Below are 57,671 nucleotides of genomic sequence, written 5' to 3' on the forward strand. Positions count from 1 at the left end.
AGGTTCTGGCGCCGAGAGGTGTGAGAGTTCAAGTCTCTCCGACCGCACCATTATTAAATAGTGAATCTATTAGATTTATTATGGCTACTTAGCTCAGTTGGTTAGAGCACATCACTCATAATGATGGGGTCGCAGGTTCAAATCCCGCAGTAGCCACCATTCTTTCTTCAAGAAAGAATATACAACGTTATATTGAATCACCAATGTCGATATAACTACACTCTTCGCTAGGCTCTTTGCTTAGTTGAGAGGAAAGCTTTGCTGCGGTCGTGGCGGAATTGGTAGACGCACCAGATTTAGGTTCTGGCGCCGAGAGGTGTGAGAGTTCAAGTCTCTCCGACCGCACCATCATTTATAAAACCCAGCTTTTTAGCTGGGTTTTGTTTTATCTGGAATATGAAAATCTGCTAACCAAATCACCAAATATTTCCCTCTCACTCTTCACTTTTTCGTTCTTTTTATAAGACAATGTCAGCTCCATTTTCTAACTGAGTCTGACTGCTAATGAAAATCCTCCCTTTAACGATCGGTTGCTACACGGACACACCAAGTAAAAGCCAAGGTGTTTATCAAACTCAGTTAGACTTAGGTACAGGAAAACTATTACCTTTTAAGCTTGTCGCCGAGTGTAATAACCCCTCTTTTGTCGTAGCGACAAAACTTGGAATTTATACCGCATCTGAAGTCGACCAGCAAAAACAACCCCAGCTATTTCATATTCCTAATACATATTCAAAGACAACGACCAATTCAGGAATTATCTCGGGCAGCCACCCCTGCCATGTCGCGATTGCTCCCAACAATAAATTTGCTATTACGTCGCAGTACTCATCAGGCACATTCGATATTTTTAGTCTAAGTATCAATGGCAATATCGATAAGCGACTCAAAACAATCAAAATGGTCGGTTCTGGGCCGAACAAAGATCGACAAACTGGGCCTCATGCTCATCAGTGCCTGTTCTTACAAAACTCACCACAGCTTGTCACCGTCGATCTAGGAGCTGATAAAATCAATTTCTATTGCTTTGACGAAGAACAGGAAGAGTTTCTAGACGAACCAATGCAAGCCATTAAAGCGCCAGCAGGTAATGGGCCTCGCCATTTGGTCTTCAATAAGGCTGAAGATAAGGCCTACGTACTCTGTGAGCTCTCTGAAACGATACTCATGTTGGAAAAAGTTTTAGGTGTGTGGAGCATTGTGGAGGAAATAGATGCCCTTCCGAATATGGAGAAGGGAGAAGCCGCAGCTGCAATTAAGTTATCGCCAGATGAGCAATTCCTATATGTGTCTGGTCGATATCAATCAAGGATCAGTAGCTTCAAAATAGATTCTATGACTAAAATACCAATTTTTATTGATAGCTATAGCACTGAAGGTAACTTTCCTCGCGACTTTCATATCACTGACTGTGGACAATGGCTTATCGCCGCAAACCAGCACTCCAACAACATCACATCATTCAAGCGAGATAATGAGGACGGGTCTTTGGTTTATACAGGGTACTCTTTAGAGATCGATACACCTGTTTGTATTACACAGCAGTTATAGCATCCAACGCCATACAAAAAAGGAGAGCATCAGCTCTCCTTCTCTATGTAAATAACCTTATGTAACCGTTTAAAGGCCCAACGCGTATTTCAATACTTGAGCTTTAATCGGCCCTGAGTTTTCTGCTAGCTTTAGTGCAGCATTACGTACAAACTTTAGAGGGCCAATGTCGTTGCTGAATGTCTTGTAGAAGAAATCCATGCCACTCTGCATCATTAAGTTGTCGCCTCTTCTCATAACCTCATAGCGCCTTACTACAGAATGATTCAGCTCACGTTTTTCTTTAGTCACATCCAATAGAGCGGCAACATCTTTAAAGCCTAAATTTACGCCCTGCCCTGCCAAAGGGTTAATCGTATGTGCAGAATCCCCAACTAAAATGCAGTTTTTCTTCGAGTATGATTGAGCATGACGTCGTGTCAGAGGAAAAGAACCCGAATTCAAGACTTTGATATCACCTAACTCTTTAGGAAAGTGAGTAAGCACTTCGTTACGTAGTTTTTCAGGGGTCATTGCTGACAGTTGCTTAATACGCAGTGGAGAGTCATACCAAACTAACGAGCCCTGCCCGACTTCTTGACCGTCAGAGATTAGAGAACACAAAGGCAAAAATGAACGAGGACCACTTGGTAGGAATTGCTGCCAAGTAATATCTTGCTGAGGAAGTTCTGTTTCGACATTGATAAGCATGCAGTGCTGTCGGTAATCCCAAGCTGTAATGCCAATTCCAGCTTGCTGACGAACGGCTGAATTCGCGCCATCAGCACCAACCAACCACTTCGCTGATAACTCAGCTCCTGATTGAAGCTTAACGATATTGGTTTCACCAAACTCAATCTCATCCAGCTTTTCTGGGCATAACAGTTCGAGATTGTCGTAGGCATCGAATTGAGACCATAACCCTAGTTGAATGAGCCTATTCTCAACGATATAGCCTAGACGAGGTAAATCGAGAGAAGCAGCATCAAATCGAGTACGACACTCTGGGTGCTCCCACGTTTCTAAACGCTTGTAAGAACACACTCGCATCGCTGCAATACTTTGCCATGCACCAAGATCTTCAAGTAAATCGACCGATGCTTGAGAAATCGCTGACACACGAATGTCCATCGCTTGTGACTCATCAAAAGCTTGTGGGGCAAAACCTTCGATCACCGCAACACTCAGCCCTTGCTTTGCAAAGCCGACCGCTGTTGCGGCGCCAACCATGCCGCCACCGACTACCACAATATCGTAACTGTTCATATTTTGTACTTATCAGTTTGATTCTTTGACTGTTTTTGATTGTACTTTTTCATAACTAACTTGTAACCAAAAACCTTATTCGAAAAAAGGGTTATCCCTTATGGTATATGGCGTTAACAATAATAAAAACCACTACATAAGAGATTTGTTCAGACTACTAGTCAGTCGGTTTTGAAACCAGTACAATACGCCGCTTGCCGCTAGAGCCAGTCATAAAATTGAATACCTAATTATGACAAACAATGCTGGCGGATGAATAATGGGCGATTTGCTCCCTTAAATTAAACTAACGATCGAGCGAACATATAATGAGTAAGAAACTGCTAATTAAAACTTGGGGCTGTCAGATGAATGAATACGATTCATCAAAAATGGCCGACCTGCTTAACGCTGCAAATGGCTATGAGCTAACTGAAGTACCTGAGGAAGCAGACGTACTACTATTGAATACTTGTTCTATCCGCGAAAAAGCGCAAGAAAAAGTATTCCACCAGCTTGGTCGTTGGAAAACGCTTAAAGATAAAAAAGAAGGTGTGGTGATCGGTGTGGGTGGCTGTGTAGCAACTCAGGAAGGCGACCACATTCGTCAACGAGCACCGTACGTAGACGTTATCTTTGGCCCACAAACTCTACACCGTCTGCCAGAGATGATTAAGTCATCACTGTCTAACGAAAAACCAGTAATGGATATCTCATTCCCTGAGATCGAAAAGTTCGATAACTTGCCGGAACCTAAAGCAGACGGCGCAACAGCCTACGTTTCTATCATGGAAGGTTGCTCTAAGTACTGTACTTACTGTGTTGTTCCATATACTCGTGGTGAAGAAGTTAGCCGTCCAATGGATGATGTACTCTACGAAGTTGCACAACTGGCAGAGCAAGGCGTACGTGAAGTTAACCTACTTGGTCAGAACGTAAACGCATACCGTGGTCCAACACACGAAGGTGATATCTGTTCATTCGCAGAACTGCTTCGTCTTGTTGCTTCTATCGATGGTATCGATCGTATTCGTTTCACAACAAGCCACCCGCTTGAGTTTGGTGACGACATCATTGAAGTTTACAAAGATACCCCTGAACTAGTGAGCTTCCTTCACCTACCAGTACAAAGTGGTAGTGACCGTATTCTTACGATGATGAAGCGTCCACATACGGCTATCGAGTACAAATCTATTATCCGTAAACTGCGTAAAGCTCGTCCTGATATTCAAATCAGTTCTGACTTTATTGTTGGTTTCCCTGGTGAATCTAAGCAAGACTTCCAAGATACAATGAAGCTAATTAAAGAAGTTGATTTCGATATGAGCTTCAGCTTTGTTTTCTCTCCACGTCCAGGTACGCCAGCGGCAGATTACCCATGTGATGTACCAGCACAAGAGAAGAAAGATCGTCTGTACGAACTGCAACAAACGGTAAACACACAAGCTATGCGCTTCTCTCGTCTAATGCTAGGCACCGAGCAACGTATCCTTGTTGAAGGCCCATCAAGAAAGAACCTAATGGAACTGCGTGGCCGTACAGAAAACAGCCGTGTTGTGAACTTCGAAGGCTCTGCAGACCTAATCGGCCAGTTCGTAGATGTGAAGATCACTGAGGTTTACACCAACTCACTACGTGGCGAATTGGTTCGAACAGAAAAAGACATGGGTCTACGCGTTGTTATGACTCCAGCAGAAATGATGGAAAAAACAAAACGCGAAGACGAGCTAGGCGTAGCAACCTTTACGCCATAAGCAATACAACTGTTTGAGCACAAAGCACAAACACAAAGCTTGAAATTACCTAACTAAGTGACCATCTTAGAAATAGGGAATATCACCATCAGAAGCCCGGTCTATATCGGGCTTTTTGCTCTTTTTGTATTTAAGAGTGAGTGGCACAAAATGAGAGGCTAATTTGAGCAATAAAATCGTTACCTTAGAGATAAATCTAGAGCCAGCAGATAACAAGCGCTTGGCAAGCTTATGCGGACCATTTGACGACAACATCAAGCATCTTGAGCGTCGTCTGGGGGTTGAGATTAATTACCGTAGCAATTTTTTCACGATTGTCGGTAAGCCTCACACGACAGCCGCAGCTTTAGACATCATCAAACACCTCTATGTTGAAACGGCTCCAGTTAAAGGCAACATAATCGATATCGAACCAGAGCAAGTGCACCTGGCGATCACCGAGTCTGGTATTTTGGAACAACACGTCGAGTCTGAAATTGACTACGGCAAAGAAGTCACCATTAAGACTAAAAAAGGCGTCATCAAACCTCGTACGCCAAACCAAGCACAGTATCTAATGAATATGGTGACTCATGACATCACTTTTGGTATCGGTCCAGCAGGAACTGGTAAAACATATTTAGCCGTTGCGGCAGCTGTCGATGCACTCGAACGCCAAGAGGTTCGCCGTATTCTACTGACTCGCCCTGCTGTTGAAGCCGGTGAGAAACTTGGTTTCCTTCCTGGTGATTTAAGCCAGAAAGTCGATCCATATTTGCGTCCACTTTACGATGCACTCTTCGAAATGCTTGGCTTTGAACGTGTTGAAAAGTTGATTGAACGTAACGTGATTGAAGTTGCGCCACTGGCTTACATGCGTGGCCGTACACTGAATGATGCGTTTATCATTCTTGATGAGAGCCAAAACACCACGGTTGAACAGATGAAAATGTTCTTAACCCGTATCGGTTTTAACTCGCGCGCTGTGATCACGGGTGATATAACGCAAATCGATTTACCTCGTGGTGCAAAATCAGGCTTACGTCATGCAACCGAAGTGCTCAGTGAAGTTGATGACATTAGCTTTAACTTCTTCATGTCTGAGGACGTCGTTCGTCATCCAGTGGTTGCTCGTATCGTCAACGCATACGAGAAGTGGGAAGCGAAAGACCAGAAAGAACGCAAAGAGTTTGAAAAGCGTAAACGTGAAGAGCGCGAAGCCAAACTTCTTGAGGCTCAACAAGTAGCGACGACACAACTAGCAACACAAAATAGTTCAGCGGTTACAGGGCAAGGTGATAAATAGATGTCTATTGAACTAGACTTGCAATTAGCGGTCGAAAATGAGCAAGGTCTCCCAACCGAACAAGATATTCAGCTTTGGTTAGACAAGACAATTCCTCAGTTTCAAGAGAACGCCGAGTTGACAGTTCGTATCGTAGATACAGAAGAAAGCCACCAGCTCAATCATGAATACCGTGGAAAAGACAAACCGACTAACGTGTTGTCTTTTCCATTCGAGGCTCCTCCTGGGATCGAGTTAGATCTACTGGGCGACCTTATTATCTGCCGCCAAGTTGTCGAGAAAGAAGCAGAAGAGCAAAATAAGCCTCTGTTAGCACACTGGGCTCATATGGTTGTACATGGTAGCCTCCATCTGCTAGGTTATGATCATATCGAAGATGATGAAGCTGAAGAGATGGAGTCACTCGAGACAGAAATCATGCAAACTATGGGCTTTGAAGACCCTTACATTCTAGAAAAGTAAATTGATTCTAGTAAAGTAGATTGCAGAGAAACAAGAACTCATCGAACCTGTTGTTTTCACAGGAATCTGAGTTTTAATGTGTGCTATCACACTTCTGGTAGCGTTATTTTTTGAGAAATCATGAACGAAGGTAACCCCCCCACTTCTGAGGGAAGTAAAAAATCTGAAGGTCCGAGTAGAAAGTCCTTCTTTGAACGCCTAGGCCAACTATTTCAAGGCGAAATGAAAGACCGCCAAGAGCTCGTAGATATTATCCGCGACTCAGAAATTAATGACCTAATTGACCACGACACTCGCGACATGCTCGAAGGTGTTATGGAGATTTCAGAGATGCGAGTACGCGATATCATGCTGCCTCGCTCTCAAATGGTTACAGTTGAACGCACCGATGACTTAGATACATTGACTGCGCTTATTACTGATGCTCAACACTCTCGCTACCCAGTGATCAGTGAAGATAAAGACCATGTTGAAGGCATTCTATTAGCGAAGGACCTACTTAAGTATCTAGGTTCAGACAGTGCCCCATTTGATATCGAACAAGTGATTCGCCCTGTAGTGGTCGTTCCGGAAAGTAAGCGAGTTGATCGCCTACTTAAGGAGTTCCAAGAAGAGCGTTACCATATGTCTATCGTAGTCGATGAGTTTGGCGGTGTTTCAGGCCTAGTCACCATTGAAGATATCCTCGAAGAAATCGTTGGTGAAATAGAAGACGAGTTTGACGATGAAGAAGAGCTAGATATTCGCAAGCTGAGTAAGCATACCTATTCGGTTAAAGCTTTAACTACCATTGAAGAGTTTAACGAAACGTTTAACACAACCTTCAGTGATGATGAAGTGGATACTGTGGGTGGTATGGTGATGACAGCCCTCGGTCACCTGCCTGTTCGTGGAGAAGTAGTAGAAATCGACAACTACCATTTCAAAATAACATCAGCGGATAATCGTCGCGTGATCCAGCTACAGGTAACCGTTCCTGATGAGCAACCTCTTCCGACTACCGAAGAATAACAACCTCTCTCTAAAGAGATGACAGAAATTAGATGACTAAGACCTTTATTCATCGCCTATTACGGCCGCTTGCGGCCGTTTTTGTTGGCGCTATAACAACCTTTTCGTTTGCACCATACTCGATATGGTCTCTTGCTATTCTCAGCCCAGCCTTATTGCTTTTGCTGATCCACAACCGATCACCTAAAAGTGCGCTTTGGATTGGTTATGCATGGGGTTTAGGCCAATTTACAACAGGTATCAGTTGGGTATATGTCAGCATTGATGGCTTTGGTGGAATGCCACTGGCAGCCAACCTGTTTTTAATGGCATTGCTTGTTGGCTACCTAGCTGTTTATTCGGGTCTATTTACTTGGAGTCTAAACAAGTTTTTTCCTGCCAATAGTCTCAGTCGGTATTTCCTCGCGGCGCCAGCATTGTGGTTAATCAGTGATTGGCTGCGTGGATGGGTAATGACTGGTTTCCCTTGGTTATGGTTAGGCTACAGCCAAATCGATTCTCCGTTAGGCTCATTCGCACCTATTGGCGGTGTAGAGCTGGTCACTCTAGCGATCATTACTTCAGCCTCCGCACTTGCCTATACGGTTATCAACAAGGCATGGAGTGTCAGCATCATCCCTGCCATCGTGTTTAGTGCAGGTTTCGGTATTCGAAACATCGATTGGGTGACACCGAACCCAGACAAAACAACGTCAGTCGTATTAATCCAAGGTAACGTCGCTCAAGACAGTAAATGGCTACCCAGTCATCGCTGGCCAACTATGATGAAATACACCGACCTGAGCAGAGAAAACTGGGGAGCTGATATCATCATCTGGCCTGAAGCGGCGATCCCTGCATTTGAGGTTGAGATCCCTTCTTTCTTACGCAACTTAGACAGCGCAGCCAAGATGAACAACAGCTCAATCATCACCGGTGTGCTAAATCAGTCTGAAGATAAGAAGTACTACAACAGTATTCTGTCACTAGGAGTAAACCCATACGGAGAATATAGCTATGATCCAAACGAACGCTACCATAAACATCACCTATTACCATTTGGTGAGTTCGTTCCGTTTGAAGATATCCTTCGTCCATTGGCACCATTATTCAACTTACCAATGTCATCGTTCAGCCGCGGCGATTTCGTCCAGCCAAACATAGTGGCAAATGGTCGTCACCTTACACCTGCGCTGTGTTATGAAATAATCTTTAATGAACAAGTAAGGCGAAATGTTACCGATGAGACAGACTTTATCTTAACGCTCTCTAACGATGCGTGGTTTGGTCGTTCAATTGGGCCTCTGCAACATATGGAAATCGCTCAAATGCGTGCTCTAGAGCTCGGCAAGCCTCTTATTCGCTCTACCAACAATGGCGTAACGGCTGTGACAGATCACAAAGGTAAGATCATCAAACAGATACCTCAGTTTGAAACCGCAGTACTAAAAGCTGAACTCGTTTCAACAGATGGTCAAACCCCCTATCGCGTGTTTGGTACTTGGCCATTGTATATCTGGGTTCTATTGAGCTTGGTGGTCGGTTGGCTAGTGAGAAGACAAAAAGACTAAAGACAAGATGCAGGTTGATGTGAGTGCATCAACCTGCATCTTTATTATATAAGCAGTTTAGAAGAGGCAGCAGCTAAAGCTAAGGTTTCAATGCCTTTCGGCTAAATCCAGTCGAACCGCACTTAATACAAGGGATGATGGTTGTTGGGTGGTTATATTCCGTTTGATTCCCACACTCATCACATACGAGTGTACCTAAACCAATAACTTCACCAGCTTGGTATAGACCTTGGTGCTCCAGGTCTTGGAACAGTTCAACCCACTCCACTTTAGTTCGATCAGTGATATCTAACAGACCTTGCCAAATAGAGTCTGCAATCATCAAATAAAATGGACCGCTTTTACTCTCTTCGTAACTTTCAGAAAACTCTTTCAAGTCCGACTTAACATACGCTGAAATCAATGATAACTCGTCTTTGGTCATATCATTGGCTGCTTTAGCAAACTTACCTGACGTTTCAATTTTATTGTTGAACTCTTCGGGGCTATGCTTCAGCGTTTCAATTACCTCTTCGACGACTTCTTCATAGAGTGCTTTTTTCTTCGGCATAAACAACCTCCTTAAGATTACAAACCTTTATCTTAGGTAACTGGTATACAGCTAAGCAAGCAATCCCTCACAAACAAATGCAATTCATACTCTTAAGCATAGCTGTCTTAAGTAATACGGTTGAATTTACGCAATCAACCATGGTGCAACTGCAAGTATGAAGGGTATAACTATTGTTGTACTAAGCTCCTTTAGGTATTCTATGACGATCTGTAAGATTCTGTTCTAACCGAACTCACAAATTCCAAGATAACCGGATACCATCGATGCAAGAACAATATAACCCGCAAGAGATTGAACAAAAGGTTCAACAACACTGGGATGACAGCGAGACTTTCGTTGTAAGTGAAGACCCAAACAAAGAAAAATTCTACTGTCTGTCTATGTTCCCGTACCCAAGTGGCCGACTGCACATGGGTCACGTGCGTAACTACACCATCGGTGATGTGGTATCTCGTTTCCAACGTCTACAAGGCAAAAATGTAATGCAGCCAATCGGTTGGGATGCATTCGGCCTACCTGCAGAAAACGCAGCTGTAAAAAACAACACAGCGCCTGCACCATGGACTTACGAAAACATTGAGTACATGAAAAACCAACTTAAGCTTTTAGGCTTTGGTTACGACTGGAACCGTGAATTCGCAACGTGTACGCCTGAGTACTACCGTTGGGAACAAGAGTTCTTCACTAAGCTTTACGAAAAAGGCCTAGTTTACAAGAAGACTTCTTCTGTTAACTGGTGTCCGAACGACCAAACGGTACTGGCAAACGAGCAAGTAGAAGACGGTTGCTGCTGGCGTTGTGATACGCCGGTAGAGCAAAAGAAAATTCCACAGTGGTTCATTAAGATCACTGAGTACGCTCAAGAGCTACTAGATGACCTAGACAACCTTGAAGGTTGGCCTGAAATGGTTAAAACCATGCAGCGCAACTGGATCGGCCGCTCTGAAGGTGTTGAGCTATCTTTCGCTGTTAACGGTGAAGAAGCGCCACTGGAAGTTTACACAACTCGTCCAGACACGCTAATGGGTGTTTCTTACGTGGGTATTGCTGCAGGTCACCCTCTTGCAGAGAAAGCATCTCAAAACAACCCAGAGCTTGCTGCATTCGTTGAAGAGTGTCGTAACACTAAAGTGGCTGAAGCTGAACTCGCAACTATGGAAAAGAAAGGTATGGATACTGGCTTAACGGCTATCCACCCTCTTAACGGTCGTGTTGTTCCTGTATACGTAGCAAACTTCGTTCTTATGGATTACGGCACAGGTGCGGTAATGGCGGTTCCTGCTCACGATCAACGTGACTACGAATTCGCAACGAAGTACGGCATCGACATTATCCCAGTAATCAAGCCAGAAGATGGTTCTGAGCTAGACGTTTCTGAGGCAGCTTACACAGAGAAAGGCGTACTGTTCGACTCTGGTGAGTTCGATGGTCTTGCTTTCCAAGAAGCATTCGATGCAATCGCTGCGAAACTTGAAGCTGAAGGCAAAGGTAAGAAGACAGTAAACTTCCGTCTACGTGACTGGGGTGTATCTCGTCAGCGTTACTGGGGTGCCCCAATCCCAATGGTAACCACTGAAGACGGTGAAGTTCACCCAGTACCAGCAGACCAGCTACCCGTTATTCTTCCGGAAGACGTGGTAATGGATGGTGTGACTAGCCCAATCAAGGCTGACAAGTCTTGGGCAGAAACAACCTTCAACGGCGAACCTGCGCTACGTGAAACTGATACATTCGATACGTTCATGGAGTCTTCTTGGTACTACGCTCGTTACTGTTCACCACAAGCTGACGATATCCTAGATCCAGAGAAAGCAAACTACTGGCTACCAGTGGACCAATACATTGGTGGTATTGAGCACGCGTGTATGCACCTGCTTTACTCTCGCTTCTTCCATAAATTGCTACGTGACGCAGGTTACGTAACGTCTGATGAACCGTTCAAGCAACTTCTATGTCAAGGTATGGTTCTAGCTGACGCGTTCTTCCACACGAATGAGAAAGGCACGAAAGAGTGGATTGCTCCTACTGACGTGACTATCGATCGTGACGGTAAAGGTCGCATCGAAAAAGCTGTCGACAACCAAGGCCGCGACGTTGAACACTCAGGCATGATCAAAATGTCTAAGTCGAAAAACAACGGTATCGACCCACAAGAGATGGTAGACAAGTACGGCGCTGACACAGTCCGTCTATTCATGATGTTTGCTTCTCCTGCTGATATGACACTTGAGTGGCAAGAGTCTGGCGTAGAAGGTGCAAACCGCTTCCTTAAACGTGTTTGGAAGCTGGTTCACGCTCACTCTTCTAAGGGTGCAGCTGAATCTGTTGATGCTTCTGCTCTGTCTGGTGACCAAAAAGCACTTCGTCGTGATATCCACAAGACTATCGCGAAAGTAACGGACGATATCGGCCGTCGCCAAACGTTCAACACAGCAATCGCTGCGATCATGGAACTGATGAACAAGCTAGCGAAAGCACCTCAAGAGTCTGTACAAGATCGAGCTATCCTCGATGAAGCGCTAAAAGCTGTCGTTCGCATGCTTTATCCAATGACTCCACACATCTCTTACGAAATGTGGGGTGCGCTGGGTGAATCAAACGTAGACTCAGCAACATGGCCAACTTTCGATGAGAAAGCGCTAGTGGAAGACGAGAAAACTATCGTTGTCATGATCAACGGTAAGCTACGTGCGAAACTGACTGTTGCTGCTGACGCGACTGAAGACCAAGTTCGTGAACTTGGACTAAACGATGAGAACGCTAAGAAGTTCCTAGATGGCCTAACTATCCGTAAGGTTATCTTCGTACCTGGTAAGCTTCTAAACATCGTAGCTAACTAATATTGGCAAACTAACAGTTGCAGGCTAAAACTGGCTAACTAGTTTTAGTCTGCATATATAACTGTTGTAACGAACTTACTTCGTTTTTAGTAGTCTCTAGACAGGGTGACAAATTACCCTGTCTACTTATTTAAGCGCTTTAGACTTGAGCCTAATGACTCAAACGAACTAAAGCCTTTAAATAAGTATTCTACCTTCATGAGAGCCATCAAATAATGCGCCTGATTTCACTATCTTCATTGAAAGTTACTATTGTTGTTTTAACCGTTAGCCTACTGAGTGCGTGTGGCTTCCACCTGCGTGGTGATTACTCCGTACCAGAAGAACTCAACAAGATTTCTGTGACCAGTTACGACCAATACAGTACATTTACACGTATGATGAAAAGTCAGTTACGCATGAATGATGTAGAAATTGTGCCACCTGCGCAGAACACTCCTAACCTGCACATTATTCGCGAGAGTGTTGGCGAGCGCACTCTGTCTCTTTACCAAAATACACGTGCGGCAGAAAAAGAACTCACATTCCGCGCTTCTTATCGCGTAACTATCCCTGAGATTGGTTCAAAAACGTTCTCAACGAGCGTAACCCGTAGCTACCTAGATAACCCGTTAACAGCATTAGCAAAATCGGTTGAGCGAGAAATGATTGAAGATGAGATGCGTAAGCTTGCAACCAGTCAGATCCTTCGCCAAATGGCTCGCCTAAAAGCGACTATTGCAGCAGGTAGTATGGACCTAGAAGCCTTAGGTAATGTCCAAGTGAAAGAGCTTGAGAAACAGTACAACATCAAGAACATCGAAATTGACGACGTTGAGATCGACGCCAGTACAGCATCTGATGCTGAGCCCAGCGTAACTGTCGAGCAATAGGTTTATTTAATGCGTATTTTTGCTGATCGTTTACCTGAGCAACTTGCTAAGCAGTTAAGCAACGTTTACCTCATTTTTGGTAACGAGCCTTTGCTGCTGCAAGAAAGCCGAGAAGCGATTCAAAAGACAGCCAAAGAGCAAGGCTTCGAAGAACGTCACCGTTTTGTGATTGATAATAGCCTCGACTGGAATCAAGTCTATGACTGCACTCAGGCATTGAGCCTGTTCTCTAGCCGTCAAATCATCGAGCTGGAACTGCCAGAATCAGGTGTGAATGCTGCAATAGCGAAAGAACTGCTCGCCATCTCTGAGCATATTCACAGCGATATTCTGTTAATTTTAATTGGAACTAAGCTAACCAAAGCTCAAGATAATGCTAAGTGGTTTAAAGCGCTCTCTAATCAAGGCCACTGGGTCAGCTGTTTAACTCCTGATATCAGCCGATTGCCTCAATTTGTTCAGGCTCGTTGTCGTCAAATCGGCTTGTTACCAGATCCTGAAGCCATTCAAATGCTGGCTCAGTGGCACGAGGGGAACCTTTTTGCACTGACTCAGAGCCTAGAAAAACTGGCACTGCAATACCCAGATGGAAAACTCACTTTAGTACGCTTAGAAGAATCGCTGAGTCGACACAACCACTTTACTCCTTTCCACTGGAGTGATGCATTGCTGGCAGGTAAAGGCAATCGCGCACAACGAATCTTAAGGCAACTCGAAGCGGAAGGTGTTGAGCCAGTCATTTTACTGCGCAGCGTACAACGTGAACTTTCTTTGTTGTTGCAAATGCAGCAAAAAATGAAACAGATGCCGATTGGTCAGATCTTCGAAAAACACCGCATCTGGCAATCTAAAAAGCCGCTTTATAACGCCGCGCTAACAAGAGTTTCGATTTCTCAATTACACTCCCTGTTCGCGCTGCTCACTCAAGCTGAATTGATGACAAAAACCCAATATGAGCAATCGCCTTGGCCACTAATTCATCAGTTAAGCGTAGAGTTTTGTATCCCTTCAGCTTCAATACCATCTCACGCATAAAAGCGTGTTATATTCTAAGGTCAATAGACCCTAAGCAAAGCTACATTCAGATTAAAGGAACACCCTGTGTTACGTGAAGAACTAAAAGATTTTCTTGCAGACAAAGCCGACGACATGAAAGCAGAATCGATAGTGACTATCGATGTAGAAGGCAAATCAAGTGTGACTGATTACATGATTGTTTGTACTGGTACCTCTAAACGCCATGTTGCCTCCATTGCACAGCACGTTGCAGATGAAGTGCGTAAAGCAGGTATGCAACCACTCGGTATTAATGGTCAGCAAGAAGGTGAATGGGTCGTTCTCGATATGGGTACAAGTATGCTACACGTTATGCAAGAAGAGCATCGTGAGCTGTACCAACTAGAAAAACTTTGGGGCTAAGCTTTGAAGATCCAGTTAATCGCAGTTGGTACAAAAATGCCAAAGTGGGTTGAAGAAGGGTTTCAAGAATACAAACGCCGCTTCCCTCACGATATGCCATTAGAACTCATTGAAATCACTGCGGGAAAACGCGGTAAAAATGCGGATATTGCACGTATTCTTCAAAAGGAAGGCGAAGCGATGTTGGCTGCGGTTCCAAAAGGCAACCGCATTGTCACGCTCGATATCCCAGGACGAAAGTGGGATACCCCTCAACTAGCTGAGCAATTAGAAAGTTGGAAGCTGGATGGACGTGACGTTTCAATCTTAATTGGCGGGCCTGAAGGGTTAGCCCCTGCATGTAAAGCAGCTGCCGACCAAAGCTGGTCTTTGTCAGCACTTACTCTGCCTCACCCATTAGTACGCGTTATCATGGCTGAAAGCTTGTATCGAGCTTGGAGCATTACCGCTAACCATCCGTATCATCGAGAATAAGTGTTAATGTTACGTAAACGTAGCCAAATCCGTGATTACAAAGCAGAAGCACGACTATTTACTAGTCGTGCTTTTGTTGCGTTTATAGGGATCATCGTGATGATGTCGATGTTGGTTGTTAACCTGTATAACATTCAGGTCAACCAGTATCAGGACTATAAGACTCGCTCCAACGACAACCGTATCAAGGTCGTTCCAATCGCCCCCAATCGCGGTTTGATTTACGATCGCAATGGCATCCTCCTTGCTGAAAACCGTCCTGTTTTCAACTTAGAAGTTACACCAGAAAAAATTAAAAATATGGATGATACTATCGTCCGTTTACAAACTTTAATCGATATTCCGCCAGAGCGTATCGAACGCTTTAATCGTGATCGCCGAAATTCACGACGTTTTAAATCCGTTCCAATTTTAAACCAACTGACTCAAGAGCAAGTGGCGGTTTTTTCCGTAAATCAGCACAAGTTTCCGGGCGTTGAAGTGACGGGTACACTAAAGCGTTTTTATCCGTATGGTGATGTACTGACCCACGTTATTGGCTACGTATCTCGTATCAATGACCGAGACATACAACGACTAGAGCGCGAAGAGAAATACGCCAATTATCAAGCGACTCGTGACATTGGTAAACTAGGTATTGAAAGGTACTACGAAGATACGCTGCATGGGACAGCGGGTTACCAAGAAGTCGAAGTTAACAGCCGTGGTCGAGTCATTCGCACATTAAAATTTGTTCCTTCCATTCCAGGTAAAGATATTGTTCTCAACCTCGATATCAACCTACAACTTTATGTGCATAAAATACTTGATGGTCGTCGTGGCTCAGCTGTTGTTCTCGATCCGAAAGATAACGGTGTACTGGCTATGGTTTCCAGCCCAAGCTATGACCCAAACGCCTTTGTTCATGGTATATCTTCAAAAGGTTATAACGCCTTATTACAAAACAAAGATAGGCCTTTGGTTAACCGTGCAACGCTAGGTATTTATCCACCAGCTTCTACTATCAAACCATTCATTGCCGTTGCAGCTCTTCAAGAAGGCGTAATAACTCCGAATACAACGCGTAATGACCCCGGTTATTGGAAGATACCAAACTCGAAAACAAAACCGTTCCGTGATTGGCGTCGCTGGGGACACGGTGAAGTTGATATTGTCCAAGCCATTGAAGAATCTGTTGATACGTTTTTCTACCAAATATCCTTTGATCTAGGCATAGATCGTTTATCTAAGTGGATGATGCTATTTGGCTTTGGGGACTACACTGGAATCGATATTTACGAAGAAAGTAAAGCCAACATGCCTACTCGTGAATGGAAGATGGCAAGGCACCGTGTGCCTTGGTATCAAGGTGACACCATTCCTGTTGGTATTGGCCAAGGCTACTGGACAGCCACACCTATGCAAATCGCCAAGGCCACCTCTGTATTAGTCAACGAAGGTAAAGTGACAGCACCTCACTTGTTGCGCTCGACGATTGAGAATGCCCAGCCGTTCGATGAACAAACAATATCAGAGATCGTAACTTACCCCCCTATTAACGGTGTTAAACAAAAGTACTGGGATATAGCGCAAGAAGGTATGAGGTTGGTAAACCACGGGCGTAAAGGTACGGCAAGACGCTCATTCCGAAATATGTCTTACCAAACCGCGGGTAAGTCAGGAACAGCACAGGTCTTTGGCTTGAAGGAGAATGAAGAATACAACGCTGACGAGATTGCCGAGCACTTACGCGATCACGCTCTATTTACTGGTTACGCTCCTTTTGAAAACCCCGAAGCAGTAGTCACCATTGTTTTAGAAAATGCAGGCGGCGGTTCATCAAATGGTGGGCCAGTAGTAAGACAAATTCTAGACCATATTATCCTTGCAGAAGATGACGACAGTAAGGCAACAAAATAATGAAACTTGATCCTTCAACAGGGAGAAACAGAGCCTTATTTGAAAGGCTGCATATCGACCTAACACTATTACTCGGTATCCTAGCTTTAATGGGCTTCGCCTTACTGATAATGTACAGCGCGAGTGGTCAAAGCCTCGCAATGATGGATCGCCAGGCCATGCGCATGGCACTCTCCTTGGGGGTTATGATTTTCTTAGCGCAAATTTCGCCTCGTACCTACGAAACCTTAGCTCCACTGCTGTTCGCTGTTGGTGTCATTCTACTATTGGGTGTGTTATTTTTTGGTGAAGCTTCTAAAGGTGCACAGCGTTGGCTAAACTTCGGCTTTGTTCGATTCCAGCCTTCTGAACTATTGAAACTTGCGGTACCTTTGATGCTGGCACGGTTTATCGGTAAGCGCTCACTTCCGCCCACCTTACAGACCTTGACACTCTCTTTAGTCATGGTTCTTGTACCGACTATTTTAATCGCTAAGCAACCCGATTTAGGAACATCGATACTCATCGCTGCGTCAGGTATCTTCGTAATATTCCTTTCAGGTATTAGTTGGAAGATCATCGCCAGTGCCGCAATTGCTCTTGGCGCGTTCATTCCAATTCTGTGGTTCTTCTTGATGCGCGAATATCAAAAAGTACGGGTAAGAACCCTTTTTGATCCTGAATCCGATCCATTAGGTGCGGGTTACCACATCATTCAGAGTAAGATTGCGATAGGTTCTGGTGGGATATCAGGAAAAGGTTGGCTGCAAGGCACGCAGTCTCAACTGGAGTTTATCCCAGAACGACACACCGACTTCATTTTTGCAGTAATTGCCGAAGAGTGGGGCATGATTGGTATTTTGTTTTTGCTTGCTATTTACCTGTTTATTATTGGGCGAGGATTAATACTTGCGAGCCAAGCTCAAACGGCATTTGGCCGAATGATGGGCGGCAGCATTGTATTGAGCTTCTTCGTCTATATTTTTGTAAACATTGGTATGGTAAGTGGCATCCTTCCAGTTGTAGGTGTTCCCCTTCCTCTGGTTAGTTATGGCGGTACTTCAATGGTTACCCTTATGGCTGGTTTTGGTATTTTAATGTCTATCCATACACATAGAAAAGCATTCTCAAAGGCGACCTAATCGATGACTATTACAACGTTTCCAAAAAAATCATCCTTGGTTGATGAACTGCCAATCAAAAAAATAGTCTCTATCTTAGGGCTAGCGATTTTAATTAATGGTTGTTCTTCACAGCAGCCAACAGGCCGCTACGATATTGATTCAGACATTGCACCAGACGCACCTATCTCGGTAGAGCATTTAGAGGACGCTCACCCTCAGTATGAACCGTACAGCTTAGGTGGTAACACGGATTACACTCTGCGTGGCGAAAACTACAAAATAGTACAAAAGACCCAAGGGTTTACTGAGAAAGGCAAAGCCTCTTGGTACGGTAAGAAATTTCATGGTCATTTAACGTCTAATGGCGAGATCTACGACATGTATTCGATGTCTGCAGCGCACAAAACATTACCCATTCCAAGTTATGTAAAAGTGACGAATACCGACAATAACAAAACCACGATTGTTCGTATCAATGACCGTGGCCCATTTCATGAAGGCCGAATCATTGACCTTAGTTATGCGGCGGCTTACAAGCTCGATGTTTTGAGAACGGGCACGGCTAATGTGGAGATTGAAGTCATCACAGTCGCTATGCCGACCGATGCGAATAAAAAAGCCACTTTACCGCAATTTATCATTCAGGTTGCCACATCTCGGCACAAAGACAGAACTGAGAACTTAGCCAAAGATCTAGGTGGAAAGCTTGCAGTAGCAACTTTCTTACAGTCAAATGATGATAACTACCGTCTGATGCTTGGGCCATTTCATGACTATGCGCTGACTCAAGAGAAATTAAAACAGGTTAAGCTTATGGGTTACCCGTCAGCTTATATAAAAAAACACACACTAACTCGCTAATTAATCTAACAGTTACTTCTGGTAATCAGCGCTCTGGTGTGACAGAGTGATTCTGTTAAGATATGAATAGTTAACCAAATAATTGCATTCAAAATGATTAAATCTAATAAACTTGTTAAATCGATTTTTGCTACTTCTGTTGCGCTTTCAGCAACAATAGCTACATCATCATTCGCCGCTCCTATTGTTGTTCCTGACGCACCCCAAATCGCCGCTAAAGGTTTTGTTCTAATGGATTACCATTCGGGCAAAGTACTAGCCGAGAAAGAGATGAACACTCAGCTTTCTCCAGCAAGTTTAACCAAGATGATGACGAGCTACGTGATCGGCCAAGAGCTTGATCGTGGTAACATCAACCTAAACGACGACGTTGTAATCAGCGAAAATGCTTGGGCTAAAAACTTCCCAGACTCATCTAAAATGTTCGTTGAGGTTGGTACAACGGTTAAAGTTGAAGAACTGAACCGCGGAATCATTATTCAATCAGGTAACGATGCTTGTGTTGCTATGGCCGAACACATTGCCGGATCTGAAGACGCATTTGTAGACCTCATGAACGCATGGGCAAGCTCTATCGGCATGAAAGACACCCACTTCGCTAACGTGCACGGTTTAGATAACCCGAATCTATACTCAACGCCTTATGATATGGCTCTACTTGGTCAGGCGCTGATTCGCGACGTTCCTGATGAGTATCGTATCTACTCAGAGAAAAAGTTCACTTACAATGGCATAACCCAATACAACCGTAACGGCCTGTTATGGGACAAGAGCATGAACGTTGATGGCATTAAAACTGGCCACACGAACAACGCAGGTTACAGCCTAGTAAGCTCAGCAACAGAAGGAAAAATGCGCTTAGTTGCTGTTGTTATGGGCACTAAGAATACAAACGCTCGTAAGACCGAAAGCAAAAAACTACTTAGCTACGGTTTCCGTTTCTTCGAAACAGTTGCACCACATACAGCTGGCGAAACCTTCGTAGAAGAGAAAATCTGGATGGGTAGCCAAGATACCGTTGCTTTAGGCGTAGACGAAGATACTTTCGTTACTCTTCCTCGTGGCCAAGCGAAGAACCTAAAGGCAAGCTTCGTTCTTGAAAAAGAGCTAGAAGCGCCAATCAGTAAAGGCGATGTTGTAGGTAAGCTGTTCTATCAAGTAGACGGTGAAGACGTTGCTGAATACCCACTGCTTGCACTTGAAAATGTAGAGCAGGGCAGCCTATTTAGCCGTCTGTGGGACTACTTGGTACTGCTTTTCAAAGGTTTCTTCTAACGAGTTAAAGGTTTGCTCTAAACAATACCTAAACTTCTTACAAAGCTAACCTAATGAGTAAATTCATAATTTACTCATTAACGAAAAAAAGCCGCTATGTGCGGCTTTTGTTGATCTTGAGTTCGATGATATTTACACGTAATATTCCGCCTTATTACTCGTGTCTATTAACCGAACACGCTTTTTATCGACATATCGCCAATTTGCGAGAGTCTAGCCTTTTGGAGCTAATCATGAACATCAATTCTGATGCAAAACTAAAAGACCTCTTAGAGTTCCCTTGTTCATTCACTTACAAGGTAATGGGCCACGCTAAGCCAGAACTGACTGAGCTAGTGCTAGAAGTGATCCAGCGTCATGCTCCTGGTGACTACAGCCCAACACTAAAACCGAGTGCGAAAGGTAACTACCACTCTGTTTCTATCAATATTACTGCGACGTCAATCGAACAAGTAGAAACACTATATAAAGAACTGGGCGAGATCGAAATCGTTCGGATGGTTCTGTAGTTTTCGATTACGCATGAATAACAGCGGCTTATTGCCGCTGTTTTTATTTAAAGCTTTCTATTAATACCGAATTCATTCAACTTAATTTTAAATAAATACAAAGAAAGTTGAAAAACCTTGCAGTCCGTCTGTAGTTAGAATCATGTTTCGCGTTTATAATGCGTTCACTTTGTTAATCCTTGAGGGAGTGCTGATTTGCAAAATAAGCTAATTGTAAAAAAATTAGGTCGTCAGGATTACGAACCTGTATGGAAAGCCATGCATAAATTCACAGACGAACGCACAGAAGAAGATGTAGACCAAGTTTGGTTAGTTGAACACAACCCTGTCTTCACTCAAGGACAAGCAGGTAAAGCTGAGCATGTATTAAATGCTGGTGATATCCCTGTGGTACAAAGCGATCGCGGTGGCCAAGTGACTTATCACGGCCCGGGTCAGTTAGTCGCTTACTTTTTGATTAATATCCGCCGCAAGAAATTCGGAGTACGTGATTTGGTGACTCATATCGAGAACCTCGTAATCAATACTATGAAAGCTTACAATATAGATTCAGCTGCCCGACCTGACGCTCCTGGTGTCTATGTCGATGGCAAGAAGATCTGTTCACTCGGATTACGTATTCGACGCGGCTGCTCCTTCCACGGGCTAGCACTCAACGTTAATATGGATCTGTCTCCTTTCCTACGCATTAACCCATGTGGTTACCAAGGTATGGAAATGGCACAAGTAAGCCAACTCGGTGGACCAAGTGAACTAGAAAACGTTGAGCAACAGTTAATACAAGAGCTTGTAGAATTACTCGATTATGACCAAGTAGACATTCAAGCCACCAGTAACATTACAGCAGAAGCATAAAATCATGAGCAAACCAATCCAAATGGAAAAAGGCGTTAAATATCGTGACGCTGACAAAATGGCATTAATTCCCGTAAAGAATATGCCTGCTGAACAGAAAGAAGTTCTACGCAAGCCTGACTGGATGAAGATTAAACTGCCTTCAGACAGCCATCGTATCCAAGAAATCAAATCTGCAATGCGCAAAAACAACCTACATTCAGTTTGTGAAGAGGCGTCTTGTCCTAACCTAGCCGAGTGCTTTAACCACGGTACGGCAACGTTTATGATTCTTGGCGCTATCTGTACTCGCCGCTGCCCGTTCTGTGATGTTGCCCATGGTCGCCCGGTTGCTCCTGAAGCAGAAGAGCCGAAGAAACTGGCTAAGACGATTAAAGACATGAAACTGAAGTACGTAGTAATCACTTCAGTTGACCGCGATGATCTACGTGATGGTGGCGCTCAGCACTTTGCTGACTGTAACCGTGAAATTCGCGAGCAAAACCCAAATATTCGTATCGAAACACTGGTTCCAGACTTCCGTGGCCGTATGGACGTTGCACTTGATCTAATGAAAGACAACCCGCCAGATGTTTTCAACCACAACCTAGAGACAGCGCCACGCCTATACCGTAAAGCGCGTCCAGGTGCGAACTACAAGTGGTCTCTTGATCTACTGAAGAAATTCAAAGAGCAACACCCTGATATTCCAACAAAGTCAGGTGTGATGATGGGGCTTGGTGAGACAAAAGAAGAGATCGTTCAAGTACTGAAAGACCTTCGTGAGCATGGTGTAACTATGCTGACACTAGGCCAATACCTAGCGCCAAGCCGTCACCACTTACCAGTAGAACGTTACGTGCCGCCTTCTGAGTTCGATGAACTAAAAGATATTGCTCTTGAACTAGGCTTCACTCACGCCGCTTGTGGCCCATTTGTACGTTCTTCTTACCATGCCGACTTGCAAGCTCAAGGTATGGAAATTAAGTAATCACATTGCTTAAACCAAAATTGAAAAGGCGCTGAACTGTATGTTCAGCGCCTTTTTTCTATAGAGTAAAACAAGTTTGTTCGATATAAAAACAACAAGGCTACTCAATAAGAGTGGCCTTGATCTGCAGGTCTAATGCTCTAGGCAGTAAATGATTACTAACCGAAAGAAGCCCAAATAACCGTTGCCACTAAGATTGGGCATACGAACTTCACATACATTGGCCACACTTTACCAAACCAGCCAAGTTGAAAATCAGGACAGCCTTGCTCAAGCTCTTTCACTTTTGAAGATCGGCTCCACACCCAGCCGCCAAACAGGCAGAACATCAGTGCTGCAATCGGTTGAAGGTATTGAGTCGCTATCATCGCAACCATGCCAAACATCGCAGCAAAGTTGTAGACAATCACCACACTGAACAGTGCAATAGCACCACCAATAACCCAACTCGTTGCTGTTCGTCTGGTATTGAAACGCTCGCTCACTAGCGCTACAGGCCCTTCTAGCATCGAAATTGAAGAAGTAAGGGCAGCTATCGTTAGCAACAAGAAGAAGACAATTGCGAAGATCTGACCAAGTACACCTAAGCTATCAAACATCAAAGGCAAAACTGTAAACACTAAAGTATCAGAACTTAACAACGAGCCATCTTCCGCATAGATTTGAACGCCTTTTTGCATCGCAACAAACATCGCAGGCATCACGACCAAACCCGCAATAAAAGCAACCGCGGTATCAACCAAAGTAACGTTCATTGCCATTTTTGGCAGATTTTCTTTCTTGCTTAAGTAAGAACCATAAACCAACATTGAGCATCCACCAATGGTTAGTGAGAAGAACCCCTGCCCCATCGCTGCTAGAATCAGTTTTCTATCCCACACCTTTTCAAAGTCTGGTACTAAATAGTGCTTTAGGCCTTCCATCGCACCAGCTTGCGTCATGATGTAAACAAACAATAAACCAAACAACACAAACAGTGCTGGCATCAAACGCGTCGACCACTTCTCGATGCCTTGCTTAACACCACCCTGTACAATCAGAATAGTCAGTATATAGAACGCTACGGTACCAAATACATTGCGCTCAACACTGAAGCCTTTAAACCAATCCGCAATAGCCTCTAGGCCAATCAGATCAGCAACAGCACCAATCAGGAAACAGATCAACCAGCCGCCAACAATGCTATAGAAAGCTAATACTGCACTTGGGACACTTAAGCCAATCAAACCAACAAATTCACCGACTTTTTTGCCTAAAGGTTTTTTAGTCAAAGAACGCATGCTATCTACTGGATTGGCTTGGCCGTGACGCCCAATCGCCATCTCAACCACCAGCATTGGGAAAGCAACCACGAAGATCATGAACAAATAGACTAAGAGAAAAGCGCCACCACCGTTACTGGCAACTTGGGTTGGGAATCCCCAAATATTTCCCAAACCAACAGCGGCACCAGCCGCTGCTAAAATAAAACCCAAGCGAGAGCTAAAATGCTCTCTAGAAGAGGAAGATTGTTGCTCCATATTTCTCACATTAAAATCAGCGAACTAGTTTGATAGTACAATAATAAAAAGTAATGTTAGTCACAACCAATAAATGAAGAATTCGCTAACTTTTTTAACTCATTCACTATTTAGAACCACTAAACCAGCATAAATCCAGTTTTATTAATCACAATGCATCGATAAAACCAGATAGCCACCTACAATAAAGCCCACCAATACTAAAATAACCTTATCGACTCAATCCAATAGAAACAAAAAAAGCACCAACCGGTGCTCTTTTTATTCCTATCCACTTCAGGTTAGATCGTAAATACCTGATAACCTTTTAGGTTCGGAATGATTTCATGCAGCTCTTGCTCTTGTTCTACCATCTCATCTAGAGAATCACAAAACTCAGCCGTTTCTTCTTCTACTTGTTGAGCATGCTCTTTCATTCTCTCTTCTACTTTAAGCTTTAATTCAGCCATACTATCAGCCAACTCGGTAAGATTTAATCCACCCTCTTGCTTCATTTTCTCTGACATCGCATTAAAAGCGCTAGAGATAAACTCTTGGTTAAAGATTTTCTTAGCCTTATCGAAATCTTCAGACCAACCATTGGCCATCGAGTCGAAACTATTAGCTGGCAGCACTAACTCACCGTCTTTATAGTAACGAGCTTCTAGTTCAGTGAAGTACTCTTTCATTGACTCTTTTACATTATCAAAAGACTCAGGAGAATCGAGGCTAGCAGCAATATCATCAATAACGTCATTGGCTAGCGCTAGGCTATCGTTAGCCATTTGTTTCGCTCGTGGTAAATACTCATTCATGTTGTCACGGTATTTCTCTATCGCTGCTTGTTGATCAGCATCGAGTTCAACCTTTTCACCATGGATATAGAGATCATTATTGTTATCAAAGACAGCAGTATCACCATTCACTTGGTGGATTTCGACTTTTTGATCATCGATTCGTAATTCATTCTTCAAATCAACATGACACTGAGCAGCAAACGTTGGCAAGCTCACAACAGCTATTGCAGCTGTTAGTGATGCAATTAATACATTGTTTTTCATAACATCCTCTCATCAATCTTACAAAGAACTATACCCGTGATTTATAATTCTTTGTCAGAGAAACGTTTTATATCGAGCGTCATTCAATCGATAGACACGACTTCATAACAAAACAGTTTGTCAGCGACCTTAAACTCTATCTCATCACCAACTTCTTTGCCCATCAGAGCCTTACCAAAAGGTGCATTCACCGTCACGATAGCGATCTCATGATGATTCCACGTAACAGAAAGTCCTCCGACTCTCGGTCCAATGAAAAAGTGTTTATATTCATCATTTTCATCAATGACCACAACATAGCTGCTTACTGCAATCTTTTCACTGTCACGTAATACTAGATTCCGGTAGCACTGGATATCATCTTCGCATTCTTGCACTCGCAACGCTTGTCCATGAGCAAGATACGAGGCTTCTAATGCCAATGTATCATACTTATGCTCTGGCACAGTTTCTTCATCGGTCGCAGCGTCAATGGCTCGCTGAGTAGCAGATTGTGCGATACGTAATCGGGATTCGAGTTGCTCTAAGATTATTTGTCGAAGCTCGGACTTATTCATACTTTTGGGGTGCTTTTCTATAGGAGCTACAGAATAGAATTAGGTACAATCAGGTGCAAGACATTTGATTCATCAAGCGACGCTATCACCGATAAGCGCCGCTTTAGCATCAGTACGACACTTAATAACTCAGGTAGAGCATAAATGATTGAGCAGAAGCTAAAACAAGTATTCGGATTCGACTCACTGCGTAATGGACAAAAGCAAGTCATTGATAATGTTCTATCTGGTCACTCGACTGCCGCGATATTCCCGACAGGCTCTGGTAAATCTCTGTGCTATCAATTACCAGCATTAGAGTTACCGCACTTAACCTTGGTAATATCGCCGCTGTTAGCCTTGATGAAAGACCAACTCGCTTTCCTGCACAGTAAAGGTATTAGCGCAGCTGCAATCGAATCCAGCCAAGACAGACAAACCACACAACAGGTTATGCAGTCGGTACGTAACGGTGACACCAAGATACTGATGATCTCCGTTGAGCGCTTGAAGAACGAACGCTTTCGCCAGTTTATCTCCCAAGTGCCAATCTCACTGCTTGTGGTCGATGAAGCGCACTGTATTTCAGAATGGGGACACAACTTCAGACCCGATTACCTGAAGCTTCCTCAATACCAAAAGCAGCTCAATATTCCTCAGGTTCTACTACTGACAGCCACCGCAACCACCTCGGTTATTCAAGACATGAAGTCAAAGTTTGAAATTGATGAGGAGCGCGTGGTAGTGACGGGGTTCTATCGTCAAAACCTCGACCTGTCGATTCAACCTTGCGAACAAACCAGCAAGCTAGAAACCTTGTGCAATGTCGTTAACCAAGCTTCTCTCGCTCCGACTATTGTTTATGTCACCCTTCAACAAACAGCAGAGATGGTGGCTCAGCAACTTCGTAACGCTGGCGTTAATGCCGTGGCTTACCATGCGGGTCTTAAGCCTGAAAACCGAGATGCAATTCAACATCAATTCATGAATGATGAAGTGAGCTGTATCGTGGCAACCATTGCTTTTGGTATGGGCGTGGATAAGTCCAACATTCGCCGAGTGATTCACTTTGACTTACCAAAGTCGATAGAAAATTACTCGCAAGAGATCGGCAGAGCTGGCCGAGACGGGCAAGCGTCTGAATGTATTCTACTCGCTAACAAACATGGTTTAAGCACACTCGAAAACTTCGTTTTTGGTGATACGCCAGACAACATATCTATCCAAGCGGTATTAAAAGAGATCTACGAAAATCAAAACATTGGCGCTTCTGGCTCGAATCAATGGGAGATCATGCTTAACCAGCTATCACGTGAGTCCAACATTCGTCAGTTACCGCTAAAAACACTACTGGTGTATCTTGAAATTGAAGGCGTGATTGAGCCGAAGTACAGCTACTTTGCTGATTACAAATTTAAGTTCATTCGTCCGAAACAGCAGATCACAGAGCAATTTCAAAGTGAACGTCGTCAATTTGTCGAAGCGATCTTCCAATGTTCACCTCAAGCTAGAGTGTGGTGCCAAGTCGACTTCGATGCGCTTTGGACTCACTTCCAAGCAGATCGCCAGCGTGTGATTGCGGCTATCGACTACTTCAATGAACAAGGTTGGATTGAACTAGAAAGCAAGCAGATCACCGATGTCTACGCAATCCACAATACTTCTGAAGATATGATGCAACTGTCAGAGCGCCTTACTGAGTTGTTTAAAGCAAAAGAGCACAGCGAGATAAACCGCCTTAACCAAATGCTGAATTTCTTTGAGGCGGATACTTGCTTAAGCTCACGCCTTGCCAGTTACTTTGCCGATGACAAAGTCCCTACCAAATGTGGACACTGTTCAGTATGTCGAGATCAAGTCGCAATGTTACCCACTGTTGATGTTGAACCAATTGATGATGAGACGGTGATAAAATGGATTCATGAGTTTGTATCGAAGAGCCAACAATTGATTACCGACGAAGCCATTACTCGTTTTCTATGCGGAATCGCCACTCCGCTTTCAACCAAACTTAAAGCGAGCAAGATGATCGGTTACGGCAAGCTCGAACAACAACCATTCAGTGATACCTTAGCGCGAGTTAAACAGCTTCCTAGGTAACCCAAGTTTTTACTTATAGAAGAAACCGATTAGGCTGTAAAGTCTAGTCGGTATCAAACAACATCACTTCTAAAACTAAACTCTCAACTCCTTTCCCTAAAAGAAACTCAGCTGACGCATCTGGTCTTTCGGTTGTAACACCACACTCAAGCCAAGTAAGCGGATTTCTCTTCCTTGTTGCCTTTTCAGTATTTCACTTAGCAGTTCTTTGAAGTGTTCTCGATCAAGTGAAGCATGTATGTGCTCAATCGTGGTTTGCTGAAAATCGGCGAATTTGAGCTTAATACCTTGCTTGATGATCGCTTTACTTGGGTTAGCCTTTTCTAAGCGAGTTTCGAGTTCAGGAAACAGCTTGTCTTCAATCACATGCCAACATTCTGCGTAGGTCGATATATTTTGAGTAAAGGTTCGCTCCACACCTACCGACTTTCTTTCACGCTCAGTAATCACTTCTCGGTCATCAATACCATGGCTGCGCTTCCAAAGTGATGCACCTTGACGGCCAAACTTGAGCAGTAAGTCGCGATAGTCAGATTCTTTGATATCTTTACAAGTAAAGAAGCCAGCTTGATGTAACTTTTCAATGCTCACCTTACCGACACCGGGAATGCTTTCGAGTGGTAACTGGTCGATCACCGCTTGCACGTCTTGCGGAGGGATAACAAACTGACCATTTGGCTTATTCATATCTGAAGCGACTTTCGCTAGGAACTTTATCGGAGCAATACCAGCAGAAGCCGTGAGGTTGAGTTCATTCCATATATCACGCCGAATCGATTCTGCGATCAGTGTTGCCGAACCATGACACTTTGTCGACTCTGTAACGTCAAGAAATGCTTCATCTAGAGAGAGAGGTTCAATCATCGAAGTGTATCGAGAAAAAATTTCTCGAATTTTTTTGGATATCTCGACATAAACCGACATCCTTCCAGGGACAACCAACAAGTTAGGGCAAAGCTGTAGCGCTTTCCCTGTGGGCATAGCAGAACGAACTCCAAACTTGCGAGCCTCATAGTTACACGTACTTAAAACGCCACGCTGCTTTTCATGACCACCTACTGCCAGTGGTCGATTTCGATAAACAGGGTTATCACGCATTTCTACAGCCGCGTAAAAACAATCCATATCAACATGGATTATCTTTCTTATTTTATCTTCGACCACACTAGACATCTAAGAATAGCTCAACCTTACAACTGTATCTATAAACAGTATAATAAATTATTATCAGGTTTAAAACGACTGAAATCCCACCAAGAAAAAAGGTTCATCACAACAAAAAAAGCTCAAGACAGTCGTCTTGAGCTTTTCATTAAAAATTCTCTGGAGGCGAGATAACTCTACACCCTAATAACTATCATCAGTTAAGCGATACGATCTTTATTCCAAGACGCTTCTTTCTGTTGACGCTCTGCTAGTTTCTCTTCACGGTATGCTTCCCGTGCTTCACGCTTCTTACGCGCATCACAAGGTTCAGGGCAGTTACATACTTTATCAATACCAACAGCCCCCAAACCACCACAGCTACCTTTTACAACTTTCTTTTGGATAATATAACCAATTGACATCGCTGCGATTACTGCAAGAAAAACACCAAATGTAATCAGAAATGTATTCATAATTCTCTCGCTTACCTTATTTACTTAAGTATGGCTTAAATGCTTCAGAAGCAATCTCTTTAAAGCCATCTGCTGTTTTAACCACCATGAACACAGGAATGTTATGTTGGTTTGCGATTTCCATTCCCTTAACCTCACCTAAGACCATAAGGCCAGTAGATAAGCCGTCTGCAGTCATTGAAGACGGATCCAATACAGTTACAGAAACCACTTTATGATGAAGAGGCTTTCCTGTTTCTGGGTTGATGATGTGAGAGTAACGAACACCATCACGTTCATAATAATTACGGTAGTCACCAGACGTGGCGATCGCCATATCACCCGGCTCAATGATCTCTTGAATAGTGCGCTCTTCAACACTTGGTTTCTCTATCGCAATACGCCAACCGACACTTTCACGATTTAGACCTTTCAGACGGATTTCACCACCTACTTCTACCATGTAATTATGAATACCAATTGAATCAAGGTAATCTGCGACCACATCCACGCCCCAACCTTTTGCAATGGTTGAAAGGTCAACATACAGATTCGGTAAATCTTTAGTTAGCTTATTACCTTCAACGCTTAGATGATGTATTCCTACCTTTGCTTGACGAGCCGCTAATTCTTCATCTGTTGGGACGACTTCAGGTCGCGCTTCAGGGCCAAAGCCCCATAGATTAACTAATGGGCCAACCGTGACATCTAATGCTCCTTGAGTAACTCCGTTCAAACGAATCGCTTCTTTCACAACAGTCGCAGTCTGTTCGGAAACTTCGAATGCATCAGCAGCAAGGTGTTGATTAAAAAGGCTCAGTTCAGAGTCTTCACGGTAAGTCGACATCTGGTCGTTCACTTGTTCAAGTAAACGATCAACCTCAGTATGAACTTCGTTAGACTCAGGAAACTCATCACCATTGATGTATTTAATATTATAACTGGTACCCATTGTTGGGCCACTTAAATGCACTTGTTCTCTTGGCTGTTCACAGCCTGCAAGAAAAATTAAAGAAGTTAATGCAACAAGCCAAATTCTCACTTGCTTACTCCTGTCTAATGTTGAGGATTTATATAAGGAAAAATAAGAGTAAAAAATAGGTACTTTGAATGCCTTACTCTTTCTTATATAAGCCAGTATGTTGTCAAAAATAGTCTTAGAAAAACAAATGGCTGACTCGTGAGAGTCAGCCATAATATCAATCACTTAAATGGATTAACCACCGAAGTCATCCAGTAGGATGTTTTCATCTTCTACACCAAGATCTTTCAGCATGCCGATAACAGCCGCGTTCATCATTGGTGGACCACACATGTAGTACTCACAGTCTTCAGGAGCTTCGTGATCCTTCAGGTAGTTTTCGTACAGTACGTTGTGGATGAAACCAGTGTAACCGTCCCAGTTGTCCTCAGGTTGAGGATCAGACAGTGCACAGTGCCACACGAAGTTTTCATTCGCAGCCGCTAGGCCGTCGAAATCTTCAATGTAGAACATCTCACGCTTAGAACGCGCACCGTACCAAAAAGACATCTTACGAGTCGACTTAAGACGCTTAAGCTGGTCGAAGATATGTGAACGCATTGGTGCCATACCTGCACCACCACCGATGAAGACCATTTCATTATCTGTATCTTTAGCAAAGAACTCACCAAATGGACCAGAAATAGTACATTTGTCGCCTTCTTTAAGAGACCAGATGTATGAAGACATCACACCAGGAGCTACGTCAGGGTTGTTTGGCGGCGGAGTTGCGATACGAACGTTCAACTTGATGATGCCTTTCTCTTCTGGGTATGAAGCCATAGAGTAAGCGCGGATTGAGTGTTCTTTAACGATAGACTCGTAACGGAATAGGTTGAACTTATCCCAGTCACCACGGTATTCCTCTGGAATATCGTAATCTGCGTATTTCACGTGATGTGGTTCAGCTTCAATCTGAATGTAACCACCCGCGCGGAACGGTACTTCTTCACCTTCAGGGATTGCTAGAGCAAGTTCTTTGATGAAAGTAGCTTCGTTGTTATTCGAGATAACAGTACATTCCCACTTTTTAACACCAAAGATATCTTCGTCTAGTTCAATCTCCATGTCGGTTTTCATAGCAACTTGACATGCAAGACGTTCGCCTTCGCGAGCTTCGCCTTTTGTGATGTGATCAAGTTCAGTTGGTAGGATGTCGCCACCGCCAGACTTAACTTTCACACGACACTGGCCACAAGAGCCACCGCCGCCACAAGCAGAAGATACGAAAATACCAGCGCCAGCTAAGGCACTAAGTAGCTTGCTACCTGGTTGAGTAACGATCGCCTTTTCAGGATCGTCATTTACTGAAATAGTGATGTCACCTGATGGTACTAACTTAGACTTAGCGAAAAGAATCACTAGTACTAGAGCCAGTACAATAATGGTAAACATCGCTACGCCAAGAATAATACTAAACATTTGTTATTCCTTATTACTGGGTGCTTACCCTACAGTTGAACACCAGAGAAAGACATAAAGCCTAACGCCATCAGACCAACAGTAATGAACGTGATACCAAGGCCACGTAGACCTGGAGGTACGTCAGAGTACTTCATCTTCTCACGGATACCCGCAAGAGCAACGATAGCTAACATCCAACCCACACCAGAACCGAAACCGTAAACAACAGATTCAGCAAAGTTGTAGTCACGAGTTACCATGAAAGATACACCACCAAAGATTGCACAGTTAACTGTGATCAATGGAAGGAAAATACCTAGTGCATTGTACAAAGGTGGGAAGAAACGGTCTAAAACCATCTCTAGTATTTGTACAAGTGCCGCGATAACACCGATGAACGCGATGAAGTTAAGGAAACTTAAATCGATACCTTCAACAAGCGCGTTTTCTTTTAGGATGTGTGTGTAAACAAGGTTGTTTACAGGAACAGCAATGGTAAGTACTACAACTACCGCCACACCAAGACCAAAAGAAGTTTTAACTTTCTTAGATACCGCTAGGAATGTACACATACCTAGGAAGAAAGAAAGCGCCATGTTTTCGATGAAAATCGATTTAACTAGCAGACTAATATAATGTTCCATGATTACCTTACCCCTTCGCTTCTACTTGTTCAGGTTTGAACACACGAATTGTCCAAATCAAGAAACCAATTAGGAAGAACGCAGAAGGTGCTAGAAGCATCAAGCCATTCGGCTGATACCAACCACCGTTACTCACTAGAGGTAGTACTTCCATACCAAATAGTTTGCCAGAGCCTAGAAGCTCACGGAAGAAACCTACAGTGATAAGAACGAAACCGTAACCAAGACCGTTGCCAAGACCATCGATTAAAGATGGGATTGGCGCAGACTTCATTGCGAATGCTTCAGCACGACCCATTACAATACAGTTCGTAATGATTAGGCCTACGAATACAGATAGCTGCTTAGAGATATCGTATAGGTATGCTTTAAGCACTTGGTCAACCACGATTACTAGTGATGCGATAATTGCCATCTGAACGATGATACGTACACTGTTAGGAATGTGGTTACGGATCAAAGAAACGAAGAAGTTAGACAAAGCAGTAACAAACATTACCGCGATAGTCATAACAAATGCTGTTTCTAGTTTAGTGGTAACCGCAAGAGCAGAACACACACCAAGAACCTGTAGCGCGATTGGGTTGTTGTCCAACACAGGCGCTAATACGCTTTTTTTAATTTCTTTTGCACTAGACATTAGTTCAGACCTCCGTCACGAACTTTTGCTAGGAAAGGACCAAAGCCCATTTCACCTAACCAGAAGTCAAATGTATGTTGAACACCAACACTAGTTAGTGTTGCACCAGAAAGTCCATCTACACCGTGCTCTGAACCTTGAGGAGCGCCACCTTTAACTACCTTAATCGCTGGTTTGTGGTTTTCGTCGAATAATTTCTTACCAACGAACTGATCACGCCAAGTTGGGTTCTCAACTTCACCACCAAGTCCAGGAGTTTCACCTTGCTCGTAGTATGTGATGCCAGCCACAGTGTTACCATCTGTTTCTACCGCAACGAATGCGTACATCATTGACCAAAGGCCATTACCGTGAACAGGAATGATAACTTTAGAAGTTTCAGTGCCATCTTTCACTAGGTACACTGTAGCAGTGTTCGCACGGCGAATAATCTTCGCGATGTCATCGTCAGCTGAAAGCTTGATTGATTGAGCTGGATCTTTTGCTGCTTTACGTTGATTGTATTCAGCAGCATCGCCTTCAACAAAGTCGCCAGTAGCCAAATCAACTAAACGAGGTTCAATATTATCGGCGTACAGTGCTGGAATATCACCCGCAAGTTCAATGCCTGCAACTTCCAGGATCTTAGTTTGCTTATCCAGAACTGCGTTAGCTTCTTGTTTAGGTTTAAGAACAACTGCAGCTGTTGAAACGATGATTGAGCACACAAGGCTCAATGCGATAACAACAAACAGCGTCTTTTTAATGCTATCGTTATTACTTGCCATAGCGCGCTAGTCTCCGCTTAATGTTCTTCTCGATTACAACGTGGTCAAACAGAGGGGCAAATAGGTTTGCGAATAGAATCGCAAGCATCATGCCTTCTGGGTATGCAGGGTTAACTACACGGATCATTACACAAATTGCGCCGATTAAGATGCCGTACCACCACTTACCTTTGTTGGTAAATGAAGCTGATACTGGGTCTGTCGCCATGAAGAACATACCAAACGCGAAGCCACCTAGAACTAAGTGCCAGTGCCAAGGCATGCTAAACATTGCATTTGTCTCAGAACCAAGCACGTTGAACAGAGTAGAAACAGCGATCATACCGATCATTACACCAGCAATGATACGCCATGAAGCGATACGCATGTAAACGATCATCGCAGCACCAATCATAAGCGCTAGAGTCGATACTTCACCGATAGAACCTGGAATGTTACCAATGAATGCATCCATCCAAGTGATTGCTTCACCAGATGTTACGTTCATTAGTGCGCTACCACCGCCTTGAGCCCATTGGCTAAGCGCAGTTGCACCAGAGAAACCGTCTGCAGCAGTCCAAACTACGTCACCTGAAATCTGTGCAGGGTATGCAAAGAATAGGAACGCACGGCCAGCAAGTGCAGGGTTCAGGAAGTTACGACCCGTACCACCGAAGATCTCTTTCGCTACCACAACACCAAAGGTAATACCTAGTGCAGCTTGCCATAGAGGAAGTGTTGGCGGAACGATAAGCGCGAACAAGATAGAAGTGACAAAGAAACCTTCGTTAACTTCGTGCTTACGCACCATACAGAACAGAACTTCCCAGAAGCCACCAACGATAAATACCGTCGCATAGATAGGCAGGAAGTATGTCGCACCAAGTAGCATCTTACTGCCAACACCTGCGTCGGCTCCTAAGGAGGCGCCAAGCATTTCGGTTAGCCAGTAGTGCCAGTTACCATCGATAACAGAAACTAATTCAGCGCCTGCGTACATATGGTTAAGTGCTGCGATAGCTTGGCCACCCGCGTTGTACATACCCCAGAACATTGCTGGGAATACTGCGAACCAAACCATGATCATGATACGTTTTAAATCAACGCTATCACGAACGTGCGAGCTTTTCTTTGTAATAAGACCTGGTGTGTAGAACACAGTAGCTGCTGCTTCATAAAGCGCAAACCACTTTTCGTGTTTACCACCTGGCTCAAAATGATGCTCGATGTCTTCAAGAAACTTTTTAAGGCCCATGAAAATTACCCTTCCTTCTCAATCGTATCTAGGCATTCACGAAGTAGTTGACCGTACTCGTACTTGCCTGGACATACAAAGGTACACAATGCTACATCTTCTTCGTCTAGCTCTAGCGCACCTAGTGCTTGAGCACTATCAATATCGCCTGCACATAGATCACGAAGTAGCAATGTAGGTTCCATATCTAGAGGCATTACGCGCTCATAGTTACCAATTGGAACCATCGAACGATCACTGCCATTTGTTGTCGTTGTCATATTGAACAACTGACCTGTAAACAGGTGACCAAGGAATGCACGAGTAACAGAGAACTTGTTCTTACCAGGCATAGCCCAGCCGAATAGCTCTTTATCACGACCTTCACGTAGAACAGAAACTTGCTGATGGTAACGACCAAGGAAAGCATGCGGACCTGTTGCTTTAGTACCCGTGAGTACAGAACCAGAAATCACACGAACTTCGCCAGGCATTAACTCACTGTCAGTTAACTCTTCAAGGCTAGCACCAATTAGAGTACGAACTAGACGTGGGTTGTTAACCACTGGGCCAGCCAGAGCAACAACACGCTCAGAATGAATCTCACCAGTAAGGAAAAGCTTACCGAATGCGATAACATCTTGGTAGTTAATGCTCCACGCTACATTTTGTGCATTTACCGGATAAAGGTAATGCATATGCGTGCCTGCAAGACCTGCAGGATGTGGGCCATCAAAAACATGTTCTTCAACGTTAGACTGAGCAGAACGAGGCAAGCTAGTGCCTTTTTTACAAACGTACACTTTGCCGTTAGTCAATGTTGAAAGAAGATCTAAACCAGCAACGAAAGCATCAGACTGCTCGTTAATGATTAATTCTGGCTCAGCTGCTAACGGATTCGTATCCATAGCAGTTACAAAAATAGCCTGAGTTTCAGAATCAATGGCTGGAACCTTGCTGAACGGACGAGTTCGCAAAGCGGTCCATGCGCCAGACTCAACTAACTGAGTTTTAACCGTTTCACGGTCAAGACCTGCTAGTTGGTTGGCTTCATAGTTATTGAACGTGATTTGCTCATTGCCTGCTATTTCAATCACTACTGATTGAAGAACACGCTTAGCACCACGGTTCACTTCAATAACTTTACCGCTTGCTGGAGAAGTAAATACAACACCAGGGTTCTTTTTATCTGCAAAAAGAACTTGGCCTTTCTTCACTTCATCACCAACGCGAGCATGCATCGTAGGACGCATACCAACGTACTCTTCGCCAAGCAAGGCGACTTTAGTGATGGACTTACCATCATTAATCACCTGGGATGGAGTTCCTGCAATAGGAAGGTCCAAACCCTTATTTATTGTAATCATACGCACTTGCACTACTTTATCGGGAAAAAGATTCTTTTAATTGCGTAAATTCGGGACGTTTTAAATCGCCCTTAGACACGACATTACTGTGTCCGGTTTTGGTAAATTTGAGGCACCAAAATCGCAACATTATCTTAATAAACTCATCACATAAATCATGTGAGATTTATCAGGTGCCGTATACTAGCATTTTTTGATAACTTGATGCCATGACCAATAACTTGAATACGGCCTTTATTTGGTGAGATTTGAAGCATATGGACTCTCAAATATGTATAAATTTGACGGGCCGCACAGATAAAATGGCTTTTGAATCATGTTTTAAACAAGAGATTAATACTCTGTCACAAACTCATATTTTACGAATTATGTTGAAACACTGTTAATAAAAACATTACTCATTGTAGGTATTTTCAACCGTTCGATTTACCATCAATTTGAGTGATATAACAACGAAAAACAGAGATATTTGGCAACAAAAAAGGCGGTATTGCCGCCTCTTTTTTATAGCTAAGTTCTATGACTTACCACCACCCATGCACATTGGGCTATCTGGCACGTTATCTAGCTGCTTCATCCATTCATCTTTTGTATAAGTATGAATGGACAGGGCGTGAATATTATTCGCTAGCTCTTCTGAAAGTACTTTATTGACCGCTCGATGACGAGCAATAAGACGCAAACCTTCAAACACATCGCTGACAACAATCACTTTAAAATGACTTTCAGAACCAGCCGGAACATTGTGCATATAGCTCTCATTCACCACGTTTAAATGACTTGGTGAAAACTCATTGTGCAATTTTGTTTCGATAACTTCTTGGATCATTGTGATTCCTTAGTAACGTATTGGCATTATATGTTGCTGAGTATAAACCTTAACGGGTCGACTGTCTGAGTATTTCATTGCGAACCACTCCAGTTTAATGGAGTTTTTTCTATCTTGTTTAGCCTGCATTTGAGACAATATCTTTGTTATTTCTTATATAAGCACCTCAAGCAATGAAAACCGAACTTACCCTTCACGATAGAACTTTGACCTTACATCGTTTCCCTAAACGTTCAAATGAAACCCTTCAAGCTTGGGATGCGGGCGACGAATACCTGCTCAGTCATGTTGAAGAGATGAACCTTGAACCTGGCAAACACATACTGATCATGAACGACAGCTTTGGTGCTCTATCTGCTTGGTTCTCGAAAGATCATGATGTCACCATGATGAGCGACTCATTTATCTCTCATCGCGGTGCGCTAAAAAACTTACAGCGAAATCAATGTAATCGAGTCAACTTTTTAAACACAATGGATGCTATCCCACACGGTATAGACCTTGTGATCATGCAGCTACCAAAAACCAACCGCCACCTTGTATGGCAGTTAAGTCAGTTGCGCCAAGCACTGCCTGAAGGCTGCCAAGTGATCGGTGTCAACAAAGTAAAAGAGATCCACACCTCTACACTTAACCTTTTCGAAAAATACCTAGGCGAGACCAAAACCTCATTAGCGAAGAAAAAACACCGCTTGGTTTTCTCTTCTCCAAACTGCCAACCGATTCAAACTGTTGAGCCGTTTGTTGAGTGGGATGTAGACGGTGAAGATATCCGCCTGAAAAATTTACCGAATGTTTACTCAGGGGAAGCACTCGATCAAGGCGCTCGCTATATGCTAGAGCACATACCTAAAGATCCTGAGCTACGTCATATTATCGACCTAGGCTGTGGCAACGGTGTATTGAGTGTAAAAGCAGGACAATTGAATCCCAAAGCTCGTATCACCTGCGTTGATGAGAGTTTTATGGCCGTTGAATCAGCACGACAAAACGTCAAGGATAACCTTGGTGAAGAAGGTAACTTCCAATTCATTGCTAACAACTGTTTAGATGGCTTTAAGAAAAACAGCACATACTTAGTGATGTGTAACCCTCCGTTCCATCAACAACAAGCGATTACTGATCACATTGCATGGCAAATGTTCTGTGATGCGAAGCATGTTCTTAGCAATGGCGGAAAATTAATTGTTATTGGTAACCGACACCTCGGATACGATGTAAAACTCGCAAGATTATTTGGTGAAGCGAACGTTGAAACGCTTGAACTAAACCAAAAATTTGAGATATTACAGGCAACAAGAGAACCTGCGAATTTTAATAAATAAGCAGAAACGACTTCACAAAAATTTAAAATACCGAGCTTCTGGTGTGAATTTAGAAAGGATAAAGGAATGAAAAAACTGATTTTGGCTGCTTCTATTATGGCTTTGACGGCATGTTCAGCCCCTCAGCAAGAACAGATCAACGTAATGCCAGAAGCTTCACTAAGCTCAAGCAACCTTGTACAAGGCAAAACATACACGCTCACAAGTAAAGATGTCCGTGCTGCTCAATATGTAGCATTGGTTGATAGCGGCCGTTCAAATATTCAGCCAATTCACGCTAAGCAAAACATGCGTATTTCTCTAGAAAACGCGCTAGCAAAACAGCTGGACTCTCAAGGTTTCCGTGCAAGCGTAAACAGTGAAAACTCGATTGTTTTAGAGATTCAAGAAGCACTCGTTACCGTAGAACACACCATTATGGAAAACCAAATGGACGGTAAAGTGACACTTGAAGTAACCGCTGAGACACCTGAAGGCAAACTGGTTAAGACATTCAATGGTACAGCCGTTCGAACTGGTGCGTTAAGCGCTTCAAACGACGACATCTCAATGGTCCTTAATGATGTGCTCAATTTAGTACTTACTGAGATTGCTAACGACCAAGAGCTACAAACTTACATGAAGGAACGTTTCTAATGAACCGTATCCTTACTTCTATCGTATTAATGCTGGTGAGCGTGAGCGTTTGGGCTGGTCCTAAAGTGAACGTGGAAACAACATTAGGCAACTTCACTATTGAGCTTAACCAAGAAAAAGCACCGATTAGCGCTGAGAACTTCCTAAAATACGTTGAAGACGGCAGCTATGAAGGCACTATCTTCCACCGAGTTATTCCTGGCTTTATGGCTCAAGGTGGTGGCTTCGATCAAGATATGAATCAACAAGCGACTTATACCCCTATCAAAAACGAAGGCAGTAACGGTCTAAAGAATGATACAGCAACGATCGCTATGGCTCGCACTAATGCGCCTGATTCTGCGACTCGTCAGTTCTTCATTAACTTTGCTGACAATGATTTCTTAAACGCGAAAGGCGCTAATCCTGGTTACGCTGTATTTGGTAAAGTGACTGAGGGATTTGATGTTGTACAAAAGATGGCTACCATTCCGACTAAGCGAATGGGCCGTATGTCAGACATCCCAATAGACCCTATCATCATCAACAAAGTAACACTTCTTAAGTAATCTCATACAGCGCCCTTAACCTCTTAAGGGCGTTTTTCTATACAAGGACGCCCCATGTCATCAGGCTCTCCCTCTCTTTCTTGGATGCAGACTTTTCGCAGCTACCTAGATAAACGTCTACTTTGGGTGTTTATGTTAGGCTGTTCAAGTGGCTTCCCATGGGTTCTTATTGGCTCCAATATGTCCGGTTGGCTAAAAGATGCAGGTTTAACAAGAGCTGCTATTGGCTATTTTGGTAGCGTATTTGCCGTCTATGCCATTAACTTTCTATGGGCTCCCCTGGTAGACCGAGTCAAACTACCAATCCTACATGCGATATTAGGCCAGCGGCGTAGTTGGATATTTTTGTGTCAAAGCGCTGTATTGATCTGCACGCTCTTCATTGCTGGAGTAAACCCAGCCGATGATCTTGTTCTAGCTTCGATGTTAGCTTTAGGCATAGCGATTGCTTCATCGACTCAAGATATTGCAATCGATGCCTTTCGAATTGATACATTTCCAAAGTCAGAGTCGTCTAAACTGCCTCAAGCTTCTGCTATGACGGTTATAGGTTGGTGGACAGGCTATTCGCTACCCGGTTATCTTGCCTTCATAAATGCTGATTCAGTTGGCTGGAATGGTGTTTACTACGGTATGGCTGGTATTGTCGCAATTCTAATGTTGTTTACATTACTCGTTGGCGAACCAAAAACGAAACGAGATAGCTTACAAGCAGAAGCCGAACGCCGTCATCGTCAAATAGTAGGTAACCCTATTGTTGTCTGGCTTACCGTGACCGTCGCAGAACCCTTCCTAGACTTCTTCAAACGCAATGGATTTAGAGTCGCTCTAACTTTATTACTTTTCGTCTTTCTATTTAAGATAGGCGAAGCCTTCTTGGGAAGAATGTCGATCACATTCTATAAAGAAATTGGCTTCTCTAACGAGCAAATCGGTTACTACTCTAAATTAATCGGTTGGGGATTAACTATGTTATTCACCTTAATTGGCAGTATGGTCAATGTTAAATTTGGTATAGTTCGCGGGTTAATGATCGGCGGTATTGCAATGGCAGCCAGTAATCTAATGTTCGCATGGATCGCCCAAGTTGGTCCAAATGAGCATCTGTTCTTAGCCACGCTGATGGTTGATAACTTCACATCTGCCTTCTCAACCGTTGCATTTGTTTCTTTCCTGACAATGGTAACTGGCCAAGCATTCTCTGCAACCCAATACGCTCTGCTTGCATCATTGGGAAATTTAGGTCGGACAACACTGGCATCATTCAGCGGTGAAGTCGTTGATTACCTCAATGACTGGTCGACTTTCTTCATACTGACAGCATTAATGGTGATTCCGAGTTTGATCATGCTCTATTCATTACGCCACTTTTTCACTGATTTATTAGAAAAAGCCAAAAACCATCAAGAATAGTAAAAAAAGGGTAGCGTCAAACTACCCTTTTTTACTTTCTGACGGCAGAGACGAAACCGACAATCTATTGTACCAGTCACGGTTAAGTGGAACTCAGTTCCCACCAAATCATCAATTGCAAACTCTCAAAAATTCTTTCCATGTTTAGAGCAAAGAACAATCTCTTTCTATAAATAAACAACAAAGCTTGATTACCCCAATTACCTCTCCATGAAAACTCTTCATCAAATGATTCTAACTCCAGTACAACGCCGATCAAAAATAGCTCAAAGCAAAGAAAACGAGACGGACGATTTACCTCATTTTGAGGAAGAAAAAGCTTAGAAAAGAATACTGTTGATTTTGATATGCATGTCACTCTATTCAGTAGAATCGTTTGCTTAGAACGGTATTTCAGCAATTCCCCCACAAAATAACCGAATTTCACAAAATCAATAGAATTTATGGTGCATCAAGATGCATTGCTATCTTAAAGTTCCGTCATTTAGATCGTTAGTGTGATCGGCTTCACTTTAATAATTGTAGTTTTCACTCTGTCTCACTTTTATTTGAGAACAAAATCGCTATTATGCTCGGCATTCGGACAACGTAAACACTTACAAGTTTGCGGGTTACTTATTTCAAATATAGAGAGTTCCATTATGCGTAAATCACTTTTAACTCTTGGCCTACTTGCAGCAGCTTCTGCTCCGGTAATGGCAGCGGATTATTCTGACGGCGACATCCACAAAAATGATTACAAGTGGATGCAATTCAACCTTATGGCTGCAATCGATGAGAAAGGCGCTGGTCCAGAGTCAACTCACGATTACCTAGAGATGGAATTTGGCGGTCGCTCGGGAATCTTCGATCTTTACGGTTACGTTGATGTATTTAACCTAACTTCTGATCCAGGCAGCGACAAAGCTGGTGAAGAAAAAATCTTTATGAAATTCGCACCTCGTATGTCTCTAGACGGACTAACTGGTAAAGACCTTTCTTTTGGCCCAGTTCAAGAGCTTTACGTTGCATCTCTTATGGAATGGGGCGGCAAATCTGGTGTAAACAACCAGAAGATCGGTCTTGGTTCTGACATCATGGTTCCATGGTTCGGTAAAGTTGGTCTAAACCTATACGGTTCTTACTACGGTAACGAAAAAGACTGGAACGGTTTCCAAATATCGACTAACTGGTTCAAACCATTCTACTTCTTCGAGAACGGTTCATTCATTTCTTACCAAGGTTACATCGATTACCAATTCGGTATGGAAGATAAGGCTGGTAACAAGTTCAACACTAACACATCAAACGGCGGTGCGATGTTTAACGGTATCTACTGGCACTCAGATCAGTTCGCTGTTGGTTACGGCTTGAAACTATACAAAGACATCTACGGTTTTTCAGATGGTGAAGCACTACCATGGACTCAAACTGTTGACTCTTCAGGCGTAGGTCACTACGTTGCAGTAACTTACAAGTTCTAATTGAACTTCTAAGAAAGTTTCCAGAATGGCACCCTCGGGTGCCATTTTTTATTGCTTTCATTTAATGCCTCGCTATCCTTGCAGTATCACTTTCTTATCTCGGTATTGCTGTGAACATCACTATTGTAGGGCCAGGGGCCATCGGCTCTTTATGGGCAATAAAACTACTTCAAGCTGGTCATAATGTGTCTTTGTGGAGTCGTTCCACTGATAACTCAATTGACTTATCACTTGATGGACAAGCTTCCCTTTCCTTCAGTAACAACAATATCGAAAAGCTATCAGCGAGTGACTTGGTTATTTTCACGGTCAAAGCTTGGCAAGTAGCAGAAGCAACCACTTCACTGCTTCAACATCTCGATCCCGACACCATTCTCATGTTCATGCATAACGGAATGGGCGCGGTTGATGAGATAGCCACTCAAATTGATGCTTACCCAATAATATTGGCGACCACGACTCAAGCTGCATTCAAACCCGACCACAACAATGTGTCTCATACTGGATTGGGCCAAACTCAATTGGGTGCTTTCAACCAAACTGGCCAACAGTGTACGTTTTTAGTTGATGTCTTAGATAATGCTCTCCCTGCTGTTTGTTGGAACCCACAAATAGAAACCGCACTTTGGACTAAGCTCGCCATCAATTGTGCGATCAACCCACTCACGGGCCTTGAACAGATCAAGAATGGCGAACTCGCAGATAAAAGGTTTGAGGATATTTTGAGTTCTATCGTTAAAGAGCTCACGCAGGTTATGCAAGCCGAAGGGATCGTTTGTTCATTCGATAAATTAGTGGCAAGCGTCAAACAGGTAATCCAAGCCACGGCGCAGAACAACTCATCCATGAAGCAGGATATGTTTTACCAACGTAAGACAGAGATCGACTTCATTAACGGCTACCTTATTAAGACTGCACTCAAGCATCAGATAGACGCTCCCGTTAACCAAAGACTGTTCGCCCAAGTCAAAGGGCAAGAAAATCGCTGGAATCATCAAGATTAGTCAGCAACGGTTAACAAGTCGCGATAAAATAACAATACCGCTAAGCACAACGCTAGCACCAATTCCCAAGATTTTAGGTAAGAATAGATGCTTGATATCAATCACATCCGAGAGCAGTTTCCTGCGCTATCACAAATCGTCAACCAACAACCGTTGATTTACTTAGACAGCGCGGCAACGACGCAAAAACCTCAGGTGGTTATTGATGCCATTAGCCAATATTACTCTAAGCAAAATGCCAATGTTCACCGTGGTAGCCACAGCTTAACCGCGCAAGCAACCAGTCAATTTGAAGCAGCAAGAGACAAGGTCGCTCAGTTTATTGGCGCTACGTCTTCAAAGGAAATTATCTGGACTCGCGGTGCCACCGAAGCACTTAACCTCATTGCTCAAACGTACGCAAGAAGCACTCTTCAACCTGGCGATGAGATCTTAGTGAGTGAAATGGAGCATCACGCCAACATAGTCCCTTGGCAAATTGTGGCAGAACAAACCGGCGCTAAAGTCATAAAAGTACCAGTGACATCGGATTGCGAATTTGACCTAACTGCGTTTGATATGCTCTTAAATGAACGAACCAAGATTGTTGCTCTGGCTCAGATAACTAATGTGACTGGTTCTCGTCAGCCCATTGAACAAGTGATAGAGAAAGCACACAAGATGAATGCTATTGTTGTGGCCGATGGCGCGCAAGGTATTGTTCATGAATCTGTTGATGTAGCGGCTTTAGGTGCAGATTTCTACGTATTCTCTGGGCATAAGCTCTATGCACCTGCAGGTATTGGTGTGCTTTACGGCAAACTGGAATTGCTCGAAGCGATGCCACCTTGGCATGGCGGTGGCAAAATGGTTGATCGTGTCTCTTTCTCTGGCACTACTTTTTCTGAACTGCCTGGCAAGTTCGAAGCAGGCACACCCAATGTCGCTGGCGCTATTGCTTTAAGCACCGCAATAGAATGGTTGAGTGGTTTTGCACAGCAAGATGTCGAAAATCATATCCACCAGCTGCAACACGAGACCTACCTTGCTCTCAGTAAACTGGATGACATTCAGATTTTAGGGTATCAACCCAACTCTAGTGTGATTACGTTTGTAATGGATGGTGTTCACCATCAAGATATTGCAACGCTATTAGATCAACAAGGTATCGCAGTTCGCGCTGGTCACCACTGTGCTCACCCATTAATGGATGCGCTCAACGTAAAAGGAACGGTGCGAATTTCGTTTGGCATTTACAACAACATGGATGATGTTGAAAAGCTCATAGCGGCGATAGAAAAAGCCGTTGATATGTTGTAGATGGTAAACATAACGAATAGCGAAGTTATTTAGGGTTGGCGTTTAGCGTCAACCCTTTTTATATCTGTGTTTTTAAGAAATGTTAAGCACTTAGCTCTTGGATTTGAGCAACAATCGCTTTTAATCCATTACCTCGAGATGGGCTGAGGTGGGTGATTAGACCGATCTGTTCAAAGTAACCATCAATATCGAACACTTGAATTTGTTGTGATGTTTTACCATCAAAAGCAGCCATCACTAATGTAATCAGACCGCGCACGATACGCGCATCTGAATCGGCGCAAAAATACCAAACACCGTCGATGTTCTGAGAAACTAACCACACTTGGCTTTCACAACCAGACACCAATACCTGCTCACTTTTCAGTTCATCAGGCATGTTAGGCAACTTCTTCCCCCATTGAATCACTTGGCGATAACGGTCTTCCCAGCCGTTGAATGTTTGCATTTTCGCGACAATATCATCACTGGTAATTTCAGTGCCGAATGGAGAGCTTGGGAATGACATCATTTTAATATCCAGTAAATTATTATGAAACGAACAATAACGAGTTACTTAGTATGCTTTTGAACGATCTTTTCTACGATACGTGAAACCGCCACAAAACCAAACGTCGCCGTTACAACCGTTGCTGCACCAAACCCCGTCGCACAATCCATGCGCTTTGGACCTTCTGCGGTTGCTTTCGCAGCACATACACTGCCGTCGGCTTGAGGGTATTTAAGTTGCTCAGTAGAGAACACACAATCAATGCCAAACTTACGTGCTGGGTTCTTAGGGAAATTATGATGACGACGCAACGTGTCTTTCAATTTCTTTGCTAGCGGATCTTGAATCGTCTTAGTCAGATCAGCCACTTTGATTTGAGTCGGGTCGACTTGGCCACCCGCACCACCGGTGGTGATCACCTTAATTTTGTTGCTACGGCAATACGCCAACAGCGAAGCCTTAGCTTTCATGCTATCAATCGCATCGAGAACAAAGTCGAACTCTTTCGATAGGTATTCAGCCTGATTGTCTGGGCCGATAAAGTCATCAATCAGGTTAACTTTGCACTCAGGGTTAATCAGCTTGACGCGCTCTGCCATCACTTCGATTTTGCTCTTACCGACAGTACCCGACATAGCATGAATCTGACGGTTAATGTTGGTCACGCACACATCATCCATATCGATCAAAGTCAGCTCACCTAAACCAGTACGAGCAAGTGCTTCAACAGCCCATGAACCTACACCGCCAATACCGATCACACACACGTGTGCAGCTCTAAGTATGTCGACTTCACTATTGCCATACAGGCGACGAGTGCCACCAAATCGTTGGTCATAGTTTTCTGAAGCAGGAGTGGTCAATTCACGCATTGTTGCCGCCAATTTATTTCTGAGAAAAAGAAAAGAGTGCGTTTTATACGCACTCTTGAATAAAAAGTCTAGGGGATTAGAGAATCACTTTAACAACCCTATTCTATTAGGCTTTACTCGATCTTTTCAGGAGGCAAAGCCCAAGGCGCTTCGGTTGCGCTACCATCTAAACCCAACTTCCATACACGACCAAAATGTTTGTAATGCCCCGCTTCAGTACCCGCTCTTGGCCCCATACCGTGGTAGAGGTCTAAGTGGTTCTGCTTAACCGCTCCCCCCGTATCCAAAACCAGTAACAACCTTAATTGGTGTGCACCACTCCAAGTACCATCTGCATTTAATAACGGAACCTCAGCCAGAATTGGTGTGCCCATAGGCAAGAGTGAACGATCGCCCGCTACCGCAGCCATTGGTAACAGTGGAATACCTGCGCTTCCCATTACCGACAAATCATCTCTTGCACTAAAGAACACAAAGGACGGATTTTGCTCAAGCAGCTCTTTGACTACTTCAGGGTCGTTTGCCAATACCCACTCTTTGATTGCCTTTAATGACATTTTTTCGCGTGGAACTAAGCCTCGTTCAATAAGAACACGGCCAATGCTCACATAAGCTTTATTGTTCTTACCCGCGTATGCGAAATACTGCAGCGTGTCATCATCACCGAAGTGCACAAAGCCACTGCCCTGCACTTCCATCATAAATGGGTCGATACGGTTTGCTGAATAACCTAACTCAAGGCCTTGACCTTCTAATGCACCGTTGTAGATATCTGCACGAGTTGGACACTCTTTATCACACTTAGGAAGGCCATAAACAGGAAAACGATATTCTTCAGTCGCTTCATGACGAAGCTCCATCACTGGAGAAAAATACCCCGTGAATAAGACATTACCTTGCTTATCTCCACCACCGAGTTGGGCGGTTTGAACGCCGAAATTAGCTAACTCACTAGGATCACCACTCAGCATTGCCCACTCATTGAGCTGTTGATAAAGCGGCTCGTAGATTTTCGCCATCGAAGGAGATTTGGAGACCACCATTTCAGCTTGTTCAGCAAATGCGGTGTAGTCTCTTGGCTTGTTGGATTGAACCTGATCGATCTTATTTAAAGTACGGGGAAATTCATCATCAAGGTGTTGTTGAGCACGATCAGTTGGTTGAGCACAGCCAAATAGTAGAGAGGCGGCAACAAGGGGAAGCCATTTTTTAATCACAAGAGTCATCCTAAAAATTCTATGCATCGAGGATGACAAAAACAGCCAGATAACACAATCTTAGATTGTAAGAGTTTACAATAAGATAACCTATCGAACTGAGTGATCAATATGGCCTTTAAGGCGAAATACAGGATTATAGTGACTATCCGAATCAAGCGTCATTTCGGTGTTGTCAGAATTGGTCATGCGGAAACGATACGTTTGATCGCCCGCCTTATATTCGAAGTAGTTACCATCAAACTCAAAGTTAGTGGCAACAATAGAACCCGCCATTGATACACCATTAGCGTTTAACACAAACTCATCCGTCGCATAATGCGCAACATCTTGTTCTACCCAAGTACCATAAAGCAAGTGATTTGGCGTTACTGAATCTTGCAATCGAGTTATCACATCACCAAAAAGTGACACCACTGCGAACGACCCCACCAGAGCCAAAATCATGAGACAACGCTCGATGATCTTACGCTTTAACTTAGATTGGTTTCGCTGTTCTTCCTCACTATAGAGGCCTGTGGTTATCTCATCGATCTTGTTCTTTGTTGCTGGAGCTTGTTGCATTCGGTAACTACTCATAAAGATGCTATGCATATTCTACACTGAGACCGTTTATATAATGAAGTCTAGATAATAATAGTTTGCGCTTTATTCCAAAAAGGTGTTGTTTAAATTTGAATTTAAATGCTAAATTATCGAATAAATAAACAAAATGGACTTGTTCTGTGAAATTAAGAAGTACAGCGCTAGTAAAAGGTTTCAGACAATCAACCCCTTACGTAAATGCTCACCGTGGCAAGACTATGGTAATTATGCTGGGAGGCGAAGCCGTTGCCGCTAAAAACTTTGGCAATATTATTAATGACATAGCTTTACTCCACAGCCTTGGAGTCAAGATTGTTCTTGTTCATGGGGCAAGACCTCAGATCAACCAACTGCTGGTAAAACAAGATTGCCATACGCCTTATCACAAGAATATTAGGGTCACTGACGAGTATTCTCTAGGGGTCGCGATGCAGGCTGCAGGCCAATTACAGCTAGCTATTACCGCTCGTCTTTCTATGAGCTTGAACAACACCCCAATGGCGGGCACTCAACTGAATGTGATGAGCGGCAACTTTATCACCGCTCAACCGCTAGGCGTGGATGATGGCACAGACTACTGTCATAGTGGGCGTATTCGTCGAATCGATATTGAAGGGATTAATCGCACACTCGACCAAGGTTCCATCGTATTACTTGGCCCGATTGCCAGCTCTGTAACAGGAGAAAGTTTTAATCTGCTTTCAGAAGAGGTCGCGACCCAAGTTGCAATTCGTCTAAAGGCAGACAAGCTGATTGGTTTTTGTTCCGAACAAGGTGTAACCGACGAAAACGGTAATGTCCTCGCCGAACTTTTCCCTAAAGACGCTAAACAAATTCTAGAACGCTTAACGGAATCTCAGAATCCTACAGAAGACATGAGTACCGGAACGCTGCGCTTTTTAAAGGGAGCTATCTCCGCTTGCCACGCAGGAGTGCCTCGCTGTCACTTAATCAGCTACAAAGTGGATGGCGCATTGATCCAAGAGCTGTTCTCTTTCGACGGTATTGGAACCCAAGTAGTAATGGCGAGTGCCGAACAAGTAAGACAAGCTCAGATTGATGATATCGGTGGTATCTTTGACCTCATTCGCCCGCTTGAAGAACAAGGCATACTCGTTCGTCGTTCAAGAGAGCAGTTAGAGCAAGAAGTCCATCGCTTTACTATTATCGAGAAAGACGGGCTGATTATTGGCTGTGCTGCACTGTATGCTTACCCAGAAGATCACATGGCAGAGATGGCCTGTGTTGCTATCCACCCTGACTATCGAGATGGAAACCGTGGCCAATTACTACTGGATTACATGCGTCATCAATCGAAGTCGCGCGATATCGACCAGATCTTTGTTCTTACCACACACAGCCTACATTGGTTCCGTGAACAAGGGTTTTACGAAATAGGTGTCGACGAGCTGCCGATGAAGAAACAAAGTTTATACAACTATCAACGGAATTCAAAAATTCTAGCATTAGACGTTCAGTGAAACTTTCAGATACTAATCACACTTTCTCATTAAAATAATTGCAAATGTAATCGTTTGCTGTGCAATTTTTAACAAATATGCACTTTCACTCACACGAATAATTGTATAGTATTTAGCCGCTTTAATGATATTAACAAATAATTTTAATTGGAATTACCATCTTGATAATCGTATCGAGTTAATTAAGGTGGTCACTGCACGGATTGCTATACCCGTTGACGGTCAGCACGCTAGGAATAGCTCTGCTCGTTGATATAAACAGCAAAAAGAGCAACATTGATATGAGAACCATTGTTTGTAACTCGCTGCAAAGTTTTTGGGATATGGCCGACAACCAATTCTTAGAAGGGCTAGACGTACACTGCGTGTTCCCTGTGAGCGAGAACCTTAAAGAGTTTATTTTAAATTGCCAAGCAAAGTACAAGATAAACCATATATCGTTTACTCGAGCGTTTTTAGGCTCTGATTCCTAATAACGCTCAAAGCAACCAAGGAGGGTTGCTTTATGTATACGCTATCCCCTGCAATTTGGTCACTTGACTCCCCTAAACACTTTCGCCAAGTATCTATCTTCGTTAGCTGGTTAAGCGACTGCCTAAACCACTCACTCGCTCTGTTTTTACCTTAATACCACGCTTCAATACATTCGTATCACTGAACATCATCAGTCGTTTCTTCGCACGTGTAATACCAGTATAGATAAGCTCTCGCGTTAAAATAGGGCTGAAATCTGGCGGCAAGATCATTAAGGTCAGATCAAATTCACTACCCTGCGATTTGTGTATCGTCATCGCATAAGCCGTTTCATGATCGGGCACTCGGCTTGGCAGCACAGCTTTCACGCTGCCATCGGGCAATTCAAAATAGACCTTCAATCTAGGTGCTGTATCAGAATGACTCGAATCAGATTCAAGCATACATATACCAATATCACCATTGTATAAACCCAAACCATGATCGTTACGCGTTACCATGACAGGTCGTCCGTGATACCACAACTCATCGTTGTGTGGGTTCACCAAACGTCTGGCGGCAAGTGCCCTTTCGATTCTGTGGTTGAGGCCTTTAACGCCAAAGTCACCTTCACGAATGGAACACAGCAATCGACATTGGCTGAACAAGTCGAGCACCGATTTAGCTCGCGCTTCCTGAGTTTCTAATTCTTCTAACGGCACGTTCATTCGGTTCAGATACGCACCATACTCATTGACTAAAGTACGCAGCATCACGTTATAGCTGTCACTCGACAAAGGATGATTTTCGATATCCTCAAACCCTTTAGCAAACACTTGATCGACCTGCTTAGCAGAGCCGTTATTGATTGCTTTTGCCAACTGTCCGATACCTGAACGCGCATCGAAACGATAACTCTTCTGCAGCATACACAAGCTGTCTGCAATCGCAGGAGCGTTAACCAAACCTGCTTTGTCTTGTCTTGATTTAGCTATCGCATCAAAGCCTGTCATCTCTGCAATCAAATTGCCTTGCGCTGTGCTGTACCCTGCAGAGTTGAATGAACAGATATCACCGAGCACAGCACCTGCCTCTACCGAAGCGAGTTGATCTTTATCCCCAAGCAGAATCAGCCTTGCGTGTTCAGGAAGTGCATCGACCAGCTTATACATCATCGACAGATCGACCATCGAAGCTTCATCCACCACTAAGATATCAAGGTGAAGCGGATTGCGTCGGTTGTGCCTAAACTCAGCACGATTAGGAATCGCGCCGAGCAACCTGTGTAAAGTGCTCGATTCCGTCGGTATGTTGGCTTTTACTTCAGGCGCTAAAGGCAGTTGTTCAATCGCTTTACCAATCGACTCAGTTAAACGTGCCGCCGCTTTACCTGTTGGAGCCACCAGCTTGATCGTCGGTGTTTTACCTTGGCTGAGTGATTGTTCAACCATAGCCGACAATAACTTGGTTACTGTGGTCGTTTTACCAGTACCAGGTCCACCAGAGATCACCGCAAAGCGACGACTCAGCGCCACCGCTGCCGCCACTTTTTGCCAATTCAAACAAACAGATAACGGCACTAGACTATCCAGCACATCTAAATCGGTCACTTGTTTAGCTTGAACAATCGCTTGGTCTATCGCGCCCCAATCTAGAACTTGCTCATTCACAATATCTAGATGGTCACACACCAGTTGTTGGCGTAATACCTGAGACGTTTGTTGGTTTGCTTCAGCCTTGGCTAAGGCGTTAAACAGAAAGTGATAGCTGCGTGCGAATAATTGACTCAACGTTTCAGTCAGCGCTTTTTTCTGCTCAGTGTTGAACTCTACAGGCTTACTTAAACGGTTTAAGGTCTCAGCTAACACAACCTCATAGTTCCAGTAACGCTGTAAATACACACGTTGCCCATCGAACATTAGCGGCTTAACATAATCATTGGTCATACCAACTAAGTTAGATGATTGCAGAACTGTCGCCCAATCAATACCTAACAATTTTTGGTTCAGTTGCAGTGCCGTCTCACCATATAAACCCAGTAACTGAGCAAGATCCGCCGTTTGTTCAGGGCTTACCGTATACTGCTGTATAAGCTGAGTACAAATATGACCCTTGCCCAACTCATGGCTCACCACCCCAGCGAGAAAACCGATCTCTTGAGAGTGACTCGTCGCTTGCTGCGCAATAAAACGGGCAAATTGATAATCCAACTGACGAATCGAACCCTTTTCTGCAAGAAACTTGAGCACATCCATTAACTGCTCAGGGATAAGTGAAACTGGCTTAACAGAGTTCGCTGTTTCTATGCTGGTATTAGTGGTCGTCGTTGTCATTATAAAAGCCCCATCTGTCCAGTTTCATTGTCATTCAATTGTGCTGAACGTCTGTCTATCACTTTACCGTCAATCAATTGATCCATTTCATCGAGCAAAGCCAGTGTTGGTTTCGCTGAGAAAATACCTTGTTGAGATTGGCCGTCCATTCCTCTTAAGAACAAGTAATAAACCCCACCGAAATGTTGTTCATAACTGTAATCCGCAACGCGGCTGCGTAAGAAGCGATGCAATGCCAACGCATAGATTTGATATTGCAGATCGTAGCGGTGGTCGGCCATCGCCGATTTCAATGCTTCACCATGGTAGACGGCAACGTCATCACCTAGATGGTTCGATTTCCAGTCGAGGACATAGTATTTACCTTGGTGCTCGAACACCAAATCGATGAAGCCTTTCAACATGCCTTGCACGGTTTGGAAGCCAAGGTCACCCGCTTTTGCTGATAGCGGATCATGGTACTGAATGGTTTGATTCAATTCCGATGCGGCTAACACTTCGATCGGTAATAAGAACTCCATCTCGACTAATCGTTGCGTAGAGTCTTTCTCGCTTAGCTTTAAGTTTTTACCGTCCAATGCTGTATTAAGAACGGTATCGACCAGTAGTTGAAGCACAGGTAACCACTCTAGTTCGTATTGCTCTGACTCTAATAAGTGAGTGATTACTTGCGTGTTATGCTCGCTGGTTGCTGGCTCGGTAAATTCAACATCCTCAAACAAGGTGTGCAAGAAGGTACCTGGACGAGCGCCACGAGGGAAGGTGAATATAGAACGTTCAGGTTCTATCAACTCAGACTCGTCTTGTTCATCCGCCGAATCAATATCAAAGCCAGACACCTCAATGGTCGCATCATGGCTTGCTCCGTGGCTGCCCTGTTTGACTAGTCCTGAGTAACTGGTGATACGCCAAGCTCGGTCGATTGACGCCTTAAGTTCACTGGCCTGTAAGTCGTCACTCACTTGTTCTGCTTGTACAAAAACTTGCTCGTGAGCTGTCGGAGTTTCAGACAGTAATACGCTTGAATTCTTACCCTCAATCGCAGACAAGGCTTGATGTAACTCAGCGATGCCTTGTTCTTGTCCGTTTTGAACCAAGTAGCCCATCGCACTTAAGTGAACACCGGTCGGCTCTTTGGTTGAACGGCCTTTGCGTAGCGGTGCCATACCTATGAAACAACCGTAAACAGCACGAGTCAGCGCTACATAAATCAAGCGTAAGTCTTCCGCCAGTCGCTCTTTATCCGCTTGTGCTAAAGCACTATCACTGCCCGTAATATCAAGTACCGTGGTATCTGAATCATGGTCGTAGAACTTACCTTCACTCGCTTCACGATAGCTTGCAACGAACGGCAAAAATACCAAGTCATATTCCAAGCCTTTCGACTTATGAATGGTAACGATTTGAACCAAGTTTCTTTCTGATTCAAGGCGTTGAATGTCGTCTTCATTACCACCTAAACCATTTTGAGCATCTGATATCGCTTCAGCTAGCCAACGTAACAAGCCATAGTCGCTGTCGAGTTCTTGCCTAGCTTGTTGCAGCAATTCGCCAATATGCATCAAATCAGTGAGTGAGCGCTCACCATTTTCTTCTTCTAGTAAGCGTTCCGCGAGATGTCTTTTACTGATCACGCTGCGCAGCATGGGTAATACGCCGCGTTGTAGCCACAACTTACGGTATTCTCGAAATTCGTTAACGACGTTTTCCCACACCACTTCATCGTTGTTGAGTTCATCCAATGATGCCGCATCCAGAGCAAACAACTCCGACGCTAAACTCGCGCGCAATGCTCGGTCATTTTCAGGTGTCAGCACCGCTTGCAGTAGGCGTTGAATATCTTGCGCGACCAAGCTGGTAAAGACACTGTCTCGGTTCGACAAGTACACACTCGCTATGCCTTGCTCAGACAGCGCGTTCTTGATCAGACGACCTTCACTGCCGGTTCGAACCAAAACAGCAATATCACCCGCATTCACGGCATGTTGTTTTTTGCCGTTATCAAAATAGGCTTGTTGATTTTGAGAAGCGGTCAGAATGGTTTGAATTTGACTCGCTGTCGCCTCGGCCATGGCTTTGTGATATTCGCCTTTTGGTAATGGCTTATCTTCAGCATCTTGAAGCCAAAAGGTCAGTGCGTGCTGAGTTTCTCCGTTCATTACCCATTGGCGTTTGTCAGCCGATGGGCTAGCAGCAACGGGTAAGAATGGAATGTCTTGGTCGTAGATAAACGGGCTATCCGAATTCATAAACACTTGGTTTACCGCGCTGACCATATCAGCACTCGAACGCCAGTTAGTGCCTAACGTATAGTGAGCACTAACTTGGTTTCTTGCCTTAATGTAGGTAAAGATATCTGCGCCACGGAAGCCGTAAATAGCCTGCTTCGGATCACCGATCATAAACAGACCGCATTGCGGGTTATCTAAATAGATTCGGCTAAAAATACTGTATTGCAGCGGATCGGTATCTTGGAATTCATCGATCATCGCCACTGGGTATAAGGTTCGAATTCTCTCCACTAGCAATGATTGCTCATCCACATCAATGGACGCGGATAACTGAGTCAACAAATCATCAAACGATAACCACTGCTTTTGCTGTTTAGCTTTGGCTAACATGGTTCGGCAATGGGTAATGGCATGCGCCAGCAATGGAGCTTTTAGATCTGCTGGAGAATTTAAGAAGTCCTCAATCGCTTCGAAAACGGCGTGCTGAGGTGCAGTGCCTTTCGGTGTTTTTTCAATTAACGTGGCTTGTGAGAACTTCTCTAGTTTATCTGGAAACTGGTAATCATGAGTGTCGCTCTGCGCCCATGCCGTGACCGCTTCTAACCAAGTCGGTAAAGACTTCTTGGTGTAGCTACGCTTGTTCACATCTGAACCTGAAATCAAAGCCAAAAAGTCCGCTTCGGATTCGCACCACAACGCCTTAAGTTGCTTCACTTTATCTAGGTTTTGATTGTGCAGAGTTTGCAGGTCGCCCGACATTGCTTCGACGGTTAGCTTTAGTGGAGAACCCGTCAGATAACGATTTACGTCAGCCAATAGAGAAGCGGGAGAACCCCAGATATTACGAACCTCACCTGCTAATTGAATTGGCAATGGGTAGAACTGTTTACGCCAATAGTCGGCAACCACTTGTGCTTTTAGGTGGCTTTCATCGGTCACAAATTCATTATCAAAGCGGCTTCCAGACTCGAAGGCATTTTGAGTCAACATTCGCTGACAGAAACCGTGAATGGTGTAGACCGCTGCTTCATCCATTTGTCTTTCAGCGTTAAGCAGAGTTTTAGCTGCGCCAGCATGATCATCGATGGCTTGTAACAAAGGAGCAATCACTGGGTCGTCACTTTGCCCACGTGCAAACGCAATCCGTGCATCATGGATTCGAGCACGGATACGATCTCGCAGCTCAGCGGTAGCCGCTTCGGTAAAGGTCACCACTAGAATTTGGTCTACAGTTAGTGGCTCATGGTGTCGTGTGGCTTCCGTCAGATCACCTTGCGGCGCAGCAGTGCCGTGCCCCAGCAGTAAGCGCAAATACAAGCCAGCAATAGTAAATGTTTTACCCGTACCCGCCGATGCTTCAATTAAACGCGCGCCATGAAGTGGAAACGTCATGGTATCGAGTGTTTTTGGAGCGATTACCTGAACACTGCTTGTGGTCGTCATGCCTTACTGCCTTTTGATAGATGAGTCTGTTAAAAATGTGACTATTGCTATAAATGTGACCTAGCGTGGAAAACGTCATTCAATTTACGTCCTACGCTGATTTGTTAATAGTTAGTGCGATCTCTCTCACGGATCAATTCAGATCGCCTCGCTACTATGCGCCCACGAGTTCAGGAGCGCCTATGAGTTTTGTACTTTACGGCGTTACTTTGAACCACAGAATAATGGTCCCTCTGACCTGTGGCCGTACAGCGAACGCCCTACACTAATAATGATTTACTGGCGGCCACTTTATTTCCTGTACCTTGCTTCAATTCACCTTGATTCCCTTCATCTTGAAAGCAAGCGTACCAAACTCTTACCAGCGACTCTCTTTTGTCTTTCATTAATTCAGCGCACTCGCTATTGATCTTGTCGATCACAGCCACCTACTCCTGATCTTCCAGATCGGCTGCAGCCAACCTTGCCGCCTGCAACACAAGTGTCGAGTACATACGTGATTGAGCAGCCAGTTCATCATCCCACTTAGGCCAAATTCGTGAGATGTAGGTATCTCTGCCCTCGCCCGTAAAGGCGAAGCTGTCGTTAAAGGTATCGGCCATTTTCTTGAGTGACTTTTCTTCATCATCGACCCATTTACCGCGGCTAAAGCCCGCTTCAACACCTGCTAATGCGGTTTTCGGGAAGTAAGGCAGTGGCGCTGTCATACCTTGATAAAACAGTCGTACTAACTCAGCTAATATACTCTTCGCTTGCTGCGCATCGCCGATAGGTTGTAGCGTTTGATGAACCACGCCCTCTTTTCTGTCGTAGCCAATAATATGGGTCGTTTTTCCGTGCCCCATAACAGCGCAGGATAGATGATCAATCCACGCAGCCAAGTAATCTTGAGAGCGTATTTTGCCGCTACGGAAACGCACTAGACCTGATTGATAGTTTTGAGTTAACCACCCCATCAAGCGAACAGGCTTACCTTCGCCTAACACGTCAAACTCGATATTCACTTCGAGATCTTGCTGCGGTGATCCGCTCACAAATCTAATCTCTTTGGCTAAGTCTTCCGCTTGAACACGATTGGTTTCAAATTCGATGTCACCAAAGGCGCCAACAGGTAATCGACCTTGTGCTTTTTGCTCAGAGACAAACTGTCGCACCGCTTCCTCTGCACCTTCTGGGTGGTCCAGCAACACTTGCAGCAACGCATCTTTAAGCTGGAAGCTCTCTAGTCCATTGAGTACGAATGGCTCATCGTCTTCCATTACAGGAAGTGGCGGTTCAAACACGACTTTGAGACGGCGATTAAAGAAGTATTGCACCGGTAAGCGCCAGAAACGCTGCAACTCAACCAAGTCGAGTTCTAACGGATACGTTGCACCCAACAAATAGTCGTCCAATGCTCGGTTGAACTCACCACTGCGTTCACCGGAACGGTTAGCCGCAGGAAGCCACTCTTTGGCGTAACTCAGCACATGGCTTGAATCACCTTTAGTAAAGGCTGCCGGGCTAAATGGCGTCATGGTGTGTTCAAAACTGATCGCTTGAGTCAGCTTGATACCAGAATCATCACTTGGTAGCGCTTGGTCTTCACTCAAACAGTAGTTTTGCTGGCAGTACTCAATCAACTCTGAAACCAATACTGACGGCACTCGCTCAGTATTATCTTGAATCGAACGGCCGACATAGCTTATGTATAAACACTCTTGTGCTGACAGCATTGCTTCTAAGAATAGAT

Annotated in this window: 51 protein-coding genes and 2 tRNA genes (1 of these 53 running past the window's edge); 30 read left to right on the forward strand and 23 right to left on the reverse strand. The window is 44.0% G+C overall.

Annotation, left to right across the window (positions count from 1 at the left end; translation table 11 throughout):
• Nucleotides 1–82: 82 nt before the first annotated feature.
• The 3 genes from ACED48_RS03565 to ACED48_RS03575 all read left to right on the forward strand — a co-directional run bounded on the left by ACED48_RS03565 (nt 83) and on the right by ACED48_RS03575 (nt 1,551).
• A tRNA-Met gene (locus tag ACED48_RS03565) sits at nt 83–159 on the forward strand.
• A 104-nt stretch (nt 160–263) separates the two neighbouring features.
• Nucleotides 264–348 (forward strand) — tRNA-Leu (locus tag ACED48_RS03570).
• A gap of 156 nt (nt 349–504) precedes the next feature.
• Entirely contained in the window at nt 505–1,551 is a 1,047-nt protein-coding gene (locus tag ACED48_RS03575; RefSeq protein ID WP_017056798.1) for a lactonase family protein, read from the forward strand.
• Nucleotides 1,552–1,620: 69 nt separating this feature from the next.
• On the opposite strand, the gene ACED48_RS03580 is transcribed toward ACED48_RS03575, so the two are convergent.
• Nucleotides 1,621–2,796 carry a 2-octaprenyl-3-methyl-6-methoxy-1,4-benzoquinol hydroxylase gene (locus tag ACED48_RS03580; protein ID WP_017056797.1) on the reverse strand — a complete coding sequence of 392 codons (1,176 nt, stop codon included), beginning with the start codon at nt 2,794–2,796 and terminating at the stop codon, nt 1,621–1,623.
• 308 nt (nt 2,797–3,104) lie between these two features.
• On the opposite strand from ACED48_RS03580, the gene miaB reads away from it, so the two are divergent.
• From miaB to lnt, 5 genes are all read left to right on the forward strand, one after another.
• Entirely contained in the window at nt 3,105–4,529 is a 1,425-nt protein-coding gene (gene miaB / locus ACED48_RS03585; protein ID WP_017056796.1) for a tRNA (N6-isopentenyl adenosine(37)-C2)-methylthiotransferase MiaB, read from the forward strand.
• Between the two features lie 163 nt (nt 4,530–4,692).
• A complete protein-coding gene (locus tag ACED48_RS03590; protein ID WP_017056795.1) occupies nt 4,693–5,814 on the forward strand; it encodes a PhoH family protein in 1,122 nt (373 codons plus the stop codon).
• On the forward strand, nt 5,815–6,276 hold the full coding sequence (gene ybeY, locus ACED48_RS03595) for an rRNA maturation RNase YbeY (protein ID WP_017056794.1): 462 nt from the start codon (nt 5,815–5,817) through the stop codon (nt 6,274–6,276).
• Nucleotides 6,277–6,396: 120 nt separating this feature from the next.
• Entirely contained in the window at nt 6,397–7,287 is an 891-nt protein-coding gene (gene corC / locus ACED48_RS03600) for a CNNM family magnesium/cobalt transport protein CorC (RefSeq protein ID WP_017056793.1), read from the forward strand.
• A 32-nt stretch (nt 7,288–7,319) separates the two neighbouring features.
• Nucleotides 7,320–8,837 (forward strand): apolipoprotein N-acyltransferase, encoded by a 1,518-nt coding sequence (gene lnt, locus ACED48_RS03605; protein WP_017056792.1) that lies wholly within the window; start codon nt 7,320–7,322, stop codon nt 8,835–8,837.
• Nucleotides 8,838–8,916: 79 nt separating this feature from the next.
• Here lnt and ACED48_RS03610 read toward each other — a convergent pair whose 3' ends face one another.
• Complete coding sequence (locus ACED48_RS03610; RefSeq protein WP_017056791.1) at nt 8,917–9,387, reverse strand: zinc ribbon-containing protein; 471 nt, start codon at nt 9,385–9,387, stop codon at nt 8,917–8,919.
• Nucleotides 9,388–9,653: 266 nt separating this feature from the next.
• Between ACED48_RS03610 and leuS the strand changes: the two genes are divergently transcribed.
• The 12 genes from leuS (at nt 9,654) to lipA (ending at nt 22,467) form a co-directional block, all read left to right on the forward strand.
• Nucleotides 9,654–12,230 carry a leucine--tRNA ligase gene (leuS, locus tag ACED48_RS03615; RefSeq protein ID WP_017056790.1) on the forward strand — a complete coding sequence of 859 codons (2,577 nt, stop codon included), beginning with the start codon at nt 9,654–9,656 and terminating at the stop codon, nt 12,228–12,230.
• A gap of 215 nt (nt 12,231–12,445) precedes the next feature.
• Nucleotides 12,446–13,102 carry an LPS assembly lipoprotein LptE gene (gene lptE / locus ACED48_RS03620; protein WP_017056789.1) on the forward strand — a complete coding sequence of 219 codons (657 nt, stop codon included), beginning with the start codon at nt 12,446–12,448 and terminating at the stop codon, nt 13,100–13,102.
• Nucleotides 13,103–13,111: 9 nt separating this feature from the next.
• Nucleotides 13,112–14,137 carry a DNA polymerase III subunit delta gene (holA, locus tag ACED48_RS03625; protein ID WP_017056788.1) on the forward strand — a complete coding sequence of 342 codons (1,026 nt, stop codon included), beginning with the start codon at nt 13,112–13,114 and terminating at the stop codon, nt 14,135–14,137.
• Between the two features lie 66 nt (nt 14,138–14,203).
• Nucleotides 14,204–14,521 carry a ribosome silencing factor gene (rsfS, locus tag ACED48_RS03630; RefSeq protein ID WP_017056787.1) on the forward strand — a complete coding sequence of 106 codons (318 nt, stop codon included), beginning with the start codon at nt 14,204–14,206 and terminating at the stop codon, nt 14,519–14,521.
• 3 nt (nt 14,522–14,524) lie between these two features.
• A complete protein-coding gene (gene rlmH, locus ACED48_RS03635) occupies nt 14,525–14,995 on the forward strand; it encodes a 23S rRNA (pseudouridine(1915)-N(3))-methyltransferase RlmH (protein ID WP_017068506.1) in 471 nt (156 codons plus the stop codon).
• A 6-nt stretch (nt 14,996–15,001) separates the two neighbouring features.
• The gene (gene mrdA / locus ACED48_RS03640) at nt 15,002–16,894 is read left to right on the forward strand and encodes a penicillin-binding protein 2 (protein ID WP_029627041.1); all 1,893 of its coding nucleotides are present in this window, start codon (nt 15,002–15,004) and stop codon (nt 16,892–16,894) included.
• Entirely contained in the window at nt 16,894–18,015 is a 1,122-nt protein-coding gene (gene rodA, locus ACED48_RS03645) for a rod shape-determining protein RodA (protein ID WP_017056784.1), read from the forward strand. The genes mrdA and rodA overlap by 1 nt, the downstream gene beginning before the upstream one ends.
• A gap of 3 nt (nt 18,016–18,018) precedes the next feature.
• Nucleotides 18,019–18,858: a septal ring lytic transglycosylase RlpA family protein gene (locus tag ACED48_RS03650; RefSeq protein ID WP_017056783.1), complete on the forward strand. Its 840-nt coding sequence runs from the start codon at nt 18,019–18,021 to the stop codon at nt 18,856–18,858.
• A gap of 93 nt (nt 18,859–18,951) precedes the next feature.
• Nucleotides 18,952–20,133, forward strand: coding sequence for a serine hydrolase (locus ACED48_RS03655; protein ID WP_017056782.1), 1,182 nt, complete (start codon nt 18,952–18,954; stop codon nt 20,131–20,133).
• 230 nt (nt 20,134–20,363) lie between these two features.
• A complete protein-coding gene (gene ybeD / locus ACED48_RS03660) occupies nt 20,364–20,642 on the forward strand; it encodes a DUF493 family protein YbeD (RefSeq protein WP_026084358.1) in 279 nt (92 codons plus the stop codon).
• A gap of 195 nt (nt 20,643–20,837) precedes the next feature.
• Nucleotides 20,838–21,497, forward strand: coding sequence for a lipoyl(octanoyl) transferase LipB (lipB, locus tag ACED48_RS03665; protein ID WP_017056781.1), 660 nt, complete (start codon nt 20,838–20,840; stop codon nt 21,495–21,497).
• 4 nt (nt 21,498–21,501) lie between these two features.
• Complete coding sequence (lipA, locus tag ACED48_RS03670; protein WP_017056780.1) at nt 21,502–22,467, forward strand: lipoyl synthase; 966 nt, start codon at nt 21,502–21,504, stop codon at nt 22,465–22,467.
• 158 nt (nt 22,468–22,625) lie between these two features.
• Here lipA and ACED48_RS03675 read toward each other — a convergent pair whose 3' ends face one another.
• The 3 genes from ACED48_RS03675 to ACED48_RS03685 all read right to left on the reverse strand — a co-directional run bounded on the left by ACED48_RS03675 (nt 22,626) and on the right by ACED48_RS03685 (nt 25,584).
• Nucleotides 22,626–23,987, reverse strand: a complete 1,362-nt coding sequence (locus ACED48_RS03675) for a sodium-dependent transporter (RefSeq protein ID WP_017056779.1) — start codon at nt 23,985–23,987, stop codon at nt 22,626–22,628.
• A gap of 281 nt (nt 23,988–24,268) precedes the next feature.
• Nucleotides 24,269–25,027 (reverse strand): YggN family protein, encoded by a 759-nt coding sequence (locus ACED48_RS03680; RefSeq protein WP_017056778.1) that lies wholly within the window; start codon nt 25,025–25,027, stop codon nt 24,269–24,271.
• Between the two features lie 83 nt (nt 25,028–25,110).
• A complete protein-coding gene (locus ACED48_RS03685) occupies nt 25,111–25,584 on the reverse strand; it encodes a GreA/GreB family elongation factor (RefSeq protein ID WP_017056777.1) in 474 nt (157 codons plus the stop codon).
• 144 nt (nt 25,585–25,728) lie between these two features.
• On the opposite strand from ACED48_RS03685, the gene ACED48_RS03690 reads away from it, so the two are divergent.
• A complete protein-coding gene (locus ACED48_RS03690; RefSeq protein WP_017056776.1) occupies nt 25,729–27,663 on the forward strand; it encodes an ATP-dependent DNA helicase RecQ in 1,935 nt (644 codons plus the stop codon).
• Nucleotides 27,664–27,759: 96 nt separating this feature from the next.
• Here ACED48_RS03690 and dinB read toward each other — a convergent pair whose 3' ends face one another.
• The 10 genes from dinB to bolA form a co-directional block, all read right to left on the reverse strand.
• Complete coding sequence (gene dinB, locus ACED48_RS03695) at nt 27,760–28,836, reverse strand: DNA polymerase IV (protein ID WP_029627039.1); 1,077 nt, start codon at nt 28,834–28,836, stop codon at nt 27,760–27,762.
• A gap of 191 nt (nt 28,837–29,027) precedes the next feature.
• Nucleotides 29,028–29,282: a (Na+)-NQR maturation NqrM gene (gene nqrM, locus ACED48_RS03700; protein ID WP_004735214.1), complete on the reverse strand. Its 255-nt coding sequence runs from the start codon at nt 29,280–29,282 to the stop codon at nt 29,028–29,030.
• 16 nt (nt 29,283–29,298) lie between these two features.
• Entirely contained in the window at nt 29,299–30,303 is a 1,005-nt protein-coding gene (locus tag ACED48_RS03705) for an FAD:protein FMN transferase (RefSeq protein WP_017056774.1), read from the reverse strand.
• Between the two features lie 174 nt (nt 30,304–30,477).
• Entirely contained in the window at nt 30,478–31,704 is a 1,227-nt protein-coding gene (gene nqrF / locus ACED48_RS03710; protein ID WP_017056773.1) for an NADH:ubiquinone reductase (Na(+)-transporting) subunit F, read from the reverse strand.
• Nucleotides 31,705–31,733: 29 nt separating this feature from the next.
• Nucleotides 31,734–32,330: an NADH:ubiquinone reductase (Na(+)-transporting) subunit E gene (gene nqrE / locus ACED48_RS03715; RefSeq protein ID WP_017056772.1), complete on the reverse strand. Its 597-nt coding sequence runs from the start codon at nt 32,328–32,330 to the stop codon at nt 31,734–31,736.
• A gap of 7 nt (nt 32,331–32,337) precedes the next feature.
• Nucleotides 32,338–32,970 (reverse strand): NADH:ubiquinone reductase (Na(+)-transporting) subunit D, encoded by a 633-nt coding sequence (locus ACED48_RS03720; protein ID WP_017056771.1) that lies wholly within the window; start codon nt 32,968–32,970, stop codon nt 32,338–32,340.
• The gene (locus ACED48_RS03725; RefSeq protein ID WP_017056770.1) at nt 32,970–33,737 is read right to left on the reverse strand and encodes a Na(+)-translocating NADH-quinone reductase subunit C; all 768 of its coding nucleotides are present in this window, start codon (nt 33,735–33,737) and stop codon (nt 32,970–32,972) included. The genes ACED48_RS03720 and ACED48_RS03725 overlap by 1 nt, the downstream gene beginning before the upstream one ends.
• Nucleotides 33,727–34,971, reverse strand: a complete 1,245-nt coding sequence (locus ACED48_RS03730) for an NADH:ubiquinone reductase (Na(+)-transporting) subunit B (RefSeq protein ID WP_017056769.1) — start codon at nt 34,969–34,971, stop codon at nt 33,727–33,729. Before ACED48_RS03730 ends, ACED48_RS03725 begins: the two co-directional genes overlap by 11 nt.
• Nucleotides 34,972–34,976: 5 nt before the next feature.
• Complete coding sequence (locus ACED48_RS03735; protein ID WP_032547916.1) at nt 34,977–36,317, reverse strand: Na(+)-translocating NADH-quinone reductase subunit A; 1,341 nt, start codon at nt 36,315–36,317, stop codon at nt 34,977–34,979.
• A 517-nt stretch (nt 36,318–36,834) separates the two neighbouring features.
• Nucleotides 36,835–37,146, reverse strand: coding sequence for a transcriptional regulator BolA (bolA, locus tag ACED48_RS03740; protein WP_017056767.1), 312 nt, complete (start codon nt 37,144–37,146; stop codon nt 36,835–36,837).
• Between the two features lie 173 nt (nt 37,147–37,319).
• Here bolA and ACED48_RS03745 point away from each other — a divergent pair, with 173 nt between their 5' ends.
• The 7 genes from ACED48_RS03745 (at nt 37,320) to csdA (ending at nt 44,834) form a co-directional block, all read left to right on the forward strand.
• The gene (locus tag ACED48_RS03745; RefSeq protein WP_017056766.1) at nt 37,320–38,471 is read left to right on the forward strand and encodes a methyltransferase; all 1,152 of its coding nucleotides are present in this window, start codon (nt 37,320–37,322) and stop codon (nt 38,469–38,471) included.
• 66 nt (nt 38,472–38,537) lie between these two features.
• A complete protein-coding gene (locus ACED48_RS03750) occupies nt 38,538–39,107 on the forward strand; it encodes a YajG family lipoprotein (protein ID WP_017056765.1) in 570 nt (189 codons plus the stop codon).
• Entirely contained in the window at nt 39,107–39,655 is a 549-nt protein-coding gene (locus ACED48_RS03755) for a peptidylprolyl isomerase (protein ID WP_017056764.1), read from the forward strand. The genes ACED48_RS03750 and ACED48_RS03755 overlap by 1 nt, the downstream gene beginning before the upstream one ends.
• A 54-nt stretch (nt 39,656–39,709) precedes the next feature.
• Entirely contained in the window at nt 39,710–41,068 is a 1,359-nt protein-coding gene (locus tag ACED48_RS03760) for an MFS transporter (protein ID WP_017056763.1), read from the forward strand.
• Between the two features lie 641 nt (nt 41,069–41,709).
• Entirely contained in the window at nt 41,710–42,531 is an 822-nt protein-coding gene (locus ACED48_RS03765; RefSeq protein WP_017056761.1) for an outer membrane protein OmpK, read from the forward strand.
• Between the two features lie 110 nt (nt 42,532–42,641).
• Nucleotides 42,642–43,535 carry a 2-dehydropantoate 2-reductase gene (panE, locus tag ACED48_RS03770; RefSeq protein ID WP_017056760.1) on the forward strand — a complete coding sequence of 298 codons (894 nt, stop codon included), beginning with the start codon at nt 42,642–42,644 and terminating at the stop codon, nt 43,533–43,535.
• A gap of 87 nt (nt 43,536–43,622) precedes the next feature.
• Complete coding sequence (csdA, locus tag ACED48_RS03775) at nt 43,623–44,834, forward strand: cysteine desulfurase CsdA (protein ID WP_017056759.1); 1,212 nt, start codon at nt 43,623–43,625, stop codon at nt 44,832–44,834.
• Between the two features lie 82 nt (nt 44,835–44,916).
• Here the strand turns inward: csdA and csdE are convergent, their stop codons facing one another.
• From csdE to ACED48_RS03795, 4 genes are all read right to left on the reverse strand, one after another.
• The gene (gene csdE / locus ACED48_RS03780) at nt 44,917–45,345 is read right to left on the reverse strand and encodes a cysteine desulfurase sulfur acceptor subunit CsdE (protein ID WP_017056758.1); all 429 of its coding nucleotides are present in this window, start codon (nt 45,343–45,345) and stop codon (nt 44,917–44,919) included.
• A gap of 41 nt (nt 45,346–45,386) precedes the next feature.
• The gene (gene tcdA / locus ACED48_RS03785; RefSeq protein WP_016768337.1) at nt 45,387–46,196 is read right to left on the reverse strand and encodes a tRNA cyclic N6-threonylcarbamoyladenosine(37) synthase TcdA; all 810 of its coding nucleotides are present in this window, start codon (nt 46,194–46,196) and stop codon (nt 45,387–45,389) included.
• A gap of 113 nt (nt 46,197–46,309) precedes the next feature.
• Complete coding sequence (gene mltA / locus ACED48_RS03790) at nt 46,310–47,422, reverse strand: murein transglycosylase A (protein ID WP_017056757.1); 1,113 nt, start codon at nt 47,420–47,422, stop codon at nt 46,310–46,312.
• Between the two features lie 81 nt (nt 47,423–47,503).
• Nucleotides 47,504–47,977, reverse strand: coding sequence for a DUF2850 domain-containing protein (locus ACED48_RS03795; protein ID WP_017056756.1), 474 nt, complete (start codon nt 47,975–47,977; stop codon nt 47,504–47,506).
• Nucleotides 47,978–48,138: 161 nt separating this feature from the next.
• On the opposite strand from ACED48_RS03795, the gene argA reads away from it, so the two are divergent.
• Nucleotides 48,139–49,479, forward strand: a complete 1,341-nt coding sequence (gene argA / locus ACED48_RS03800) for an amino-acid N-acetyltransferase (protein WP_017056755.1) — start codon at nt 48,139–48,141, stop codon at nt 49,477–49,479.
• Between the two features lie 281 nt (nt 49,480–49,760).
• Nucleotides 49,761–49,952: a hypothetical protein gene (locus tag ACED48_RS03805; RefSeq protein WP_046224581.1), complete on the forward strand. Its 192-nt coding sequence runs from the start codon at nt 49,761–49,763 to the stop codon at nt 49,950–49,952.
• Nucleotides 49,953–50,054: 102 nt separating this feature from the next.
• Here the strand turns inward: ACED48_RS03805 and recD are convergent, their stop codons facing one another.
• The 4 genes from recD to recC all read right to left on the reverse strand — a co-directional run.
• The gene (gene recD / locus ACED48_RS03810; RefSeq protein WP_017056754.1) at nt 50,055–52,265 is read right to left on the reverse strand and encodes an exodeoxyribonuclease V subunit alpha; all 2,211 of its coding nucleotides are present in this window, start codon (nt 52,263–52,265) and stop codon (nt 50,055–50,057) included.
• On the reverse strand, nt 52,265–55,939 hold the full coding sequence (gene recB / locus ACED48_RS03815; protein WP_017056753.1) for an exodeoxyribonuclease V subunit beta: 3,675 nt from the start codon (nt 55,937–55,939) through the stop codon (nt 52,265–52,267). Before recB ends, recD begins: the two co-directional genes overlap by 1 nt.
• A gap of 260 nt (nt 55,940–56,199) precedes the next feature.
• Entirely contained in the window at nt 56,200–56,361 is a 162-nt protein-coding gene (locus tag ACED48_RS03820) for a hypothetical protein (RefSeq protein WP_170960514.1), read from the reverse strand.
• A 6-nt stretch (nt 56,362–56,367) separates the two neighbouring features.
• On the reverse strand, nt 56,368–57,671 hold the final stretch of the coding sequence (gene recC / locus ACED48_RS03825) for an exodeoxyribonuclease V subunit gamma (protein ID WP_029627035.1). Its footprint extends 2,173 nt past the window's final position; only the last 1,304 of its 3,477 coding nucleotides appear in the window; the start codon falls outside the window, past its right edge; its stop codon occupies nt 56,368–56,370.

This window comes from Vibrio sp. 5S239, from assembly GCF_041439575.1.
Classification (GTDB): domain Bacteria; phylum Pseudomonadota; class Gammaproteobacteria; order Enterobacterales; family Vibrionaceae; genus Vibrio; species Vibrio kanaloae.

Coding starts and splice junctions, on each gene's coding strand:
- ACED48_RS03750 (WP_017056765.1), top strand. CDS start 38,538: ATGAAAAAACTGATTTTGGCTGCTTCTATTATGGCTTTGACGGCATGT.
- csdE (WP_017056758.1), bottom strand. CDS start 45,345: ATGATGTCATTCCCAAGCTCTCCATTCGGCACTGAAATTACCAGTGAT.
- ACED48_RS03575 (WP_017056798.1), top strand. CDS start 505: ATGAAAATCCTCCCTTTAACGATCGGTTGCTACACGGACACACCAAGT.
- ACED48_RS03650 (WP_017056783.1), top strand. CDS start 18,019: ATGACTATTACAACGTTTCCAAAAAAATCATCCTTGGTTGATGAACTG.
- ybeY (WP_017056794.1), top strand. CDS start 5,815: ATGTCTATTGAACTAGACTTGCAATTAGCGGTCGAAAATGAGCAAGGT.
- ACED48_RS03675 (WP_017056779.1), bottom strand. CDS start 23,987: ATGGAGCAACAATCTTCCTCTTCTAGAGAGCATTTTAGCTCTCGCTTG.
- rodA (WP_017056784.1), top strand. CDS start 16,894: ATGAAACTTGATCCTTCAACAGGGAGAAACAGAGCCTTATTTGAAAGG.
- nqrM (WP_004735214.1), bottom strand. CDS start 29,282: ATGAATACATTTCTGATTACATTTGGTGTTTTTCTTGCAGTAATCGCA.
- ACED48_RS03685 (WP_017056777.1), bottom strand. CDS start 25,584: ATGAATAAGTCCGAGCTTCGACAAATAATCTTAGAGCAACTCGAATCC.
- ACED48_RS03720 (WP_017056771.1), bottom strand. CDS start 32,970: ATGTCTAGTGCAAAAGAAATTAAAAAAAGCGTATTAGCGCCTGTGTTG.
- recD (WP_017056754.1), bottom strand. CDS start 52,265: ATGACAACGACGACCACTAATACCAGCATAGAAACAGCGAACTCTGTT.
- lipA (WP_017056780.1), top strand. CDS start 21,502: ATGAGCAAACCAATCCAAATGGAAAAAGGCGTTAAATATCGTGACGCT.
- leuS (WP_017056790.1), top strand. CDS start 9,654: ATGCAAGAACAATATAACCCGCAAGAGATTGAACAAAAGGTTCAACAA.
- ACED48_RS03765 (WP_017056761.1), top strand. CDS start 41,710: ATGCGTAAATCACTTTTAACTCTTGGCCTACTTGCAGCAGCTTCTGCT.
- ACED48_RS03610 (WP_017056791.1), bottom strand. CDS start 9,387: ATGCCGAAGAAAAAAGCACTCTATGAAGAAGTCGTCGAAGAGGTAATT.
- ACED48_RS03760 (WP_017056763.1), top strand. CDS start 39,710: ATGTCATCAGGCTCTCCCTCTCTTTCTTGGATGCAGACTTTTCGCAGC.
- ACED48_RS03795 (WP_017056756.1), bottom strand. CDS start 47,977: ATGCAACAAGCTCCAGCAACAAAGAACAAGATCGATGAGATAACCACA.
- holA (WP_017056788.1), top strand. CDS start 13,112: ATGCGTATTTTTGCTGATCGTTTACCTGAGCAACTTGCTAAGCAGTTA.
- ACED48_RS03655 (WP_017056782.1), top strand. CDS start 18,952: ATGATTAAATCTAATAAACTTGTTAAATCGATTTTTGCTACTTCTGTT.
- ACED48_RS03690 (WP_017056776.1), top strand. CDS start 25,729: ATGATTGAGCAGAAGCTAAAACAAGTATTCGGATTCGACTCACTGCGT.
- dinB (WP_029627039.1), bottom strand. CDS start 28,836: ATGTCTAGTGTGGTCGAAGATAAAATAAGAAAGATAATCCATGTTGAT.
- ACED48_RS03725 (WP_017056770.1), bottom strand. CDS start 33,737: ATGGCAAGTAATAACGATAGCATTAAAAAGACGCTGTTTGTTGTTATC.
- ACED48_RS03805 (WP_046224581.1), top strand. CDS start 49,761: ATGAGAACCATTGTTTGTAACTCGCTGCAAAGTTTTTGGGATATGGCC.
- ACED48_RS03680 (WP_017056778.1), bottom strand. CDS start 25,027: ATGAAAAACAATGTATTAATTGCATCACTAACAGCTGCAATAGCTGTT.
- ACED48_RS03730 (WP_017056769.1), bottom strand. CDS start 34,971: ATGGGCCTTAAAAAGTTTCTTGAAGACATCGAGCATCATTTTGAGCCA.
- csdA (WP_017056759.1), top strand. CDS start 43,623: ATGCTTGATATCAATCACATCCGAGAGCAGTTTCCTGCGCTATCACAA.
- corC (WP_017056793.1), top strand. CDS start 6,397: ATGAACGAAGGTAACCCCCCCACTTCTGAGGGAAGTAAAAAATCTGAA.
- tcdA (WP_016768337.1), bottom strand. CDS start 46,196: ATGCGTGAATTGACCACTCCTGCTTCAGAAAACTATGACCAACGATTT.
- lnt (WP_017056792.1), top strand. CDS start 7,320: ATGACTAAGACCTTTATTCATCGCCTATTACGGCCGCTTGCGGCCGTT.
- miaB (WP_017056796.1), top strand. CDS start 3,105: ATGAGTAAGAAACTGCTAATTAAAACTTGGGGCTGTCAGATGAATGAA.
- lptE (WP_017056789.1), top strand. CDS start 12,446: ATGCGCCTGATTTCACTATCTTCATTGAAAGTTACTATTGTTGTTTTA.
- nqrE (WP_017056772.1), bottom strand. CDS start 32,330: ATGGAACATTATATTAGTCTGCTAGTTAAATCGATTTTCATCGAAAAC.
- recB (WP_017056753.1), bottom strand. CDS start 55,939: ATGACGACCACAAGCAGTGTTCAGGTAATCGCTCCAAAAACACTCGAT.
- mltA (WP_017056757.1), bottom strand. CDS start 47,422: ATGACTCTTGTGATTAAAAAATGGCTTCCCCTTGTTGCCGCCTCTCTA.
- ACED48_RS03755 (WP_017056764.1), top strand. CDS start 39,107: ATGAACCGTATCCTTACTTCTATCGTATTAATGCTGGTGAGCGTGAGC.
- ACED48_RS03735 (WP_032547916.1), bottom strand. CDS start 36,317: ATGATTACAATAAATAAGGGTTTGGACCTTCCTATTGCAGGAACTCCA.
- bolA (WP_017056767.1), bottom strand. CDS start 37,146: ATGATCCAAGAAGTTATCGAAACAAAATTGCACAATGAGTTTTCACCA.
- mrdA (WP_029627041.1), top strand. CDS start 15,002: ATGTTACGTAAACGTAGCCAAATCCGTGATTACAAAGCAGAAGCACGA.
- ACED48_RS03580 (WP_017056797.1), bottom strand. CDS start 2,796: ATGAACAGTTACGATATTGTGGTAGTCGGTGGCGGCATGGTTGGCGCC.
- nqrF (WP_017056773.1), bottom strand. CDS start 31,704: ATGTTTAGTATTATTCTTGGCGTAGCGATGTTTACCATTATTGTACTG.
- ACED48_RS03745 (WP_017056766.1), top strand. CDS start 37,320: ATGAAAACCGAACTTACCCTTCACGATAGAACTTTGACCTTACATCGT.